The sequence below is a fragment of the Paenibacillus favisporus genome (genome assembly GCF_040545415.1).
GTDB lineage: Bacteria > Bacillota > Bacilli > Paenibacillales > Paenibacillaceae > Paenibacillus_AQ > Paenibacillus_AQ favisporus.
Map to the genome: position 1 here is coordinate 519,043 of NZ_JBEPLV010000005.1, position 57,671 is coordinate 576,713.

Below are 57,671 nucleotides of genomic sequence, written 5' to 3' on the forward strand. Positions count from 1 at the left end.
AAATCCGGTTAATACAGCATATAAATGATTACGTATCGACATTCTGAATAGCCAGTTGATTGGAATTTTATACAATTAAACCCCTTTCCATTCCAATTGACAATGGACAAGTTTGGGTGGTATATTCAGGAATGTGGGCGTAAGTCACACTTTATTTGACGACGAAGGGAATGTTAGTGCATGCAAGGTAAAGTTAAATGGTTCAACGCAGAAAAAGGTTATGGCTTCATCGAGACTGCTGAAGGTGGCGACGTATTCGTACACTTCTCCGCAATCCAATCTGAAGGCTTCAAGACTTTGGAAGAAGGTCAAGACGTTGAATTCGACATCGTCGAAGGCGCTCGTGGACCGCAAGCAGCTAACGTAACGAAATTATAATCATCCGGCAAGGCCGACCTACATATACGGTTCGATGGTTAAGTAATTGAAGAACGGTAGCGATAAGACCCTGGATCTCCAGGGTCTTTCTTTGTGTTCCGGCGGATTTTACCACGATCGAACTTGTTTCATTTCCTCCTGAGCGGTTAAGGAATTTTACCCTGCTTTAGGCGGACAGCGGGGGTGAGTAAAGGGCTTTCATTTGGCGGACAGCCGCCCGAAAACGCCTTTTTACTTAGCGTTAACAATTGTGATATAATGGAACTGCAAAGGAGGAGTGCCCTATGAATTTAGCTATTCGAGGTCAACAAATCGAGGTTACTGACGCTTTGAAGGACTATGTCGACAAGAAGCTCAGCAGGCTTGAGAAGTATTTCGATGCACCCCCCGCCTCAGAAGGAAATGTGACACTTGGAGTTACTCGAGGTTTGCACAGCGTGGAGGTAACGATTCCGCTCCCTGGAGTGATGCTCCGGGCCGAAGACCGCAGCGATGACATGTATGCGTCCATTGATGCCGTCGTGGACAAGCTGGAACGTCAAATCCGCAAGCACAAGACCAAGCTCAACCGCAAGTTCCGCCAGGAAGGAAGCCTGAAGATGCTGTTCACGGAAGAAGCCGCGACCGGTACCGGCCTGCTGCCGACGATGACGGAGGAAGAGCACGACGATCTGGAAGTGGTCCGCACGAAGCGCTTCACCCTGAAGCCGATGGACGTGGAAGAAGCCATTTTGCAGATGAACATGGTCGGACATAATTTCTTTGTTTTTTCGAACATTGATACCCAGGAAGTGAATGTCGTTTACAAACGGAATGATGGTAAATACGGTTTGATCGAGCAAAATGAAGGCAGCGCGTATTAACAAAATGACGGTCCGTTGTAACAATTTTCATGATTATGTAAATATTTATTGAGTTTCGAGTAAAAAAAGAGCCCTTGTCCTGCAACGGATGGGGCTCTTCGTGCGTATATAAATAGAGGCCGTTTGTAAGGGCTGTAAGTTGTTGCGGCATCTCTTACAAACTGTTACAATTTATGCAAACCCGTTTTTATTTTAATTACCGGTTTGAACACGATTGGAATGAACTTCAAGCAGTTGCATTTTGTCTGTATGAAGCCGATTCTGTCCGGATCAATTTCAACAAGCAGCAGATCTTCAATACTCCTGTATGAATCGATTCTTTATGAATCCATCTCATTCAGCCGGTGTCTGTGTGAATTGGTTCATGAAGAATCTATTTCATTTGAACATAACCCTGAAATAACTGAAGTTGATTCTAACAATTGTTTTGCGCGAAAGGGGTTAACCATGCTAGGTATTGTCAAAAAAATCTTCGGTGACGTCAACGATCGTGAGGTTAAGCGTCTGATGAAGACGGTTGATCAGATCAACAAATTAGAGCCGGAATTCGTCAACCTTTCCGATGAGCAGCTGAAAGGGAAGACGGAGGAGTTCCGTGCGCGTTTGGAGAAGGGTGAAACCCTCGATGATCTCCTGCCTGAAGCGTTTGCCACCGTACGCGAAGCATCCAAGCGCGTGCTCGGTAAGCGTCATTACGACGTTCAGCTGGTTGGCGGCATGACGCTGCACGAAGGCAAGATCGCCGAAATGAAGACCGGTGAAGGTAAGACCCTGGTCGGTACCCTTCCGGTGTATTTGAACGCCCTGCTTGGACAGGGTGTACACGTTGTAACCGTCAACGACTATCTCGCACAGCGGGACAGCGCGGAGATGGGTCAAATTTACGAATTCCTGGGCATGACGGTCGGGGTCAACCTGAGCGGCATGGACCATGCGGATAAACAAGTGGCTTATGCCTGTGATATTACGTACGGTACGAACAACGAGTTTGGTTTCGACTACCTGCGTGACAACATGGTGCTGTATAAGGAACAAATGGTGCAGCGCCCGCTGTACTTCTGTACGATTGACGAAGTGGACTCAATTCTGATCGATGAGGCGCGTACGCCGCTGATCATCTCAGGACAAGCCCAAAAGTCGACGGAGCTGTATTACGTAGCGGACCGCTTTGTGAAGCAGCTGCAGAAGGAAGAAGACTATACGGTTGATATTAAGGTCAAATCCGTTGCTCTGACGGAAAAGGGTGTGGCTAAAGCGGAACGCGCTTTTGGCATCGAGAACCTGTATGACCACAGCCATATTACGCTGAACCACCACATCGTGCAGGCGCTGAAGGCGAACGTCATCATGCGCCGCGACGTCGACTACGTCGTAACGGAGGACGAAGTGGTGATCGTCGACGAGTTTACGGGCCGCCTGATGGCCGGACGCCGTTACAGCGACGGTCTGCACCAAGCAATCGAAGCGAAGGAAGGCATCGAGGTGCAGAACGAGAGCATGACGCTCGCGACGATTACCTTCCAGAATTACTTCCGGATGTACCGCAAGCTGGCCGGCATGACCGGTACGGCGAAGACAGAAGAAGAAGAATTCAAGAAAATTTACGGCCTGGAAGTTATCCAGGTACCGACGAACAAACCAAACCAACGGAACGACATGCCGGACATCGTGTACAAGAGCGTGAACGGCAAGTTCAAGGCGGTTGTCGACGAAATCGTGGAACGCCACAAAAAGAACCAGCCGGTGCTGGTTGGTACGGTATCCATCGAGAACTCCGAGCTCATTTCGGAAATGCTGAAGCGTAAGGGCATCAAGCATCAGGTGCTGAACGCCAAGTACCATGCCGAAGAAGCGGACATTATCTCCCGCGCCGGTCAGCCGGGTACGGTAACGATCGCCACCAACATGGCTGGACGGGGTACCGATATTTTGCTGGGTGAAGGTGTGGCTGATATTGGCGGTCTGCATATCATTGGTACGGAGCGCCATGAATCCCGCCGGATCGATAACCAGCTTCGCGGCCGTGCTGGACGCCAGGGCGACCCGGGCTCGACGCAGTTCTACCTGTCGCTGGGCGATGAACTCATGAAGCGGTTCGGCGCCGACAATGTGCTAAACATGATGGAACGCCTCGGTTTCGAGGAAGACCAGCCGATTGAGAGCAAGATGATTACCCGTGCGGTCGAATCCGCGCAAAAACGCGTCGAAGGCAACAACTTCGACCTGCGGAAGGTCGTCCTCCAATACGACGACGTCATGAACCAGCAGCGGGAGATCATCTACAAGCAGCGCCGTGAAATTCTGGAATCCGACAACATCAAGGATATCGTCATGGAGATGATCAAGCCGGTCATTGACCGCGCGGTTGAGGTACACTGCTCCGACGATATTCCGGAAAACTGGGAGCTCCAGGAAGTGGCTGATTACGTGAACAGCAAGCTCCTCGACGAAGGCTCGATTACCCGCGACGATCTGTGGGGCAAAGAGGTTGAGGAGATTGAAGAGTTTATCTTCGATAAGGTGAAGAAGAAGTACGACGAGCGCGAAGAGCGGATCGGTTCCGAGCTGGTGCGTGAGTTCGAGAAAGTTATCGTGCTCCGCTCCGTCGACAGCAAGTGGATGGACCACATCGACGCGATGGATCAGCTCCGTCAAGGTATCCACCTCCGTGCATACGGCGGTACGGATCCGCTTCGTGAATACCAATTCGAGGGTTTCGAGATGTTCAACACGATGACAGCCAGCATCCAGGAGGAAGTGGCTATGTACGTGATGAAGGCCCATATCGAAGCGAACCAGGAGCGCCAGGCAGTTGTGGAAGAGAGCAAGGTATCCACAAATGGCGAACCGACCGAGAAGAAGCCGGTGCAAGTCGGCGAACAGATCGGACGCAACGATTTGTGTCCTTGCGGCAGCGGCAAGAAGTACAAACACTGCCACGGTCAAGAAGCATAAGATAATATAGAAGCAAATGTTAAAGTCATTCATACAACAGCCGTTTCTTAGGCAACCCTAAGAAGCGGAGCCAAAACTCCCTTAAACCGGGAGACCCAATGCAGGCGCTGCTCTGAAAGAGGAGGGCGGCTGCAGGGTCTTTCCGCTTAAGGGAGTTTATGTCGATAAAGAGGTGAAGAGTAAATCATGTTAGATCCAAGCGTAAAGCACGACTTGCGGGAAATCGCAACGAAACTCACCAATCTTAGGGGGTCTCTTTGACTTAGATCTGAAGCAGGAAATGATCTCGAACTTCGAAGAGAAAATGTCAGCTCCCGACTTTTGGGATGACAACGAAAAGGCTCAATCGGTCATCGCGGAAATGAACGCGGTGAAGTCGTCGGTTGACGAGTATGAGAAGCTGCAGCAGGAATACGACGACGCCTCCATGATGGCGGAGCTGGCCGACGAGGAAGGCGACGAATCGCTGGCCGCCGAAATCGCCGAAGCGGTGGAGTCGTTAATGAAGAAACTGGACGATTTCGAACTCAAGCTGCTGCTGAGCCAGCCTTACGATAAAATGAACGCCATTCTCGAGCTTCACCCGGGTGCCGGCGGCACCGAGTCCCAGGATTGGGGACAGATGCTGCTGCGGATGTACACCCGCTGGGCCGAGAAGCATGGCTTTAAAGTGGAAACTCTGGACTATCTGCCGGGGGACGAGGCCGGGATCAAGAGCGTTACGCTGCTGATTAAAGGCTTTAACGCTTACGGCTATCTGAAAGCCGAGAAGGGCGTGCACCGTCTGGTGCGCATCTCGCCGTTCGACTCGTCGGGACGCCGCCATACGTCGTTCGTCTCCTGCGATGTCGTGCCGGAGATTACCGAGGACGTCGACGTGGAGATCCGGACAGAGGATCTTAAGATCGATACGTACCGGGCCAGTGGCGCCGGCGGTCAGCACATTAACACGACAGACTCCGCGGTTCGGATTACGCACATCCCGACGGGCGTGGTCGTAACCTGCCAGAACGAACGCTCGCAGATCAAAAACCGGGAGCGCGCGATGACGATGCTTCGTTCGAAGCTGTACGAGCGCAAACTCGAAGAGCAGCAAAAACAGCTGGATGAAATCCGAGGAGAACAGTCGGATATTGCCTGGGGCAGCCAGATTCGCTCCTACGTGTTTCATCCCTATAGTATGGTAAAGGACCACCGCACCTCAGTGGAAACCGGCAATGTCGGCGCTGTCATGGACGGGGACCTGGACCTGTTCATCGACGGTTATTTGCGCAGCCAAATCAAGGTGGAAACCGAATAAAACCAAGTGAATTCCTACACGCTATTCGTGTAGGAATTTTTTGGTGTAAAGGACTGATTTTAGCATTCCGGAAGGCTTGGCTGTTGGATGGCCGATTTTATATTTTAGGTAAGGAGAGAAAATTGTTCATGTCTCAGAAGTCATCGAACCGCAGAAAGGCATCGCTGCCTATGAGCGGACCCCAGCGCCACGTGGTGGACACGCTGCTTATCATTGTCGGTTCCTTTATTATCGCTTTAGGATTTAATTTGTTTTTCCTGCCGAACGGGATTGCTTCCGGCGGGGTATCCGGGATTTCCGTATTGACCGAAGCCTGGTTTGGCATGGAGCCGGCTTTTACCCAGTGGGCCCTCAACATCCCGCTGTTTATCCTGGGCATCCTGCTGCTCGGAAAAAATTACGGCATCCGCTCGCTGCTGGGCAGCGTGGTGCTGCCTTTGTTCGTCTATCTGACGAAGGACTGGCCGCTGCCGACGAGCAACCCGCTGCTCGCTTCGATTTACGGCGGGATTGCGGTCGGTCTCGGCATCGGGATCGTGTACCGGGGACGGGGCTCCACCGGCGGACTGACGACGCTGGCCCAAATTATCCAGAAGTACAGCGGACTGAGCTTTTCACTGTGCGTTGTGATCCTGGACGGATCGGTCATCCTTTTAGCCGCCTGTACACTGTCGCTGGAGAAGGCGCTGTATGCGCTGGTGGGACTGTATGTCACCGGCAAGGTGATCGATGCCATTGAGCTCGGCTTCAATTACTCGAAGGTGGCTTATATCATCTCGGATCATATCGAACCGATAACGGCGGCGGTGCTGAAGGACCTGGACCGCGGCTGTACCAAGCTGAACGCCACCGGCGGTTATACCGGGACGGACCGGACCGTGCTGATGGTCGTCATCGGCCAGAGCGAAACGACGCGGCTGAAGACGCTGGTGCAGTCGGTGGACCCGGAGGCATTTGTCATCATCAGCAATGCGCATGAGGTGCTGGGCGAGGGCTTTAAGCTGCAGGGCAGCTGAGCATTTTTTTCACCCTCCATCATAGCTTAATAATGAACAGTAAAAAGAGGCGAACAGTTATCCATGCGGGCTGGGCAGCCTCTTTTTCATTATGAAGAGGTCGGGGGGAATGGTTAGATGGCACAGCGGAGACCCGAAATCGCAAATCAGGGGAATTACGGGATTGATGCGCCAACCGTCATTCGGAATTTGGCCTGGATCGGCGTCCTGCCGATCGTTGCCGGTATCAAGAAATAAACGACCATCACACATCACAAGGGCGGTTCGGGATGAACGCATGAATCCTCCATAGGAATGTAATTTGGTCGGACCTTGAACAGGGTCTTTTTTTCTTGGAGATCGAAAGGTGTATAGGCTCGGACCATAGGAGATAGGAGCGGATAAGCCCTTACTGGATAAGGGAAATTCGTTCCAAAGTGTTGTATTTATATAAAAGCGGTCGTATAATAATACATAATTATTCATGATTTATACAGAAGCGGCAGTAGAGAGGGGAACGCGGGGAATGGGAGAACACGGTACTGAGGAGAAGGTTAGGATTGCGATCGTCGGTTCGACCGGCTACGGCGGGGTTGAGCTGATCCGGCTGCTGCAGGGGCATCCCAAAGCAGTCATTACGTCAGTGATTTCATCATCGAGCGCGGGAACGCCGATTTCGGAAGGTTTTCCGCATTTAACGGATATTATCGTGCAAAATTTGGACGGTACCGATCCGAAGGAAATCGCCGCCAAGGCGGATGTCGTCTTTACGGCTACTCCTTCGGGCGTGAGCTCCAAGCTGGTGCCGGGCTTGCTGGAAGAGGGGCTTAAGGTCATTGATTTGTCCGGGGATTTCCGGATCAAGGACAGCGCTACGTACGAAAAATGGTATAAGCACACCGCGCCGGATGCGGCCTATTTGGACCAAGCTGTTTTCGGTTTGTGCGAGCTGTTTGGAGAAGAAGTCGCCGGCAAGGACTTTATTTCCAATCCCGGCTGTTACCCGACGGCTACCCTGCTCGGTCTGGTTCCGGCCATCAGCGCCGGCTGGATCAATCCGAACAGCATCATTATTGATGCCAAGTCCGGCGTATCGGGTTCGGGACGCGGAACGAGCTTGACGACCCATTTTGCGGAAATTAATGAAAATTTCAAAGCTTACAAAGTGAATAAACATCAGCATATCCCGGAAATTGAGCAGGTGCTTAGCCAAGTGGCCGGTGAGCAGGTGACCGTGACGTTTACGACCCAGCTCGTGCCGATGACTCGGGGCATTATGAGCACGATGTATGCGAACTTGAACGGCGTGTATAACGACGAAGATTTTGTAGAGCTGTATCGGCAGTATTACCAAGGACGGCCGTTCGTGCGCGTGCGCGACACGGGCATTTGGCCGGCGACGAAGGAAGTGCTGGGCTCCAATTATTGCGATATCGGTTTTGCGGCGGATCCGCGGACGGGCCGGGTCACCATTATTTCGGTCATTGACAATATCGTCAAAGGTGCGGCAGGCCAGGCGATACAGAACCTGAATCTGATGATGGGATGGGAGGAGAATCTCGGACTCGGCTATACTCCGGTGTATCCGTAAGCGGGATGAACATAGACATGGGACAATTAACGACGTTTACGCAGGTGAAGGACGGATCGATCGTCACGCCGAAAGGCTTTTCGGCGGGAGGCGTGCACTGCGGACTCAAGAAGACGGATCGCCATGACCTTGGCGCGATCCTGTGCGAGGTGCCGGCCGTGGCTGCGGCCGTGTACACCACGAATGTGTTTCAAGCGGCACCGCTGAAGGTGACGCGCGAGAGCCTGCAGAACGGCACGCTGCAGGCTGTGATCGTGAACAGCGGCAACGCCAACGCGTGCACCGGGCAGCAGGGCGAAGCCGATGCCTATGACATGCGGGCGGCCGCAGCCCGCCACCTCGGTGTGGCGGAGCAGGACGTGGCCGTCGCGTCCACGGGCGTGATCGGCGAGCTGCTCAAGATGGACCGCGTGAACGCGGGCATAGAATCGCTGCCGCCGCGGCTCAGCAGCGCCAATTCGGGCGCGGAGGACTTCTCGCAGGCGATCCTCACCACGGACCTGGTGAAAAAAGAAGCCTGCGTATCGGTGTTGGTGAACGGCAAAGAGGTGACGATTGGCGGCGCCGCGAAGGGTTCGGGGATGATTCATCCGAACATGGCGACGATGCTCGCTTTTATGACGACGGACGCGGCCATTGACCAGGAAGCACTGCAGCAGCTGATGCGGCAGGCGACGGACGTGACGTTCAACATGATTACGGTGGACGGCGACACGAGCACGAACGACATGCTGATCGCTATGGCCAGCGGCCTGGCGGGGAACGAAGTGCTGACGCCGGCGCATCCGGACTGGGAGCCGTTTGCCGAAGGGTTTACGTATGTGTGCCGGAGCTTGGCCCAAGCGATTGCGCGAGATGGCGAAGGCGCGACGAAGCTGGTCGAAGTCAGCGTCACCGGCGCAGTCAGCGACCTGTCGGCGCGGGCGATCGCCAAGACGGTTATCGGCTCGAGCCTGGTCAAATCGGCCGTATTTGGCGCCGATGCCAACTGGGGACGGATCATCGCCGCCGTCGGGCGTGCGGGCGAGCCGGTAAATCCGGAGACGGTCGACATCCGGCTCGGCGATATCAGCGTATTGGAACAATCGCGTCCGGTCGCTTTTGATGAAGATAAAGCGTTGGCCTACTTGAAAGGGGACACCGTCCGCATCGTCGTGGATCTGCACGGCGGAGCCGGGCAAGCCACCGCCTGGGGCTGCGATTTGACTTATGACTACGTACGGATCAATGCGGCTTACCGGACATAAGGCGAAGGCAGCTGCAGGGGAGAGTGAATGCATATGAAGACGCTGGAGAATGAGCAGGGCTCCCATATTGGGGCGGATGGCCAGCAGATGTTTGTCATGAAGTGCGGGGGAAGCACGCTGGCGGCACTGCCGGATTCCTTCTTTGAGGATCTGAAGCAGCTGCAGCAGCAGGGCGTGCAGCCGGTCATCGTCCATGGGGGCGGTCCGGCGATTTCGGACAATCTCGCCAAGTTGGGCATTGAAACAGAATTCGTGAACGGCCTGCGCAAGACAACCGAGGACGTCTTGGATGTCGTGGAGATGGTGTTGGCCGGAACGATCAACAAGCAGATCGTGCGGCGGATCCAGAGCACGGGCGGCCGGGCTCTTGGCCTGTCGGGTGTCGACGGGGGACTGATCCAGGCCGAGCCGGTTGCCAACGCAGCCGAGGTTGGCCATGTCGGCGACGTTACCTATGTGGAATCGGCGATCGTTAAAGGCATTACGGCCATGGGCTACATGCCGGTCATCGCACCGGTCGGGGTGGACGCGGCTGGGCAGCGCTACAACATTAACGCCGATACCGCGGCGGGCGCCGTCGCTTCCCATCTGGGAGTCGACCGGATGATCGTGGTCACGGACGTGCCTGGCATCCTGAAAGCCGTGGACGGCGAGAAGCAGGTGCTGCCGTCGGTGACGGTGCAGCAAATCGAAGACATGATCGCCAGCGGCGACATTTACGGCGGCATGATTCCGAAGGTTCGGGCCGCGGTGAGCTGCATTCAGGGAGACGTGCAGGAAGTCGTCATCGTGGACGGCAGTGAGCCCCGGGTACTGAGCCGGGTGCTGCAGGGTGAAGTGTTGGGTACCCGCATCGTGCGGGATTAAGATAAAGGCAGGACCATTTAAACAGGGGCACAGGGAGGGACCTGCGGCTCCGGGAGAAGGAGTGATTAGGGATGAGTGCAAGCGAACAGGCAAGCTCATTGTTTCAGAACTATGCCAGATATCCGATCAGCCTGGTGAAAGGGCAAGGGAGCTGGCTGTGGGACGATAAAGGGAACAAATACCTCGACTTTATGTGCGGTCTGGCGGTGACCAATCTGGGCCATGCGCCGAAGAAAGTGACCGAGAAGCTGAAAGCTCAGCTGGATGAACTGTGGCATGTATCGAACCTGTTCCACATTCCGAACCAGGAAAAAGCAGCTTCTCTGCTGACGGCGAACAGCTGCGCGGATGCGGTGTTCTTCTGCAACAGCGGCGCCGAAGCGAACGAAGCGGCCATCAAGCTGGCCCGCCGCTACCACCAGAAAGTGAAAGGCACCGGACGCTTTGAAATCATCACCTTCCATCAATCCTTCCACGGACGTACGCTGGCTACCCTGACGGCGACCGGCCAGGACAAGGTAAAAGACGGCTTTCTGCCGCTGCCTGCCGGCTTCAAGAGCGTACCGCTGCATGATCTGGCCGCGCTGAAAGCGGCCATCGGCCCGGACACTGCCGCGATCATGATCGAGATGGTACTGGCGGAAGGCGGCGTGCTCGTCGTGCAGCCGGACTTCCTGAAGGCAGTGAAGGCGCTGTGCGAACAGCATGGGCTTTTGCTCATCCTCGACGAGGTGCAGACCGGCATGGGGCGTACAGGCAAGCTGTTTGCGTATGAGCATTACGGCATTGAGCCGGATATTTTCACACTCGCCAAAGGCATTGCCAGCGGGTTCCCGGCAGGAGCGATGCTCGGCAAAGGGTATCTGAAAGACGCGTTTACGCCGGGCAGCCACGGCTCGACCTTCGGCGGCACGCCGATCGCGACGGCAGCGATGATCGCCACGATCGAGACGATTCTCGAAGATCAACTGCCGCAGCGCGCCGCGGACATGGGCGAGTATTTGATCCAGCAGCTGAACGAAAAGGTCGCTGTGCATCCTTTTGTCAATGAAGTGCGCGGCTTGGGGCTGCTCATCGGCATCGAATGCAAGGAGCCGGTGAACGACATCGTGCTGGAAGGGCAGAAACGCGGGCTGCTGTTCGTGACCGCCGGTCCGAACGTGATCCGCCTGCTTCCGAACCTGTATATTACCAAAGAAGAAATCGATCAGGCCGTCGGCATGATTGCCGAGCTGATCCATGATCATACCGCAGTAAATAAGGCGTAGCCGGGCAGCATTTGAGCATGCGCTGATAAAGGAGGACGTAACGATGTTGAGCCAAACCGGGCTGCTGCAGGATATCGACCTGAAGGGAAGAGACCTGCTGGAGCTCGACGATTATACACCGGAAGAAATTCAGTACTTGATCGATCTGGCGATCGAACTCAAGCGCAAGCAGAAGAACGGCGAGGAATACCAGCCGCTGAAGGGCAAAACGATCGGACTTATTTTCGAAAAATCATCCACCCGAACCCGGGTATCGTTCGAAGTGGGGGCGTTCCAGCTCGGAGCCCACGCGCTCTTTTTAAGCAAAAACGACATCCAGCTCGGACGCGGAGAAATTATCAGCGATACGGCGCAGGTGCTGTCGCGTTATCTGGACGGTATCATGATCCGCACCTTCGGGCATCACAATGTGACGGATCTGGCGAAATACGCCTCCGTTCCCGTGATCAACGGCCTGAGCGATCTGGCGCATCCGTGCCAGGTGCTGGCGGACTACCAGACAATCTATGAGCACAAAGGCCAGCTGAAAGGCCTGAAGCTCGCCTACATCGGCGACGGCAACAACATGGCCCATTCCTTGATGATCGGCGGCGCCAAGCTGGGCGTAAACGTATCGATCGCAAGCCCGGAAGGGTACACCCCGGATCCGGCCGTGGTGAAGGCCAGCCAAGAGATTGCCAAGGAAAGCGGCGCGCAGATCGTCGTTACGCACAGTCCGGAAGAAGCGGTGAAGGACGCGGACGTCATTTATACCGACGTATGGGCCAGCATGGGTTTTGAGGAAGAGCAGAAGGTCCGCGAGGCGGCGTTCAAAAACTATCAAGTCGACGAGAAGCTGGCGCAGCTGGCGAAGGCAGACTACCTGTTTATGCACTGCCTGCCGGCACACCGTGGGGAAGAAGTGAGCGAAGGGGTCATCGACGGCAAAAACTCGGTTATTTTCGACCAGGCCGAAAACCGTCTGCACGCACAAAAAGCGCTGATGGCCGCATTGATGGGTTAAGATTAGTCAGGAGAGGGAGTTAAGACATGGCAAAAGAAAAAATCGTACTGGCGTATTCCGGAGGTCTGGATACGTCGGTCATTCTGAAGTGGCTTAAGGAAACGTATGACGCTGAAATCATCGCATTTACGGCCGATATCGGACAGAAGGAAGAGCTGGACGGTTTGGAGGAAAAGGCACTGGCTACCGGCGCCTCGAAAGTATACATTGACGATCTGCGCGACGAGTTCGCACAGGATTTCATCTTCCCGATGTTCCAATCGGGAGCGCTGTATGAGGGGCAGTACCTGCTCGGCACGAGCATTGCGCGCCCGCTGATCGCCAAGCGCATGGTGGACATCGCACGCGCGGAAGGCGCAACTGCAATCGCGCACGGCGCAACGGGCAAAGGGAATGACCAGGTGCGTTTCGAGCTGGCGGCTGCGGCCCTGGCTCCGGACATCAAGGTCATCGCTCCATGGCGTCTTGAGGAATTCCGCAACGAGTTCCCGGGACGCGCGGAAATGATCGCTTTTGCCGAGAAGCACGGCATCCCGGTAACAGCCTCTGCGGCGAAGCCTTATTCGATGGACCGCAACCTGCTGCATATCAGCTATGAGAGCGGCGTACTTGAGGATCCTTGGTTCGATGCCAGTGCTCCGGAAAATAAAGACATGTATCTGCTCAGCGTGTCTCCTGAGGATGCGCCGGATGAGGCGGAATATGTGGAGCTCGATTTTGTGCAGGGCAACTGCGTCGCCATTAACGGCGAGAAGCTGAACCCGCTGGCCGTAATGGAGCGCCTCAACGAGCTTGGCGGCAAGCACGGCATCGGCCGCGTAGACATGGTGGAGAACCGCTTTGTCGGCATGAAGAGCCGCGGCGTGTATGAAACGCCAGGGGGCACGATCCTTTTCACCGCGCACCGCAAAATGGAGTCAATCACGATGGACCGCGAAGTGATGAACCTGCGCGACAGCCTGATCACCCGTTACAGCACGCTCGTGTACAACGGCTTCTGGTTCGCACCGGAACGTTTGGCACTGCAGGCGCTCGTGACCGAAAGCCAGAAGAACGTGACCGGTACAGTGCGCGTGAAGCTGTACAAGGGCAATATCATCGCCGCCGGCGTGAAGAGCCCGGTCAGCCTGTACAACCCGGACATCGCCACGATGGAAGCCGATCCGACCCAAGCGTACGATCAAGGGGATGCTACCGGCTTTATCCATTTGAACGCCCTGCGTCTTAAAGTCGGCACAGGCGTGGCACAGAACAAATAATTTTTCCATGATATAATCAACAGCACAAGCATGTCGTAGGGAGGCCGTTCCTTGTCGGTCACGGGAAGGAGCGGCCCTCTGCTGTCAAGCAAGAGGGGAGAGAACGATAGTGGGCAAACTGTGGGGAGGGCGCTTTACGAAGCAGACCAACCATCTGGTAGACGAATATACGGCTTCGATCGGTTTTGACCAGGCGCTCGCCGAGGAGGATATTCAAGGCAGCCTGGCTCATGTGACGATGCTGGGCAAATGCGGAATCGTTCCGCAGGAAGACGTGGAGACGATCAAGGCGGGGCTGCAAACCGTGCTGGATAAAATCCGCCGCGGCGAAATCGAGTTTTCGGTGGCGGACGAGGACATCCATATGAACGTGGAGAAAAATCTGATCGCCGAGATCGGCCCGGTTGGCGGCAAGCTGCATACGGGACGCAGCCGGAACGATCAGGTGGCGACCGATATGCACCTGTATTTGCGCAAACGGGTCGTCGAGCTGGCCGGCATGCTGCATGAGCTGCAAAAATCGCTGATCGGACAAGCAAGGGACAACCTGGATACGATCATCCCAGGGTATACGCATCTGCAGCGGGCGCAGCCGATTCTGTTCGCCCATCATCTGATGGCGTACGTGTCCATGTTCCAGCGCGATATTGAGCGCCTAATGGACAGCTACAAGCGTATCAACGTCCTGCCGCTTGGCGCAGGAGCCCTGGCCGGGACGACGTTCCCGATCGACCGCCATTTCGTGGCGGAGCAGCTGCAGTTTGACCGGGTCTACGAGAACAGTCTGGATGCGGTCAGCGACCGCGATTTTATCGTGGAGTTCCTGTCCCACGCGTCCATCATCATGATGCATCTCTCCCGCCTGTCCGAAGAGCTGGTGTTGTGGAGCAGCACGGAGTTTAACTTTATCGAGCTGGACGACGCCTTCTGTACCGGCAGCAGCATCATGCCGCAGAAGAAAAACCCGGACGTGCCGGAGCTGGTTCGTGGTAAAACCGGCCGTGTGTACGGCAACCTGATGGGCCTTCTGACGGTGCTCAAGTCGCTGCCTTTGGCGTACAACAAGGATATGCAGGAAGACAAGGAAGGCATGTTCGACACGGTGGCCACGCTGGAGGGAGCCCTGCAGCTGTTTGCGCCGATGATCGCGACAATGAAGGTGAACAAGAGCCGCATGCGCGAAGCGGTCAACCAGGACTTCTCGAATGCGACGGACATCGCCGACTTCCTCGTGGGCAAAGGGCTGCCGTTCCGCCAGGCGCATGAAGTCATCGGTAAAACGGTGCTGTACTGCATCCAGCAGGGCAAGTACCTGCTTGACCTGACGATGGAGGAGTTCCAGCAGTTTTCGCCGCTGTTCGACGACACGATTTATGAGGTGCTGCGGCCGGAAACCGTCGTGAACGCTCGCAATGTGTACGGAGGCACGGCGACGGATCAGGTGGCGGAAGCGATTAAACGCGGTGAGGTGCTGCTCAGCATGACAGAGCAGTGGCTTGCCGAGCACGTATAAACGATAGCCATTACGGTGTGGTTATGTGATTGAGCAGATCAGAAATAGCAGATAGTAAAAGGCGCTTCCCTTGTGGAGGCGTCTTTTTTCGTTGGGTCCCCCCATTTTTTCGTTTGCCGTATTTACAACATAACAATGTTATGTTACATTAATTCTGCGAGGAGGATGTGCAATGAACGAAGAAGAGATTTCCAAAAAGGAACTGCTGGAACTGACCGGGATTTCCTATGGACAGCTGTACCGCTGGAAGCGGAAAAACCTCATTCCCGAGGAATGGTTTATCCGCAAGTCTTCCTTCACGGGACAGGAGACCTTTTTTCCAAAGCAAAAAATACTGCAGCGTATAGACCGCATTCTCAATATGAAGGACGGTTTGTCCCTCGACGAGCTGGCCGATGTGTTTTCACCGAGCTCCGGCGAAGTATCGATCACTCCCGGCGAGCTTTTACAACGTAACATTGTTACAAATATGACGCTGGATCTGTTCGAACAGGAGCTGGGGAAACAGGACGTGCTGACGTTCGCCGACGTTCTCTCGGTCTATGTACTGGAGAAGCTGCTCAAGAGCGGAGAAATAACCCGGGATGAAGGCAAGATGCTGTTATCCCTCATGCGGGATCATTACGCTAAAGTGGCAAGCAGACCGTGCGAGCTGGCGCTCGTCCGCAAAATGGGCGTGCCGCTGCTGCTGCTAATCGAGACTACCGAGCATGTATATGTGGACCGGGATGCCAAGTGGGTGTTCCGCCTGCCTTTAAGGGGCTGTATCGAGGAATTGAAATTAAAAATCAACCAATCGGAGGTTTGAGGCGATGGAGCGGGAACAAAGACATGACATGTCGATGTCGGGCATCGGGACGGTGGCGTCCGGTGTGTATAAAACGGTTAGGATTGACGGGATCAGCAAGGTGAAGGGAGATATCGACTGCATTACGCTGGATTCCAACGGCACCCTGAACATTTCGGGTTCGGTGCTGGGGGAAACGGTCAAGATCAACGGGACGATGTCGATCGGCGGCAATTTATCGGCCGAACGTTTGATTCTGGACGGCATGGGATCGGTCAAAGAGATGACCCGCTGCAGCGAATCTGCTGCGATCAACGGCCAAGTCACCCTGGAAAAGGGGCTCAACAGTGAGAAAGTGGAAGTGTCGGGCAGCCTGAAGTCGAGAGGGGACGTGCAGTGCGAGGTGCTTTCGGTTCACGGCGGCTTTAACGTGGATGGGCTGGTGAATGCTGGCGAGATCGACTTGAAGATGAGCTTGGCCAGCAAAGCCAAGGAAATTGGCGGGGATCATATTACCGTGCGCCGATTGAAGAAAGCGCCTGTTTTGCTGCAGTTGGCCCCTGTCTTCAACAACCGCCTGAAGGCCGATCTCATTGAAGGGGACTTCGTGGACCTGGAATATACCGAAGCGGATGTCGTCCGCGGCAGCGAAGTACGGATCGGCCCCGGCTGCAAAATCGGCAGAGTCGAATACAAGGTCGATTTCAAGCGGGACGGAGACGCTCAGGTCGGATCGGCGAAGCAGATCTGAATCTGCGCTGAAACCAGCTGCTAGGCAGCAATAGAGCAACGTTCGAACACGGGTGCATGAGACAACATTCAGGGAATGCCCGGACGACCGGGTATTCATAAGGGAGGAAAAGGTCATGACGGCAAATGGAAACCGCCAAGGGCTTGGCGATATCAAAATCACGGGCAGCGGGAGCTCGGGAGGCGGAACCTTTAACCAGGTCAAAATTATGGGTGACGCGGAAATCAGCAGTACGGCGGACTGCGGGCTGTTTAAATGCCTGGGCACGGCTCAGGTGAACGGCTCCCTGATCGCGGAAACCGCATCCGTCAACGGAACGCTGAACGTCCGGGAGAACCTTCGGGGCGGACTGCTGAAGTCTCAGGGCGGGGTAAGCGTGTCCGGGGATCTGCAGTTGAAAAGCATCAGCATTAACGGCGAGCTGGCCGTCGGCGGCAATGTGTCTTCGGATTTCGTCAAGATCAACGGCGGCCTCCGGGCGGCGTCCGGCCAGACGGAGGAGCTGCTCGTGCGGGGCGTAGTGGAAGTCCCGGGCATGCTGAACGGCGAGCTCGTCGAGATTAAAATGTATGGACCGAGCCGGATTGGAGAGCTCGTAGGTGCCAAGATCACCGTCAAGAAAGGGCTGGAGATTCCGTTGTTCGGGAAGATGACTTCCCATTACGACGGCGGGGAGCTCAGCGCGGAGAGCATTGAAGGCGACGTCGTTTATCTGGAGAACACCAAGGCTGCCGTCGTCCGGGGCAGAAGGGTAAACATCGGTAGCGGATGCGAGATCGGATTGGTGGAGTATACGGACGAATTCAAGCAGGACACGGCGGCAAGTGTAGGCCGGTTTGTCCGGCTGGGATAAGATATTTTACAAACTTATAAAGGGGTAGTGCGTAACATGGCAGTGAAAAAGAACAGGCTGGGTCTGATCGTCGCCGGTCTGCTGCTCGGCGTGCTGATCGCCGCGATGGATAACACAATCGTCTCCACCGCAATGGGGACGATTGTCGGCGAGCTTGGCGGTCTGGACCAATTCGTCTGGGTCACCTCCGCGTATATGGTGGCAGAGATGGCCGGCATGCCGATCTTCGGCAAATTGTCCGATATGTATGGAAGGAAAAGATTTTTCGTATTCGGGATCATCATGTTCCTGCTGGGTTCGGCCTTGTGCGGGACGGCGCACAGCATTACCGAGCTGAGCATTTACCGCGCGATTCAGGGAATCGGCGGCGGGGCGCTGGTGCCGATTGCATTTACGATCGTGTTTGATATTTTCCCGGTGGAGTCCAGAGGCAAGATGGCGGGCATGTTTGGCGCCGTATTCGGGGTGTCGAGCTTGTTCGGGCCGCTTCTCGGAGCGTATATCACCGATTATCTGGAGTGGCGCTGGATTTTCTATATTAACCTGCCTTTAGGCATTGCAGCCTTTCTGCTGGTGGTGCTGTTCTATCATGAGTCTCATGAGCATTCCAAGCAAAAGATCGACATTTGGGGAGCCGCTACGCTGGTGGGCTCCGTGGTCAGCCTGATGTTCGCGCTGGAGCTGGGCGGCAGCAAATACGCCTGGGATTCACCGGTCATTATCGGATTGTTCGCCGCGTTTGCCGTGCTGATGATCGTCTTCCTGGCCGTGGAGGCCAAGGTGGCCGAACCGATCGTGTCCTACGACATGTTCCGCAAAAGACTTTTCGCCTTCAGCAGCGCAGCGGCTTTGTTCTATGGGGCGGCTTTCATTACTGCAGCCGTGTACATTCCAATTTTCGTGCAAGGGGTAATGGGCGGAAATGCAACTAACTCCGGGTTGATACTACTTCCGATGACACTGAGTTCCGTAGTTGCCTCGCAAGTAGGGGGTATGCTGTCCACCAAAATGTCGTTCCGCAGCGTCATGATCCTGTCGGCAGTCATTTTCGGCGGCGGCATGCTGCTGCTCGGCACGATTACGCCGGAGACGACGCGGATGATGCTGTCCATCTATATGCTGGTCGCCGGCTTCGGGATGGGATTTTCGTTCTCCGTGCTCGGGATGTCGGCCATCCAGGGTGTGGACGCCAGACAGCGGGGCTCGGCCAACTCGACGATTTCCTTCCTGCGCTCGCTGGGAATGACGGTGGGGATTACGATCTTCGGCATCATCCAGCGAAATGACTTCCATGACCGGCTTAGCAGCACCTTGGGCGGAGCTTCCGGCCAGAATATGCCGGCCACGATGGATCCGCAGCAGATGCTTTCGCCGGAGCGTAGAGCGCTCATCCCGGCACCGGTCATGGAGAAGATCAGCAGCGCGCTATCCGTCTCCGTGGACCATGCGTTCCTGTGGGCCGTGATACCGGCGGCACTAGCGCTAGTATCGGTTTCGCTGATGGGCGGATCACGGCTGCAAATGTCCCAGATGGGACCGGGAGCGCGTAAAGATGGGGCGCATCATTAATGAAAACGTGATTTGGAGTCTTTCTTTCTTGGAAGTGAAGAAGCTGTGGCGAGCCTTGGCTTCTTCTTTATTTTGGCAAGTGTGTGCAATTCACGGTGCTTGTATCTATGTATTTCTAGTCCTTAACGGAGTGATCAGATAAACCAGGGACTCATTTGTAGAAGCAGTAGTAACGATCAAGGGTTTTAAAGGACTTGCATATTGAATGCTGATCCATTCGCTGTCAATTACACGTATGATGTCCTGCATATACTTCCCGTTGAAAGCAATACGAAATGGCTCCCCTCGGAAGTCCTGCACAGGAGTAGTCTCATGAACATCGCCAACTTCCGGCGTATTGGAGCTTAATTCCAAAGAATGGGGTGTTCCATTCAGCAGAACCGTTTGCCCGCCCGCAACCAAATTAACCCGCTCAATCGCGCTGAGAAAGGCTGCTGAGGAAACCCGAACTTCCGTTACATATGTGGCGTTGGTCATCGTTTCCATTGGCGGGAAGGATCCGGTTATTAGAGGAATGTAAGCCGCGAGATCTTGATTCTGTATAACCATCCGGTGATTGCTGAAGGAGATCCGCAGCTTCTCTCCGGACAGCAGCTTGGAGACATGCTTTAAATATGCGGAAGGTATGATGGCCTCAACTTCATTGCTCAGATTGCGGTTAAGAAGGATAGTGCATGAAGCCAGGCGCACACAGTCTGTAGCCATCAGCTTCATTGAGCCATTTGCAATGTGAAACAGGGTGCCGGTTAATACTGGCCTGGGTTCATTGGATCTGGCGGATGCAAAAACGACCTGCTGAACCATTTTTTTAAATTGAGAGCTCGATAGCTCCACATCCAACAGGTGGTTTCCGAGGTCTGGAACGGAACAGCTATCCTCTGGATCCATTCCGTAGAGGCGGAATACAGTACTGCCCGAGCTAATCTTTAATAGGAAAGGCGGCTGTGTTTCCAGGGTCACGACTCCGGCAGGCAGCTTGCGAATCATGTCCGCAAATAGACGCGAGGGTACGGCGATGGACCCCGTTTGATAGTGTCCCTCATCGAGTGGAAGCTTTGCTTGAATGACCATTCCCGAGCTTGTTCCTGATGCAAGAGTCAGTCCATTCAGACTCGTATGTAAATGAATCATAGAGTTCTGCGGTTGTGCCGAGGATACCGACGCTGCGACGGCAACCTGTTGAACGGTTTGAGCCAGAAGATCACCTGGGATACGGACGAGCACGGGCGTCACCTTTTTCTTTTAATTTTGGTCGGAAAAATAATGTTCGATCATTCCACGCAGAACTTCAGACCGAGTAAACTGATGGTCGTCGCAGTAGGCATCCAGACGGTCCCATGTTGTCTCGGATAAAGTTAACGATACTTTGCGGGTCGTCCCGATCCCTTTTCTGCCTGCTCCTCGGCGCGCTCCGCCACGGGTAAACATGAAGCTCAACTGCCCTTCCTTATCGGGGATGCCGATTTTTACTTTGTTTTGCCGCTCCATGATTATGCCTCCTGTTTGAATAAGGTAACTTATTTCAAATGTTTTCTAATATTAATCTATCACAGTTCGAAAGTGTTGGGCAAGAAGTACTCCTTTTAGCGCCAAGCGAATCAACCCACCCAAAACGGGGTATAAAAGGGTAAAAGAATCGAAAAGGAGTGAGCGTCATGAAAATCATTATTACGCAGGCGGAAGCGGTAGAGAAAGGCATCTGGGGCGAAGTCATGAAGATGTTTGGCGTCGAGGCCGAAGAGGAAGTGTGGCCGAGCGAGGAGTACATTTTGACGGAGGAACAGGCGCGCCGGATCGGGATTATTCAGTAGAGCTCACATATAATTATAAAAAGGGTGTCTCCAGCGGTTTCGTTAAACCGGCGGAGGCACCCTTTTGCTTCGTTTGGAATTATAGCTGACAATCCATTGCTGCCCTTCATCTGCCCTCAGAAGTTCGGCCCGCTTACGCCGTCCTCCACGATTTGCTCTTCCGAGCCCGGAGCAGGGCTCCCCTCTCCCGAATCTTCTGTATGGACCGCGATCAGCCGGTTTTGCGGACGGTACGTATCACGGGAAATACGTTTGCGCGATACCTCCTTGCCGTCCACTTTCTTGATTTGATAAGTCTCGACGACGTAGCCGGGTTTGCCGCTCTGCAGGACCTCCTGGCCGCCGACCGGAAGGGTCGGATTCTGCACGAACTTCTCGGTGACCGGGAGAGTTTCGACCGTGCGGGACATGAGGTCATAGGTGACATTTTTCGGGAAGGTGCCAAAAAATTTGACGATCAGATTCCGATCCTTGACTTCGGCCTGAATCAGCAGCGACTTGCCGGTATTGTTCCGGAAGCGGAAGTTGATCGAGCCTTCGGCAAACGTGGCGTCCTGTCCTTTCGGCAAGTAGCTGACCGGCAGGGAATGGTTGCGCCGCTCGACGATTTCAAGCCCGGTCCGGACGGCCGCGTTGTACACCGTGCTGGACACCTGGCAGATGCCTCCGCCTACTCCGGGCACCAGCTTCCCGTTCAGGATGACCGGCGCCTCCTGGAACCCGTATTTTTCCTCTGCCTTGGCAATGACCTTGCTGTAGTCAAATACGTCACCCGGCTTCAGCACCATGCCATTCACCGCTTTGGCGGCGGAATCGACATTGTATACCCTTCCCGGCCCGCTCGAACCGAGCCCGGTGGAGAACTCGATGATCTTTCGCTCGATTCCTTCTTCCTTGAGGCTGCCGATCGTGACATTCGGCACCATCCGGTACAGGGGAAGGTCCAGGCTGAGCTTGGGCTTTTCACCGCCGGCAATCAGGGCGAAGTCCTTCGGAATCAGCGCCGTCATCTGCTCCTTGAGCGTGTTCCAGTCAATCCGTGAGACCGAAACCTCCGGCGTGTACACGACCTCGTCTTTCCCTGAGATCCGCCGCGTGGCTTCCACCGGAAGGCCGAAATGCTCCTGCTCCCACTCCGGCGTAAATTTCTCCTTCAGCGCGGAAATGTCCCAGTGGGGCACGATGTTCCAGTCCGTCTGAAAATGCCAGCGGTATTTCAGCTGGTCCAGCCAGCTCCCTTCATGCAGCTTCGCAACCGCCTCTTTAAAGGCGTGCGCTTCAAACGAAACGCCGGCTTCCTTCAGCGTCAGCTGGGCATCGGGAATGCCTTTGGCGGCCACGGACAGCGTCAAGGGAATGCTCTCCATCTGTCTGAGACGGGCGTCCAGCAGCTTAAGCGCCTCATCTGAATTTTTTCCTCCGAGCGGGTAGCCGGCAACCTGGATCTTATCCGGAAGGGTGTTTTGTCCGATATAAAGATGTACCCACCCGGCGGTGACGGAACCGATCAGCAGGATGCTGGCGATAATGATCAGGCTCAAATGAATTTTTTTCATAGGGTTCCCACCTCTTTCGCTTCCTCTTCATCGTGATTGATGCTGTCTTTCCATATATATGTAGGCAAAGTGGAAAAATTTCGGGTACTCAAAAGGTAACAATTTTGTTACAATGAAACACATCGTGATGATTCCTACGCTTTTTTAAAGGAATTAGCTGGAATGTGTCGAATTTATAATGGCTGATTATGTAATTAGGAAGTGATGAACGAAGTGATTGAAATGCAGGACGTATGGAAGACCTACCAGAATGGAACCCATGCATTGCAAGGCGTATCGGTCAAGATCGACCGCAACGAATTCGTATACGTCGTCGGACCGTCCGGCGCAGGCAAATCGACATTCATGAAGCTTATTTATAGAGAAGAAGTGCCGACCAAAGGGCAAATCTCTGTGAACGGTTTTAATATCGGCAAGCTGAAGCAGCGGAAAATTCCGTATGTGCGCCGGAATATCGGCGTCATTTTTCAGGATTTCCGCCTTCTTCCGACGCTGTCGGCATATGAAAACGTGGCTTTTGCCATGGAAGTCATCGAAGCGCCGAAGCGGCAGATGAAAAAGCGCGTGATGGAGGTGCTGGATCTGGTTGGACTGAAGTCCAAAGCCACCCGCCTTCCGGCGCAGCTGTCCGGGGGGGAGCAGCAGCGGATCGCGATCGCGAGAGCCATTGTGAACAACCCGGCGGTCATTATCGCGGACGAGCCTACCGGCAACCTGGACCCCGAAACTTCATGGGGCATCATGCAGCTGCTTGATGAGATCAATTTCCGCGGAACGACCATCGTCATGGCCACCCACAACAAGGAGATCGTGAACACGATGCGCAAGCGCGTCATCGCGATCGAGCACGGCAACATTGTACGCGACCAGCAGAGAGGGGAGTACGGGTATGACTTTTAACACCTTTCTGCGGCATTTGCGGGTCGGGTTTAACAGCATCTTCCGCAACGGGTGGATGACCGTAGCCTCCGTTACCTCCATCGTGGTATCCCTGTTCGTGCTCGGGGTATTTATCATCCTGGTGCTCAATGTCAACGCTTTGGCCGACAAGGCCGATAAACAAGTGCAGATCCGCGCTTATCTCAACCTGAACGTCGACCAGAAGCTGCGCGAGAAGGTGCAGAACGAAATCTCCGCGATGCCGGAGGTCAGCAAAGTGCAGTTTATTTCCAAAGAGCAGGGCCTCACCGATTTCCGCAAAAGTATGGGAGACGAGGGGAAGGAGCTGCTGGAAGGCTTCAGCAAGGATAACAACCCGCTGCCGGACACGATTATGGTCGAGGTGATCGAGCCGACGACGGTTCCGTTCGTCGCCCAGAAGATCGAGGCGCTGAACACGAGCCATACGGAGCAGCCGATCATGAAAGTGAAGTACGGCAAAGGCACAATCGAAATGCTGTTTAAAGTGACGCGCCTGGTGCGCAACATCGGGTTTATTTTCGTGGCCGGCCTCGCCGTCATGTCGATGTTCCTGATCTCCAACACCATTCGCGTTACGATTCTTGCCCGCCGCCGGGAAATCAGCATCATGAAGCTGGTCGGGGCGACGAATTATTTTATCCGCTGGCCGTTCTTCGTGGAGGGCACCCTGATCGGCCTGATCGGGTCCGTCATCACGGTGGCGCTGCTGTTCGTCGGTTATGACCGGTTGGCCGCCTCCATCGGCTCGGATTTTACGCTCCAGATGTCCCTTCTCCCGCTGAGCCAGCTGTGGCAGTGGGGAGGATTACTGATTGTCCTCGGCGTGCTGATCGGCATGTGGGGAACGACCCTATCTATTCGCAAATTTTTGAAGGTATAAGAACAAGAACGATAAGCAGCTGACGGAGAGTCTTGGTTATACAGGAGAAACTTTTGGAAAAGGACGGGGAACGCAAGTTGAAAAAGATCGCCACATGTTTGGCCGTAGTTATGATCGCAGCGGCTGTATTTCAGCCTTCGGAAGGTCTGGCAAAGAAAAAAACGGTCGATGAGATCGACCATGAACTGAGAGTGCTGCAGCAGCAGGCGAAGACCGCCAAGCAGCAGAAGAGCAAGGCGGAAGCCCAGAAGCAGGAAGCGCAGCATTACAAAAATAAAACGACTCAAAACCTTCAATACGTCATGAACCAGATTAATACGGTGAGCAACACGATGACCAAATTGACGGTTCAAATTGACGATACGCAGGACAAGCTTCATCAGACCGCGGCCGAGCTGGATGCTGCCGAAGAGCGGATCCAGTCGCGGGAGAAAATGCTGGAATCGCGGGTACGGCTTATGTATACCGACGGCAACGTATCCTACTTGGAAGTGCTGCTCTCATCGACCAGCTTCTCCGATTTCCTGGAACGGGCCGATGCGCTGAAGGAATTCGTAGACCAGGATAAAGATTTGCTGGAACAGCACAAGAAGGACAAGGCATTGGTGCTGGCTAAGAAAAAGGAACTGGAGTCGGATTACGCCAAAGCCAAGGATTTGTATGCCCAGATGGAAGACCAGAAGGCCATTCTGGCTGAAAACGAGCGGCAGAAGCAGATTCTGATCGCACAGTACGACCAGAAGATTGAAGAGTCCGACGATACCAGTGAAGAGCAGGATCAGCTGCTCGTCACGCTCGTCAGCAAGCGTGCTTCCCTGGAGCAGGAGAAGAACAAGCTGAAGGCCGAAGAAGCGGCGAGAAAGGCGGCGGCAGCCAAAGCGGCTGCTGCAAAGAGAGCGGCTGCAGCAGCGGCAGCGGCCAAGAAGAGGAGCGCCACAACGACGGTTGAAAGCTCGGGCGGCTTCTCGGGCAGCGGCGGACCGCTGTATATGCCGGTTAGCGGAGCCCGCATTTCTTCGCCTTTCGGCCGAAGAGTCCATCCGGTTACGGGGGAAGTCGGCAAGATGCATAAAGGGGTGGACCTTGCGGTTCCGCAGGGAACGCCGATCCACGCCGCTGAAACGGGAACCGTCACGCTGGCCGAATGGTGGAGCGGTTACGGGTACTGTGTCATCATCGATCATGGGGACGGAATGTGGACCCTCTATGGACATATACGTGAAGGCGGTATTAAAGTAAAGGTAGGCGAGCATGTCAGCCGCGGTCAGGTGATTGCAGAATCCGGCGCAACGGGACAAGTCACGGGGCCTCACCTTCATTTTGAAGTCCGTCAGAATGGAACGCCTGTGGACCCGATGCCGTATCTGTAGACCGTATAAATATTCCGTACAAGCCGAACATATACTAGGATGGTTAAGTCTGGTCATAAGAGGTTCGGCCGGAAAATAAAAGGCGGTGAAACTTACTTTGAAGAAACGTACGGTCGCATTGTTGGTCGTCGTAGGTATGCTGTTGGGAAGCGTACTGACCCTCGTGTTAACAAGCGCAAGCTTTGCGAATCAGGCCTCGACGGGCCAGGGCGTGCTAGCGAGCGTGGTCAGCGGCGGCTTGAAGCAGGATGAAGCGAAGAAAATCGGTACGGCTCTGGATCTCATCCAAGGCAATTATTACGAGGATGTGGACCGGAGCAAGCTGGTGGACGGTGCCATCAACGGCATGATGGAATCGCTGGAAGATCCGTACTCGACTTATATGGGTAAGCAAACGGCACAGGAATTTGAGGAGAGCATCGAGGGCTCGTTCAGCGGCATCGGTGCCGAAGTGTCCTCGGAAGACGGCAATGTCGTCATCGTGTCTCCGATCAAGGGATCGCCTGCGGAAAAGGCAGGACTCCGCGCCAAGGATATCATCCTGACGGTGAACGGAGAATCGCTGAGCGGGCTTGAGCTGAACGATGCGGTATCGAAAATCCGCGGTCCGAAAGGCAGCGAGGCGAAGCTGACGGTCCGCCGCAGCGGCGTATCGACGCCGCTTCAGTACACTATCGTGCGCGACGATGTCGATCTGGAGACCGTCAATGCCCACATGGAACCGGGTAAGGTAGGCGTGATTGAAATTACCCAGTTCTCTCTGAACACGGGCGATCGCTTCAAGGAAGAGTTGGCGAAGCTCGAGAGCGAAGGCATGAAGGGCCTCGTCATCGATGTCCGGAACAATCCCGGCGGCGTGCTGTCCGTCGTGATCGATATCGCCGAGCAATTCGTGCCGAAAGGCAAGCTGATCGTTCAGGTTGAAGACAAGAACAAGAAGCGCGAGAAGAGCGAGTCCAAGGGAACGGGCAAAGACTATCCGGTCGCCCTCCTGATGAACAAGGGAAGCGCCAGCGCATCCGAAATTCTGGCAGGTGCCTTGCAGCAATCGGCCGGAGCGAAGCTGATCGGTGAAAACTCCTTTGGTAAAGGAACCGTACAGACGAGCTTCGACAAGCAAATGGGCGACGGCAGCCTGCTCAAGATTACGATCGCGAAATGGCTGACGCCAAACGGCAGCTGGATCCACAAGAAGGGGATCAAGCCTGACATTGCGGTGGATCAGCCGGATTACTTCTCGGTGGCTCCGATCAACAAGGACAAATCGCTGGAATACAACATGAATAACACTGACGTGAAGAGTGCGCAGATCATGCTGGACGGACTTGGCTTCAAGCCTGGACGCAAAGACGGATTCTTCGATGAGAAAACCGTGGCGGCCGTCAAGTCGTTCCAAAGCAGCGCGAAGCTGAGCGCGAACGGTGTCATTGACGCGAAGACGGCGGAAGCACTCGAGAACGCGCTGATCGAGCACATCCGGGATCCGAAATACGATAATCAATTGAACCGCGGGATCGACGAGGTGCGGAAGGAAATTGCCGCTGCCGCGTCGAATCGTTAAGAAGGCTGATCTTTAGCCTTCTTTTTTTCTTGCGTCTGATGTCTGTCCTGGATATGCGTAAATGTCATGGTAAAGGAGCGTGGTGACGGATTGGATGTCGCATTGGAACTGCTGTGGAAGTTGGGGGATGCTTTGTTACAGCTGCTGACGCAGCCGTTTTATTATATTTCGATCATTTTGATGGCGCTGGTATACCGCAGGCAGGTGCTGCTGGAGAGAAAGCTGTTCTCCGTCCGGCTGCACAGCTGGGGGCTGCAGACATGGCGGACCTTTTGGGGCGGACTGCTGGCCGGGATCGGCGTCTCGGTGGCCGCAGCGTTTTTGGGAATTTCGCTGACCACGGAAGCGGTCATTTGCATTTGGGTGGTAGCCATCGTGCTGCTGCTGTTCCGGGTAAGGTATTTATGCTTTGCTTACGCCATTGGGATCTTGGGCGTGATTCAGTTTGTGATGGGGCTGTTTTCCTGGAGTCCGGACGGGTTCCTGAAAACGGTGAAGGATACGGTAGCGGGTCTGGATATTCCTGCCCTGCTTGCCTTGGTAGCCGTGCTGCACTTGGCTGAGGCGCTGCTTATCCGCCTGCAGGGAGCGTCGTTTGCTAATCCGCTCTTTATTGAAGGGAAGCGAGGCAAGCTCGTTGGAGGCTATCAGATGCAGGTGTTCTGGCCGATTCCTCTGTTTCTGCTGATTCCAGGAGCCTCGGATACCGTTCTACCTTGGACGCCTTTATTTGGCGGAGACGGATGGAGCGGCGGCTTCAGCATGATGGCGCTGCCGGTGGTGATCGGCTTCAGCGAAATGACGCAGAGCCTGCTTCCGCAGGTGAAGGCCGATCGGACGTTCAAACGCCTCCTTATCTATGGTGTCGTACTGCTGGCTTTCAGCATCCTGTCGGCTTGGTGGAGCCCGCTGGCGCTTGTGGCGGCCTTGATCGCCTTTGTGCTTCATGAAGGGCTGGCCTGGTACAGCCGGTATGAGGAGCAGCACCGGAGTCCGGTGTTTGTCCATCCTGCGCAGGGGCTGAAGGTGCTGGCCGTCATTCCCAGGAGCCCTGCCGAAGAGCTGGGCATTGCGGCCGGCGAATCGATTATGAAGGTGAACGGCATAGCGATCCGGTCCAAAGAGCAGCTGCATCTGGCGATCCGTAAAAACCCGGCCTTCTGCAAGCTGGAAGTGCAAAACCTGCAGGGTGAAGTCAAGTTCCTGCAGCGGGCGATCTACGACGGGGATCATCACCAACTTGGCGTTATCCTGGCTCCGGACCCGGATGCCGGTGTGGCACTGGTGCTGAAGCCGGTCAATCTGTTTCAGCTGATCGGTATGAAAATTCATGCCCGCAGCAAGTCGTCCACCCCTGCATCGCATGATGCGCGGGAAGCCGACATGTAAGGTAAGAACGCAAAAAGCGTGGGAGCTTCAGAGCTTCCACGCTTTTTTTGTCTTATGAAAGGGCCAATCGGTGTTTTACCGGCGAAGCAGGAGGTTACGAATTATTCCTGAAGCTGGCGGAGGACGATGATCTCCACCCGGCGGTTTTTCTGCCTTCCGGCTTCGGTGCCATTATCCCCGACAGGACGCGTATCTCCGTATCCGGCGTACTGGAATTCGTCCGGGTTCAGATGCTTTTGGTCAAGGAAAAACCGCAGGACCGACAGCGCCCGTGCTCCGGAGAGCTCCCAATTGTCTTTGTAATTCGAAGCGTGTACGATCGGCAGATTGTCGGTGTGACCCTCGATGCTGATCACCGTGCTCAGGTTTTTGAACAGGCTGGCGAGCTTGTCCAGCACCGGTGCCGAGCCGGGCTTTAGGTCCGCTTTGCCGACATCGAACATAAATTGGTCGCTCAGCGTAATGGAGATGCCTTGAGGCTCGTCCGCTACAAATATCTGGTCCTCCAGCCGGTTATCCTTCACATACTGCGAAATGACCTGCATCAGGTTCTGGAGCTCCTGCTCCTGCTTGCGGAAGGCAAGCTCCCGTTCGGTCAGTTCCTGAGAGCCGCTGTTCTGCGGTTTTTTGGCCGTGTCGGGATTTCGATGCGTATTTTTGTCCGCCTGGCCGGTGATGCCGGATCCCTTCTCGAGGATCGAATCTCCGCTTTTGAACGTATGCTGCAGGGATTGTGTAATCGCTTCGTACTTCTCAACGTCCAGCCGGCTCATCGCGAACATCATCACGAAAAAGATCAGGAGCAGCGTGATCAGGTCCGCATAAGTGATCAGCCACCGGTCCCGGCCGCCGTCTCCTTCGCTTTTCCTCCGGCCTTGGCGTCTATTCCGCTGTCTCATCGATGAATTCCTCCTTCACGGCAGGGGCATGATAGCTGTCCACCGGTGTGAAGGAAACGAGCTTTTTACGCACCATGTTGGGGTGCTCGCCGTTCTGAATCGCCAGAATGCCCTGCATCAAAAGTTCCAATTGCTGAATTTCATCGGCGCTGCGGGACTTAATTTTCGACGCAATGGGTAAAAAGATAATATTGGCGCTTGCCACGCCGTATAACGTAGCGGTAAAAGCAACCGCGATCGACGGCCCGAGATCGGTTGGCTCGGACAAGCTGCCGAGGACATGGATCAGCCCCATAACGGTGCCGATGATACCCATGGTCGGGGCGTAGCCGCCTGCGGACTCGAATATTTTGGCGTAGTTTTCATGCTTTTGCTCTACAGCGTCCATTTCGAGCTCCATAATCTGTTTGATCTGGGATTCTTCCGTTCCGTCGACGACCAGCTGAATGCCTTCGCGAAGGAACGAGTTGTGATGGTCCATAGCCATTCTTTCAAGGGAGAGCACTCCGTTGCGTCGGGCCGCCGTGGCCATGCCAACCAAGTCTTCGATCAGCTGGTTCGTATCCTCGGCCGGTTTGCTGAAGGCAAAGCGCAGCGCTTTGGGAATCGTCTTGAGCCGGTGAAGCGGGTAACTGACAACGACAGCGGCAATAGTTCCCCCGAATACGATCAGGGCGGCCGCTGCCTGCATTAATCCATTAATCTGACCTCCTTCCCATAAAAAGCCACCTACCAGCGCGGCAAGTCCCGCCAGGATGCCCAGTATTGTTGTGATTTCCATGTTGTGCTATCACTCCTGTTCATGAGTTAGGGTTTGCATACGGCACTTGATCAGAGTATAATAGACGGGAACAAATATTCTTATTTCAACAATGATTTCCTATAGCTTATATCGGGAAATCTCGACATATAGTTTAGAATATCTATTTTAGATGATAAGGGTGATGTTGGGCAATGAGCGATATTGTCGTCAGTACCAAGACGTTTGAGCTTGAGTCGGAATACACACCGCAGGGCGACCAGCCGAAGGCCATTACCGAGCTGGTGGAAGGCCTGAAGCAGGGGAAGAAGCATCAGACGCTGCTCGGTGCGACCGGTACCGGCAAGACCTTTACCATTGCGCAGACCATCGCCAAGGTGCAGCGGCCGACGCTGGTCATCGCGCATAACAAGACGCTTGCCGCCCAGCTGGCGAGCGAATTCAAGGAGTTTTTTCCGAACAACTCCGTCGATTACTTTGTGAGTTACTATGATTACTATCAGCCGGAAGCGTACATCCCTTCTTCGGATACGTATATTGAGAAAGATTCGAGCATCAACGAGGAGATCGATAAGCTGCGCCACTCCGCGACCAGCTCGCTGTTCGAGCGGCGGGACGTTATTATCGTGGCGAGCGTCTCGTGTATTTACGGCTTGGGTTCGCCGATGGAATACTCCAGCATGCTGCTGTCGCTGCGCGTAGGTATGGAGAAGCCGCGCAATCAGATTTTGTCGCGCCTGGTGGACATCCAATACCAGCGCAACGACATCAACTTCGTGCGTGGGACGTTCCGTGTTCGCGGCGACGTCATTGAGATTTTCCCGGCTTCCAAGGGGGAACAGGCGATCCGCGTGGAGCTGTTCGGGGACGAGATCGAACGGATTACGGAGATCGACGTCCTGACCGGTGAGCTGATCGGTGAACGCGATCATATCGCGATTTTCCCGGCGTCTCACTTCGTAACGAAGGAAGAGACGATGCGTGTGGCGCTGGTTAATATTGAGCGGGAGCTGGAAGAGCGGCTCGAGGAGCTTCGCTCCCAAGGCAAGCTGCTCGAGGCTCAGCGCCTGGAGCAGCGCACGCGCTACGACATCGAGATGATGAAGGAAGTCGGCTTCTGCTCGGGGATTGAGAACTATTCCGGACCGTTAACGTTTCGGGAACGGGGAGCAACCCCATATACGCTGCTGGACTATTTTCCGGATGATATGCTGATCGTCGTCGACGAGTCCCATGTGACGCTGCCGCAGATCCGCGCGATGTACAACGGCGACCGGGCGCGCAAGACGGTGCTGGTGGAACACGGATTCCGTCTGCCGTCGGCGCTGGACAACCGCCCGTTGACGTTCGAAGAGTTCGAAAGTAAAGTGAATCAAATTATCTACGTGTCAGCGACGCCGGGACCGTACGAGATCGAACACTGCGATACGATGGTCGAGCAGATCATTCGTCCGACGGGACTGCTGGATCCGGTGATCGAAGTCCGGCCGACCGAAGGGCAGATTGACGATTTGATCGGAGAGATCCGGGAGCGGATCGACCGCGACGAGCGGGTGCTCGTGACGACGCTGACCAAGAAGATGGCCGAGGATTTGACCGACTATCTGAAGGAGATCGGAATCAAGGTCAGGTACCTGCATTCCGATATCAAGACGCTGGAGCGGATGGCGATTTTACGTGACCTGCGTCTGGGTACGTTCCATGTGCTGATCGGGATCAACCTGCTGAGAGAGGGACTTGACCTGCCTGAGGTATCTTTGGTTGCGATCCTGGATGCCGACAAGGAAGGCTTCCTCCGCTCGGAGCGGTCGCTCATTCAGACGATCGGCCGCGCGGCCCGGAACTCTGAGGGCTTTGTTCTGATGTATGGCGACAAAATTACGGAGTCGATGGACAAAGCGATCAAAGAAACCCAGCGCCGCCGCACCATGCAGATTGCCTATAACGAGCAGCACGGGATCACGCCGCAGACGATCCGCAAGAAGGTGCGGGACGTCATCGAGGCGACGAAGGTGGCCGAGTCGAAGGCAGAGTATTTGACCGGCACCGGAGGCAAGATGTCGAAGAAGGAGCGCCAGTCGGTGATTCAGCGTCTGGAAGCGGAAATGAAGGATGCCGCGAAGAACCTGCAGTTCGAGCGCGCCGCCGAGCTGCGTGACGCCCTGCTGGAACTGAAGGCGGAATAAACAAGAACATGGATAAGATAAGGGAACGGCCGCTTGTACTGGTCGTTCTCTTTGTGGATAAATCCCATAAATAGATCCTTTCAAAGGAGATGAGCGACCATTGGCCAGCGAGAATATCGTCATTAAGGGTGCAAGGGCCCACAATTTGAAAAATATAGATATCACGATTCCCCGTGATAAATTTGTTGTTTTAACCGGACTGAGCGGTTCGGGCAAATCTTCCCTGGCGTTTGACACGATTTATGCGGAAGGGCAGCGCCGTTATGTGGAGTCACTGTCCGCGTACGCGCGGCAGTTTTTGGGGCAGATGGAGAAGCCGGACGTCGACTCGATCGACGGGCTGTCTCCGGCCATATCGATTGACCAGAAGACGACCAGCCGCAACCCGCGCTCTACCGTCGGAACGGTAACCGAGATTTACGATTACCTGCGGCTTCTGTTTGCCCGTGTGGGCCATCCCCACTGTCCGGAGCACGGCATTGAAATCACGTCCCAGACCGTGGAACAGATGGTCGACCGGATTATGCAGTATCCGGAGAAGACGCGTCTGCAGCTGCTGGCACCGATGATTTCCGGCCGGAAGGGCGAGCACAAGTCTTTGTTTACCGACGTGGCCAAGCAGGGTTTCGTGCGCGTCCGGGTAGACGGCGAGCTTCGCGATCTTTCCGAAAATATCGAACTGGAGAAAAACAAGAAGCACTCGATCGAGGTCGTTGTCGACCGGATCGTCGTTAAGGAAGGTGTGGAGGCGCGCCTGGCGGACTCCATCGAGACGGCGCTGAAGCTGTCCGGCGGCCAGCTGCTGGTCGATATTATGGGCCAGGAAGAGCTGCGCTTCAGCTCCAATTTCGCCTGCCCGATCTGCGGATTCAGCATTGAGGAGCTGTCCCCGCGGATGTTCTCGTTTAACAGTCCGTTCGGGGCCTGTCCGGAATGCGATGGACTTGGCGTGAAGATGATCGTCGACCCTGAGCTGCTGATTCCGGACCGGGAGAAATCGATCGATGACGGCGCTTTTCTGGCGTGGACAGGCAGTACGTCCAACTATTATCCGCAATTTTTGAAATCGGTATGTGAGCATTACAACATTCCTCAGAATGTTCCGGTCAGCCAGCTGAAGGAAGAAGACATGAACAAGCTGCTGTATGGAACGGGGAACCAGAAGGTCCGCTTCCGTTACGAAAATGACTTCGGACAGCGGAAAGAAGCGTTTGTGGTGTTTGAGGGCGTCATTCCCAACCTGGAGCGCCGCTACCGTGAAACGGCTTCCGAGGGCATCCGTGAGTTTATCGAAAACTTCATGAGTGCGAAGCCGTGCGAAGTCTGCAAGGGTCACCGTTTGAAGAAAGAAGTGCTTGCCGTAACCGTTAACGACTACAACATGGCGCATGTGACGAGCCTGTCCATCGGCGAAGCGATGAAGCTGTTTGATCATCTCGAGCTGTCCGAGAAGGAACGCTCGATTGCGAACTTGATCTTGAAGGAAATTAACGCGCGCCTCGGATTCCTCGTGAATGTCGGGCTCGATTACCTGACGCTGAGCCGGGCCGCGGGCACACTCTCCGGGGGAGAGGCCCAGCGGATCCGCCTGGCTACGCAGATTGGCTCCAGCCTGATGGGCGTGCTCTACATTCTCGATGAGCCGAGCATCGGTCTGCACCAGCGGGACAACGATCGATTGATTTCAACGCTGGAGCATATGCGGGACATCGGCAATACGCTCATCGTCGTAGAGCATGACGAGGACACCATGATGGCCGCCGACTATATCATCGATATCGGTCCGGGTGCGGGTATTCACGGCGGCCGTGTCATCGCTCAAGGCACACCGGAGGAAATCATGAAGGATCCGAATTCCTTGACCGGCCAATACCTGAGCGGACGCAAGTTCATCCCGGTCAATACGGAACGTCGTAAGCCAGATAACCGCTGGCTGGAGATCCGCGGAGCGAAAGAGAACAACCTGAAGAACATCAATGCCAAAATTCCTGTGGGTGTCTTCACAGCAGTAACAGGGGTTTCCGGTTCAGGCAAATCGACGCTCGTGAATGAGATCCTGTACAAAACGCTTGCCAGGGAGCTCAACAAGGCGGTCAAGGTCAGACCCGGCCAGCACAAGGAAATCCGCGGGCTCGAGCATCTGGAGAAGGTCATCGACATCGACCAGTCGCCGATCGGCCGCACGCCGCGTTCCAATCCGGCAACCTACACCGGCGTGTTCGATGATATCCGTGACATTTACGCACAGACGAACGAGGCCAAAATCCGCGGTTATAAAAAGGGACGCTTCAGCTTTAACGTGAAGGGCGGACGATGCGAAGCCTGCCGCGGGGACGGCATCATCAAGATCGAGATGCACTTCCTGCCGGACGTCTACGTGCCGTGCGAAGTCTGCAAAGGCAAACGCTATAACCGGGAAACGCTGGAGGTTAAGTATAAGGAAAAGAGCATTGCCGACGTGCTTGAAATGACGGTAGAGGACGCTACGGAGTTTTTCAAAAACATTCCGAAGATCCACCGCAAGCTGCAGACGCTGCTCGACGTGGGCCTAGGCTATGTCACCTTGGGACAACCAGCCACGACGCTGTCAGGCGGTGAGGCGCAGCGTGTGAAGCTGGCCTCCGAGCTGTACCGGCGCAGCACTGGCAAGACACTCTACATTCTGGATGAGCCGACGACCGGTCTGCATGTCGACGATATCGACCGTCTGCTGAACGTGCTTCACCGTCTGGTCGATTCCGGGGAATCCGTGCTCGTCATTGAGCACAACCTGGACGTCATCAAAACGGCCGATCACATTATCGACCTGGGGCCTGAAGGCGGCAGCGGCGGCGGAACGATTATTGCCTCCGGTACACCGGAGCAAATCGTGAAGGTCGAGCAGTCGTACACAGGCAAGTACTTGAAGCCGGTCCTGGAGCGCGACACGGCGCGCAGCGAAGCTTTGAAGGTAACGAGCTAAGTTAATCCCGGTGACGAAATTAGCGTAGGTTCTGGTCTGGAATAGAACCATAACGCGAAATCAGCATATGAGGAATATAGGTTCAGATCATGTCTCCATTCCGCCATGAGGCGGGGAGGCATGATCTTTTTGTAATGAAGAAGGTATATGTTCTGGAGATTCTGTGTAAGTTGAACCAAAGAATACGATGTAAGCAAGGGAGTAAAATATTCCGAAGAAGCGAAGCGGTCGCATTTGGCTTTCGGATTTCTACCTTCTGTGGGTTCAATACAATCAAGAAATCCGAAAACAAGAGGGATCGCAGGGACATTTTACGTAGTTGCCCATCATCCATTTCAATTTATACCGTAAGAAATTTTCGCCTTCCCGATATCCATAGTCACAGAGTTGGATGAAGGGCAGTTCCGGAAATAAGCGCCATTTTTCATAAATTGAAGTCAACCGGGGTAATAATATTAAGGATTAGGTTTCTACACATGCGCATGGTAATTGATCGGAGGCAACGAGCCTCGATTACCAGAAAAAGGCGATTTTATGACAATTTCAATTTTTTACATCCGAAGTCTTGCATCTCATCGCCCAGAACGATAACATGTAGAGAGATATGTAAATTGAGCGAAGCCACAAGAGGAGGTCCAACCATGTTGCTTGCAGAAGCTGCTGCATCGGCTGCATCCAAATTCAATACGTTTGACGTATTCATGATCCTGTTTACGATTTTGATCCTGATCGGGATTATCCGTCTGGTGAAGCAACCGGTTAAGAACAAATTTGCAATCGGATTCAGCGTGATTTGCTTGCTGGTCTTTTTAGCGTCCGACTTTGCTATGATCCAGAACTGGATGAGCTAATCGGATACAACTCCAACGAAATTGCGACGAATGAAGACACCTTTCGCTAACCGGCGGACAAGGGGTCTTTTTTTGTTTAAGCCATTGGGATTCTGGCTGTGGAAATTTCCTATTAAATATAGGGCTTCCAGCAATTGTACACACCCGGTTTGTGTGATACATTGAGGCTATGATTCAGGGGAAAGGATAGACTCCGGAGATCTGCAGATCAAGATAAAGATAAGGTCAGGTGAGGGAATGAAACCGACGGGGAAAAAGTGGGTCATTACGCTGCTCAGCACGATCGTGCTCGTCAGCGGAAGTGCGGCGGCCGAGGCACAGAGCACAGGCAAAACGGCCACAGCGGCATCCAAGGCGGGACAAGCTGCGCAGAAGGCAAAAACAGCAGCATCAAGCGCATCTACAGCAAAAAAGGCCAACGCCCAGGTGGCAGCGGATCCGGTCCCGCAAATCGTCAAAGACATATCGCCTTCGGTTGTAGGGATTATCGGCCGCTCGACAGATACGACGCTGACGGGAGGCGCGACCAACCGCTACAATTTGGCGCACGGTACAGGAGTCATCGTGAAGTCCAACGGTTGGATTGTTACCAACGCGCATGTGGTGAACGGACTGGAAGGTACGCTGGTCGTCACATCCGACGGCAAATCGTATAACATTGTGGATTCATACATAGACGAAACAAGTGATATTGCCTTAATTAAAATCAATGCCAAATCTTTAGTGCCAGCGGTCTTCGCCAAGTCCGCACAAACTGCGCAGGTAGGGGAGAAGGTCATTGCGATCGGTACGCCGATCTCTTTTTCCCTGCGCAATTCAGCGACGGTGGGCGTTGTCAGCGGTCTGAACCGGGGCGTGAATGCTTTTTACCGGCTGATCCAAAGCGATACGGCAATTAACCCGGGCAACAGCGGGGGGCCGCTCGTTAATATGCGGGGCGAAATTATCGGGATCAACAGCCTGAAGTTCGCAGCCGTCGGCGTGGAAAATATGGGCTTTTCCATCCCTTCGGATACGGTGCAGTACGTGATGGGACAACTGTTCAAGTATGGGGAAGTGAAGCGCCCAAGCCTCGGATTCAACATGGAAGAGAGCTGGTCTGCCATTGTCGGACTGCCGACGGACGATCCGTTAACCGTAACGAAGGTCTTTTCGGATCAGGCCAAAAAAGCCGGCATTCAGGAAGACGATGTGCTCTACAGCATTAACGGCAAGCGGGTGACCTCGGTCGTGGACATCAACGAAATGTTCAAATCCTTTTTACCGGGGCAAACGGTTAAGCTGCTTATGCAGAGCGGCGGGGATATCGTGGAGCGGAAGCTGGTTCTGTCGCAGGCGGGCGCCGATGGCGATGCCTACAATGACGAGAGCGAACCGGGAGAGGAATTTTAATGGGGAAGAAGGGACAGTCACGGATGAAGGGAAGCGCATTGCGTAACATCGGATCGGCGGCACTGGCCGGCATCATCATGCTGGCAGCCGCATTGCCCGCGTGGGCGGACAGCAGCTCGGACAAGCTGACATTGCAGCTCAAGACGGGAAGCACCGCGGCGGTGATTAACGGGCAGACCGTACAAATTTTGAAGCCGTTCAAGAAAAATGGAACCGTGATGGTTCCGCTGGGCGTGTTCAGCAAAGCGTTCGGCAGCGAAGTGAAACTGGAAAAAAACAATGTGGTCAAAATCGGATACGGCCCTCATCAGATCAGCTTAACGATCGACAGCCATCTGGCCTGGGTGGACGGACGTAAAGTGAAGCTGGAGGCTGCCCCGTCCATGATGAACGGCACCCTGATGGTTCCGCTTCGTGTGGTGGCGCAAGGCATCGGAGCGCAAATGAATACAGGGTCGGCGGGGGAATGGGTGATTAGCCTGAAACCTTCGGAGGATGAGGCCAGTCCGCAGGAGCCGGGGATCGATTCGGATGTAGGCAAGACGAAGATCGGCAACAGCTACTACGGCTGGACGATAAATTATCCGAGCGGCCTGATCGTCGGCAGCGGCGATGAGACCGAGAGTATTGCGTCTTTTAACGATGCAGAGGAAAAGTACTACATTGAAGTCCACGCTTCCGATGAGGATGCGGATCTAAGCACCGATGATTTGCTGGATCGGCTGGTGGAGGACGCCAAAAAAGGCGGCGAGATGGTAGTGGACCGGGAGACCTTCCCGAAAGCCAAGGTGCCGTATGCCCGTATTGTGACCAAGGACGGGGACGGAACCTTCTGGGAGTGCCGGATGTATTCGAGCCATAATCGTCTGTACGAGCTGTATTTTGCTGATCTGCAGGCGTCCAACTACAAGGACCTGAATAAATATGCCGGGCTGCTGAACTCTTTTGATACGAGCTTTAATCCGGCGGACAAAACCGTGAAGGATCTGTCGACTGTCAAAAACGGCATGCGCGGCGTGTATAACGAGGATTACGGCATTGCTTTAGACATCCCGGCCGACTGGAGCATGGACAATGCGGACATGTATTATGAAAGCAAGGACGGCAGCTACTTGAAGCTGAACGTGTCCACTGGACCCAAAGGCGACTCGCTCGTCCAGTGGGGCGGACAGATGAAGAAATGGCTGGAAGAGTCCTTCGTCAAAACTTCGTATGAGGTCGTCAACACTTATCCGCTGGAGGTATCCGGGGAACAGGCGCTGGTGAACGAAGCCAGATATAACTACGGTGACGGCTGGATCCGTGAATATGAAGTGATGATTTTGAAGGACGGCTACCGCTATTATGTGGAATATGCAGCTCCGGAAGACCAGCCGGCGGATGTGGCTAAGTTCAAGGATTTAATGAACGGGATCAACATTGATTTTACCGTCGTACCGGAATCCTTCGGGAGTATGGAAGAGAACACGTTCCTGATCGATAAATCCAAGAGAACGACCAAAACGTCCAAAACCTATCAGTACCAAATTCGTATTCCGCAGTACTGGAGCGCGAATCGCGACCAGTTTGAGCTGTCGCCGGTGGAGTATCAGTTCGTGGGCGGACGCATGATGATCACGGCCGAGAAGGATAGCTCCTTTGAAGAGGCTGTAAGCCAACTGAAGGCGTTCTACAATGAAGCCGTGAAGTACCAGAAAGATCTGAAGCTGGAAAAGGTAGAGAACACGACCTTTGCTGGCGAGCCGGCTGTCGTCTTTTCCATCCATCAGGTGAAGGACGGCATTCCGTACAGCGCGCGCCAAATCGTCGTTCAGCATAACGGCACGGTGTACACGCTGTCCGCGTCCCTGAATGACGCCAACGCCACGGATATTCAGAAGAAGACGCTGGATGAGACACTGAATTCTTTTACGTTTACGAAAAAAGATGAAGTCAAAACTACCGCGGCAGCCGGACAGAGCTGACCGGCGGACGTTAGATAGCTGCTGCCAAATAAGAGCAGTAGATAATATGTTGATCAGGAACCGGGATAGCCGAAGGCTGTTCCGGTTTTTGGTGTGGCTGGTGGGATCTGAGATGCAATAGAGGGTGATGGCTTTAGTTGTGAGGGCGGTCTGGGTCGTCATAGATGATCTGATGGCTTAAAGCTGTGCCGGGCGTCTGCGGTAACGTCTTAGAGGTGCTTTGGTTTTGCTGCATATGGAGTTTTTCACATCATTTAAGGCACGCTGGTCCATTCACCTGGTTTGCACCCTACCAAACGCGGATAACCTGATAGTATGTAATGCGAAAATTCTGCCTTCCTATGGGAATCGAGATAATTCGTGGGGATAGTAGAAGGATCGGAAGATGTCTGGTACACTAGATAAGTTAAAGCAGAAGTTGTGCTGGTGATTCTTTTCGTTAGTCAGCAATGAGTACGAGAATTCTAGAATTTGAACCGGCAGGACCGGTTTGGGAGGATATAGATGAACAAACAGGCATTAAGAAGGGAAGACGTGGAGCTTCTTGCGCCGGCTGGCGACTGGGACTGCATGCGTGCGGCGGTAGCCAACGGAGCGGATGCGATCTTTTTCGGCGTGGAAAAGTTTAACGCCCGTGCCCGGGCGAACAACTTCCGGATGGCGGAGCTGCCGGAGATCATGTCGTTTCTTCACAGCTATGGCGTGAAGGGCTTTTTGACGTTTAACATTTTGGTGTTTGAAAACGAGCTGGAGGATGCCAAAGAACTGATCGACGCCTGCATCGATGCGGGCGTGGATGCTGTGATTGTGCAGGATTTGGGGCTGGTGAAGCTGATCCGGGAAATTTCCCCGGACTTCCCGATTCACGGCTCGACCCAGATGACGATCACTTCACCGGAAGCGGTGGAATTCACCAAGCCGTGGGGTATGGAGCGTGTCGTGCTGGGGCGCGAAAACAACCTGAAGCAGATTCAAAAAATCGGGGAACAGGCGAAGCTTCCGATGGAAGTGTTCGTTCATGGCGCTCTGTGCGTCTCTTATTCCGGTCAGTGCCTGACGTCGGAAATGTGGGGCGGCCGCTCGGCCAACCGCGGCGAATGCGCGCAAGCCTGCCGCCTGCCGTATGACCTGATCGTGGACGGCGAGCAGAAGCCGATGGGCGACGTAGCCTATCTGCTGTCGCCAAAAGACTTGGCGGCCATCGATTTGATGCCGGAGCTGATCGAGGCGGGCGTCACTTCCTTTAAAATCGAAGGGCGCCTGAAGAGCCCCGAGTACGTGGCCAATGTGGTTAGCAAGTACCGCAAGGCGATCGACCGTTACTTTGACGGCGACAATACGCCGCCGAGCGAAGAGGAAATGCGCGAGCTGCAGCAGAGCTTTTCGCGCGGCTTTACGCACGGATTCCTCGAAGGCACGAACAACAAACAGCTGGTCGACGGCACGTTCCCGAAAAGCCGCGGCGTGTATGTCGGCAGGGTCGAAAAGATCCTGCGCGACGGCGTCGTCTGCAAGATCGAAGCGCCGCTGAAGCGCGGGGACGGCATCGTGTTCGACGCCGGCGACCCGACGAAGCAGGAAGAGGGCGGACGGATTTACGACCTGCGCCGCAAAGGCGTCAAGATTGACGGGGAAGCCGGCGAAGGCTGGATCGTGGACATCGTTCCGGGCCGGAGCGACGTAGACCTTCGGAAGCTGCATGTCGGTGACCGTATCTGGAAAACGAACGATCCGGCGCTCGACAAGCGCCTGCGCCAAACGTTCGAGACGGAGAAGCCGTACCGGGTGTTCCCGGTGCATGTGAAAGCCGTGGGCCATGCCGGCGGTCTCCTGACAACCGTCTGGACCGACGTGCAGAAGGGCACGACGGTGCAGGTCGACTCGGAGATGGAGCTGGAAATCGCCAAGAAGCGGCCGATGGATTACGCTCTGCTTGAGGAGCAGTTCGGCCGCCTGGGCGGCACCGTCTACCAGCTCGAGAAGCTGGACGTCGACCTGCAGGGCGACGTCATCGTGCCGATGCGCGAGCTGAACAATATCCGCCGCCGTGCGGTGGAACTGCTCGCAGGCGAGCGCCCGAAGCCGCCCGTGTACGTGAAACGGGCGGCGACCGTGTACGGCGATGCCGCGCACAGCGCATCGCCGGTGGCCCGCGGTGAGGCGAAGCTCACCGCGCTGTGCCGCAGCCTCCCGCAGGTGGAGGCTGCGCTCGAAGCCGGCGTAGAGATGATATACGCCGACTTCGAGTTCATCAAGCAGTTCCCGGCAGCGGTGGAAGCCGTTCATGCCGCCGGCAAGCGGATCGCGCTGGCGACGCCGCGCATCCATATGCCGAACGAGAACGGCTACCACAAAAACATTCTGCGCCTCAAGCCGGACGCCGTGCTTGTGCGCAACACCGGGGCGCTGTACTTCTACCTGCGCCACCGGATGGAAAACCCGGATGCCGATCATCCGCAGCTGATTGGCGATTTCTCGCTGAACATCGCCAACCACAAAGCGGTGGATCTGTTCCTCGAAGCCGGCTGTGACCTGGTCACGCCGTCTTACGACCTGAACATCCAGCAGATGGTCGATCTGCTGGAGCGCTCCAAGACGTCGCAGATGGAGATCGTCATCCACCAGCATCTGCCGATGTTCCATACGGAGCACTGCGTGTACTGTACCTTCCTGAGCGAAGGCACCGACTTCACGAACTGCGGCCGTCCGTGCGAATCGCACCGGGCGTCCCTGCAGGACCGCATCGGCATGTCCCATCCGGTCCGCGTGGACGAGGGCTGCCGCAACACGGTCTACAACGTCATCGAGCAGTCCGGTGCCGAGTACCTGACGAACTTCATGGATCTCGGCGTCTCGAGCTACCGCGTCGAGTTCCTGGAGGAAACGCCTGAACAGGTGCACGAGGTCATTGACCTGTACAACCGCGCCCTGCGCGGTGAAATCAGCGGCACGCAGGTGTGGAAGACACTGAAGGCGACCAACCAGCTTGGCGTAACTCGTGGACAGCTGGTGAAATAAGAAGCTATCTGATGGCTTATCCTCATCACAAAGTTTAGAGAGACAGGATACCTATATTATCCTGTCTTTCTTTTACCACAAAATAAATTAACATTTGACCGAGCATGTCCAGCGACAATATTTTCCGTTATAATGAATATTAATCACATTAAAAGAACGGAGTTAGGATATAGTAATGAAAATTCGCAAAGCCATTATTCCAGCTGCTGGACTAGGGACAAGGTTTCTTCCGGCAACCAAAGCTATGCCTAAAGAGATGCTGCCCATCGTTGACAAGCCGACGATTCAATACATTATCGAGGAGGCCGTTGCCTCGGGAATTGAGGATATTATCATTGTAACTGGCAAAGGAAAACGTGCGATTGAAGACCACTTTGATTACTCTTTTGAACTGGAACATAACCTTAAAGAAAAGAAGAAATGGGAACTTCTAAACGAAGTTCGTAAATCTTCGGAAATGGCGGACATCCATTACATAAGGCAAAAGGAACCAAAAGGCCTGGGACACGCGATATGGTGTGCTCGTAAGTTTATTGGTGATGAGCCGTTTGCGGTGCTTCTAGGTGATGACATCGTTGAGGCAGACGTTCCTTGCCTGAAACAGATGATCGATATTTATGAGCACTATGAAACTTCTATCGTTGGGGTACAACCTGTTGAGTGGGATGAAGTATCTAGATACGGAATTGTGGCTGCTGCGAAGATGACTGATAGGGTTTATCGGGCTAATGCTCTCATTGAAAAGCCTAAGCCTGCTGATTCGCCTTCTAATTTAGCAATCATGGGAAGGTACATATTAACTCCGGGTATCTTCCAACTGCTTGAAGAGCAGACTGAAGGGATTAATGGGGAGATTCAATTAACGGATGCACTTGCCCAATTAGGCAAAAATGAACAAATTCTTGCATATCATTTTGATGGCCTTCGCCATGATGTTGGCGAGAAATTGGGTTTTATCCGGACTACGATTCATTATGCGCTCCAAAATGAAGAACTGAGGAATGAGTTATTGGAATACATGTATGAAGTTATGGAGTTCGAAAGTAAACACTCAATATAATTAAAATATTTATATAAAAAAGGAGCTCACACTTCATGAGCTCCTTCTTCATGTTCACTTAAAAATTTAACTTCAACAAATTCTCAATCTGTTCCTTGGCAGTAGGGTCTACTTTGATCAGCTGATCCAAAACGGCCTGGTCATTGGAGCCCTGTTTCTGCATAGCAGCTACGTACCAATGGGCGATTTCTCTATTTGTGGAATCGCTAAGGTCCTTTTTTAGCCCCTTCTTGAGAGTATCCGCCGCTTTATCCAGTTGGTTTGTCATAAAGTACATTTTTCCAGCATCCAGTATCATCATCGGCGAGTTAGAGAACGGTCGACCAGTCAGCTGTTCTTTCGGTATGGTCGCTAGATGCTTAAGGCCGGCTTGTACCCTTTCAAATGCAGCGATTCCTTCTTTGAAGTACTTATCTTTTGATCCAGTATCCCCTTGACCCAATGCAGCATAACCTAACTCAAAGCCCTGAGTAATTAATCTTTCATACCACTCAATATCCCAGTTGAATTTAGGCGCATTGGCAACTAAGGTGTCGTACGCTTTGTCCTGCTCATTTTTTAACTGGTAGTTGGTAATGAGAGCATTGATTATATCTTTGTTGTAAGACTCCTTTTTTAAAGCACTGGTTAGTAGAACATAATCAGCATTATAAAAGGATTCATTTTGAGTTTGTTTGAATACTGATTGATAAAGGGAAGACATCAATAGGACAGAGTCGGGATGACTGCTTCGGATACCCAAATCTTTATCCAACGGAGCCTTAATCTCCTCAAAAGACGTACTTGTTTGTACGATCTTTTTGGCCTCCAACCCGGCGTCAGCCGCTTGTACAAACCGGATCGATGTGATAAGGACTACAATACTGCCAATCCCCACCACAAGGCTGTAGATCCATCCTGCACCTTCCGTTTTCCAGGAGAACTTGCGCAATGGTTGGCTGTCCATTCCAGCGGCCATTCCACCGAGTCCCACGAACACCAGGATACCAATAAAAACATAACTCATATTAAAGTCCAAAATACTGTGAAGTAGAATGGATAGGGCTAGGATGAGATAAAGGAAATAAGATTCCTTACCTTCTTCGTCTGCTTTGATATAACCACGGATGTATTTATAAAAAATAAAGATGACGAAAGCCATAAAGATCACAAACCCGACAATCCCGACTTCCAATAGATACTGCACAAAGAAGTTATGCGCCTGTCGGCTGGTATAAGGGTTGTTCTGGTACTTCTCATACAGAGCAGCCCAGGCACCGCCCCCTGCTCCCAGAACGGGATAGTCCTTAACGACCTTCATGCCGTCTTCATAGAAGGTGATCCGCTCGAGCACACTGTGCTGCTTAAAGTTAATGTTCTCTAACCGTGTGCTGACGTTTTGCGGGAGAATATCACGTACACTGGTTCCAATCAGCAGGAAAGCCACAACACCTGCAACAACGATTGCTCCCACCGGGATCCACAGGTTGGCGAGCTTTTTAGCGAAAGTTTTGGCAAGTCCTTGTTCCATTTTGGGAGCGATGAACTTTTGAATAACCCAGCCAAGTGCCGCAACGATTAAAGAAGCAATCAGTAGGAAAGCCCAAGCCTTAGCTGCTGCACCCGCCTCAAACTTTTGATTTAATTGCAGTCCAAGATCGGTGACTTCTTTGGAGATCCCTAGTGAGACCACGCCCGCAATCGCGCAGTAGATCACCCACAGAATTTGCTTGGCTGGCTTCAGGAAGAGAAGCAGTAGAACAAATACTACTGGGAGCATGACCAACCCCCCGCGCGACAGGGTGAGCAGGATGGATACGATAATAGGAACGAGCATTAAGGCATGGATCGCCTGGCCGTACCATTTTTTAGAACGGATCAAGCAAAACACGGCTGCAAATAAAAAAGCCATTAGAAACGCTGCGTAGGTGTTGGCATACTGGAACACAGAGGTTAGGCGCAAACCGTTCGAGTCTGTCATGACCGCATCGGTGTATTTACCGTTCATTACGCCAAACGAGAACCATGCAACCAGCGCCCCGGCAAATTTCCCCTGACCAAACCAGTTGAGGAAACCAAATCCGACGATGATGTAAGCCACTGTCATAATGGCGGTCTGAATAATCTGGTTAGTCCGTTGATCTTGGAGCAGGTAGAGACTGACGATAAAGATGATGGCATACAAGCATTCCACAAGAACCATGTTCATCGCCAAATAATGCGATGCAGCTCCAAAATACGACAATAGATATGTAATAGGTAACAATAGCACTGCTAATGGCAGCCAGTCTCGCTGATCGGCCAATTGGAAGCTCTTGTAATAGTTAACAATCCATAAGAGCAGCAGTATGCTTGATAGAGCTACGCCCCAAAACAAAGGCTTTTCAAACTCTAGCATCTGACCATTGAATAACGCGACTTGGAACGGAGTCCAAACTAAAAACGCGATAAAGGCAACAATTAACAACCAAAACTGGACAGGCTTTTTCTCGACACTGCTCGACCTTTTAGCCTGCTTACCGTATACTGGATTAGACAAAGTTTCCATTCTCCTTTTTGTGAGTTCGACAATATTTTAGCACATTGTAACTATGATGGACTAGAATGAGATGCTCGTAATTGGCTAACTAGGATGTAATAATGGATTAATAAGGAGATTGTAAGAAGAAAATATGAGAAACCATGTTCTGAATTTTATAAAGTATAAGGATTTATTTATCGAGCTTGTTAAAAAGGATATAAAACTAAAATATAAAAACTCTTATTTAGGAATTTTATGGAGCTTGATAAACCCGCTGATGATGATGGTGGTACTTACCATTGTCTTCTCGGCAATATTTAGAAATCATATCGAGAATTTTCCTGTGTATGTCTTAACAGGACGCTTGATTTATTCCTTTTTTTCTGAAGCAACAAATTTCTCGATGGATTCCATTAATGCCAATAGCCAGTTGATTAAAAAGGTATATGTACCTAAATATTTCTTTCCGCTTTCTAGGGTATGCTCCTCCTTTATAACAACTCTAATTGCGATGTTGCCTATTTTTGTGATCATGCTTGTTACAAATATGAAATTCCATGCAACTATATTATTAATATGGGTTCCTTTGTTAATATTATTGTTTTTATCTATGGGTGCGGGACTAATATTAGCGACTATAACCGTATTTTTTAAAGACATGAAGCATCTATATTCAATTGTCCTTACTGTCGTTATGTATATGACGCCAATTTTCTATCCCGCAAATATTATCCCGGAGAAATATCACTTTTTGATCAGGCTGAATCCCTTGTACTCTGTATTAAATATGTTCCGGGATAATTTAATGTATGGTAAGTTGCCGACGTTAACGGACTTGTTATTGTCTATCATATACGCAGTCCTATTTATATTTATCGGATTCTACATGTTCTATAAAAAACAAGACAAATTTATTTTCCACTTGTAGTGTGTGAAGTCCAAACGTTGTCTTCTGTGAAATGAGGGATTAGATGCTAGCCATCGATGTACAAAATGTCACCATGAAATACAAATTAGCCAGTGAGAAAGTTGACTCATTGAAATATTACTTTATAAAACGCTTGAAAAAACAACTGACATATAAGGACTTCTATGCTTTGCAGAATGTTGGGTTCGAGGTTGAAAGAGGAGAAGTCTTTGGAGTTATCGGTTTAAATGGTGCAGGTAAAAGTACGCTATTGAAAGTGATATCGGGAATTTTGAAACCGACCGAAGGTAAAGTTGTCAAGAATGGCTCAGTTGCACCGTTGATTGAGCTTGGGGCCGGTTTTAATGGGGATTTAACTGGTATGGAGAACATATATCTTAATGGGCTTATTTTAGGATATTCCAAAAAAATGATTGAAAGTAAATTAGATGAGATTATAGAGTTTTCTGAACTCAGGGATTTTATGCACACCCCATTAAAAAATTACTCGTCGGGGATGAAATCAAGGCTCGGTTTTTCTATCGCAACAGCTGTTAAACCGGATATTCTGATAGTTGACGAAGTGTTGTCTGTCGGAGATATCCGTTTTAAGGACAAATCAGAGAAGAAAATAAAAAACATGATTGAAGCAGGAACGACAGTACTTTTCGTTTCGCATTCCTTAGGTCAAGTTGAGAATTTATGCAGCAAGGTATTGTGGCTTGAACATGGAAAAGTTCGCGATATAGGGAATGCAAAGGAAATTTGCAAGAAATTTAAAGAACAACAGTAAATAAGGGTGAAAGTGAGAATTGGAGTATAAAATATCTGTTATCGTACCTGTCTATAATGTGGAGAGTTATATTTCTGATTGTTTGGATTCAATAATAAATCAGACATTAGGGATAGATCAAATTGAAGTTATAATTGTTGATGATGGTTCTACAGATCGGAGTATCGAGATAGCTGAAAGTTATACTGAGAAGCATCACTCCGTTCGGATTATCCATTCAAATGAGAATGGCGGTCCTGGCAGGGCAAGAAACATAGGACTACAGTATGTAACGTCAAATTACTTTGCTTTTTTGGATGCGGATGATTTTATTTCTCCCAATACGTTCGAACATACACTGAGGTTATTCTCAAAGTTTGATTGTGACCTCGTTATTTATGAGTACGAGTATTATAGCAAAAAGGGTGTCACATATGAGAGAAACCCGTCAGGTAAACTTTTTGAAAAAAATCAATTAGTAACCAACATTACTGAAGTGCCAGAGATTATTTTCGCCATGTCTATGTGCAATAAGATACTTTCAAGCAAATTCAAGAGGTTGATTCATTTTCCAAGCAGCAGATTTGAGGATATTGTTGTTTCGGCAAAGACGACATTTAATGCAGAACGGATCTATATAACGAACGAATGTAAGTATTACTATAGAAAACGAGAAAGCCAGGATGATAAATCTAGAACGGACGCTTATCTGGAACAAAAAGCAAATTACTTCGATCACTTTGAAGTAAATCAATCCATGAGCAAACTGTCAATAGACTATCCGGAATTTAAAGAGTTATTAGATTGGTTTAATGCAAGGTCAATGGTGCCGTTTATTTATAATATGTTCAAAAAGCGGTTTTTTAGTAAGCAGGAGAAAAAGCGTCTCTTTAGCCTCGCCCATCAGATCCTTAAGGGAGTTTCCCCAGAAGCAATAAATAGGATTGATAATGTGATATCGAGATCTGTCTTAAGAAAAACTCAAGCTGGAAAAATGAATTGGTTTTTATTTAAAATTCAATTCGATAAATTGGTCTATCAGCAAAAAAGTCTTTATAAAAAAATCAGGAAAATTCACAAGGTAATTTCGTTTATTCCAGCTATATTTCTTTCGTTTATTTTTAAAATTCACCCGAAGTATCGGGATGTATGGTTAATTTGCGAAAGAGGTTGTGACGCAAAGGATAATGGATTTATTTTTTTTGAATATTTGCGGATAAATCATCCTGAAATTAATGCTTTTTATTTAGTAGATAAATATTCCAAAAGTTTTGACAAGGTTAAACCACTTGGGAATGTCGTTCAATATTTGAGCTTGAAACATAAATTGCTTTTTGTATCTTCTACAAAACTAATATCTGCACATAAAGGAACTATTGAACCGTGGAACTACAAAATTTTTAGACAATACTTTGGTTTTTTATCGCCTAAGCAAAAATATATATTTTTGCAACACGGCATTACAAAAGATGATGTATCATATGCATTAGGTCGAAAAAATACATTCTTTGATTTATTTATAACTGGAGCAAAACCTGAATTCGAGTACATCAAGGAGAAGTTTGGTTACAAACCAAGTGAAGTGATTTATACCGGTTTTGCTAGATTCGATAAACTCCTTCCAAAGGACGGAAAAAAACAGATATTATTTATGCCAACATGGCGTAACGGTATCATGAATACTTCATGGAGTAACTCAGAAACTATAGATGATCTGATATTTTTAGAGTCGATTTATTACAAAAGGCTGCAATCACTTCTTCTAAATCGCTCCCTCATCGATTTACTGGAGGATAATGATTATGATCTGATTTTTTATCCTCATGATGAAACGCAACCGTATTTAAAGTATTTTTCAACCGTTAGCAATAGAGTGAAGATTGCCGATAAAGAAAGTAATGATGTTCAAACAATCTTGAGGGAATCCAAGCTCTTAATTACGGACTATTCAAGCGTTTTTTTTGATTTTGGTTTTATGGATAAGCCAACTATTTATTATCAGTTTGATAAAGATTTCTATCTGAAGAACCATTATAAGCAGGGTTATTTTAATTATGAACATGATGGATTTGGGCCGATTGTAAATGATGAACGAGATGTCATTACTTTCATTGATTATTATTTTAAGACCGGCTTTTTAGTTGAAGAAGAGTACTTGCTAAGAATAAATAGATTTTTTGAAATCAGAGATAACAAGAACTGCATAAGAATATTTGAAGCAATAAGGAAGTTGGATTTAGATGGCGGCTAATGAAAATGTCAAAGTTTTTGTTTCTATTATTATTAGGACAATAAATAGACCATCAATGCTTCACCAAGCACTTGTTAGTCTTAACAGTCAAAGTTTTAAGTTGTTTGAAGTCATTATTATTGAGGATGGCCCACCTCAAACTTATAATATGGATGATTTTTCAGATTTGCTTATCCGCTATTATGCTACTGGGAAGAAGGTCGGCAGAACTAAAGCTGGGAATATTGGCTTGCAGCAGGCAAGAGGTAAATATGTAAACTTTCTCGACGATGACGATACTTTTTTGCCCTCTCACATCGAGGTGCTTTTCCGTTTTTTGGAGAATAACTCCAATGCTGATGCAGTACATGCTCCTGCGATTGAAAGAAAGATTCAGTATTTTTCAGAAGATATTTCTCGATATGCTGTTATAGAAGAAAATATTGTTTATGATGAGCCTTTTGATCATGAAATCATTTTTTATAGAAATATGTTTCCTATACAAGCTGTAATGTTCAAGAGAGAACTGTTCGAGAAATATGGGGGAATGGATGAATCGCTTGACCTGTTGGAAGATTGGGATTTGTGGATTCAATATGGGAAAAAGGCTAATTTTGAATATATTCATCAAGTGACCTCCATTTATCATATTCCTGGCGTCTTGAAGAAGAAAAGAACAAGAAGGACAAAACTCAAGAAATACGAGAAAATTATATTAAACAAACATGAATCTTATATGAAAGAACATAACTTTAAACGACCTAGTTTTATAATAAGATGTTTACAATTTTGCAGAAAATATGGTATGAATCAAACAATTAAAAGAATTTTAAATCAAATAAAAAAGAGTTGATAATAATGCTCCAAGAGAGAGATGCAGTATATGATTACTTATTTTCAATTATAATGCCAATTTATAATGTTGAGAAATACTTAGAAGAAGCTATTGAAAGTGTTATATATCAAAGTATTGGTTTTGAAGATCACGTACAGTTGATTCTTATAAATGATGGAAGTACAGATTCTTCTGAGGAGATTTGTTTACGATACAAAAATAAATATCTCAATAATATAGTTTATATATATAAAGAAAATGAAGGAGTCAGCAGTACAAGGAATGAAGGCCTAAAGGAAGTTAGAGGTAAATATGTGGGCTTTCTGGATGCTGACGACATGTTTTCTACCGATGCTTTATTATGTGTTGTTGATTTTTTTGAAGAAAACTTTAAATATATTGATCTTGTATCAATTCCTCTGTATTTTTTTGATGCAATAAATAAACCCCATCATTTGAATTATAAGTATAAAAATACAAGAATTGTTAACATCTTGAAAGAATATAAATCTATTCAAATGCATATAGGAGGCTCTTTCATTAAGAACCGTATTTTGAAAAATCACCGCTTCAACCCCGAAATGAAACTAACGGAAGATGCGGAACTTATTAACAAAATTATACTAGAAAAATGTTCTTATGGTGTAGTTAAAGAAGCGCAATATCTATATAGGAAGAGACAGAATAACTCTTCAGCAATACGAGATGGTTTTAATAAAAAAGAATGGTACACAAAGTATCTAAATACTTTCTCTAGATCTACTATTAAATATGCAAATGACAAAATGGGTTTTCTTCCTAAATATATCCAGTACATGGTTATGTATGATTTGCAGTGGCGATTTAATCTAGAAAAAATACCTGAAAACTTATTAACATACGAAGAAGAAAATGAATTCTTTCAAGAATTAATAAATGTGCTTCAATATATTGACGATTCCATAATAATGGAACAGACACATTTAAATTACCAAAGAAAATTATTTGTTTTACGACTTAAATATTCTGCTAATTTAAAATTATTAGAAAGAAAAATTTCTACTAAAGGTAATTTATTTCTTCATATTGGAAATGTCCTTCTTAATGAAATAAACAGGCAAAACGTTACTATAGAATTGTTTAATATAAAAAATGATACATTAATAATTGAAGGCTTTTTTGGATCAGGATTTAATAATAGTGAAATTCAAATAATTTGCCAGTTAGATGAAGACATAATAGTTGGAGAAAAAGTAGACCGTACAGTGGACAATATATACTCGCTAGGTAGGGTTATTAAAGAATACTATGGATTTAAATTTTCGATAAATCTAAATGATAATTATGGAAAAAGTATTTGTTTTTTTGCCTTAGGTGGAGAAGAAAAATATCCTTTAAGTATAAAGTTTAGAAAATATTCCAGATTGACAACAGAGAATTATTTGTCTGAATCAGGATATATTTTTCGTGCAAATAAAGATAAAATTTCAATTAAGAAAGCTTCTTTAAGAGAGAAGGTTGCAAATGAATTTAATTATTTAAAATATTTAATTAAATCAAAAGAGTTAGGATCTCGAAAAGCTGTAATTGTAAGAGTTAGTTACTATTTATTTAAATTATTATATAAGGGAAAGAAAATTTGGCTATTTATGGATAGACAAGATAAAGCAGACGATAATGCAGAACATCTATTTTTATATTCAAATAATCAAAATGATAATATAAAAAAATATTTTGTTATTAAAAAAGATTCAAAAGACTATTCAAGATTAAAGAAAATAGCAGCTATCATAGATTTTGGATCTTATAGACACAAATTTCTACATTTGGTTGCTGACAAAATAATTTCTTCTCATGCAGATGAGTGGGTCACAAATCCATTTTTTTCACTAGATAAGTATTATAAAGACTTAATTGGTGGTGAATTTATATTCCTTCAGCATGGGATTATTAAAGATGATTTATCCAGTTGGTTAAATAAATATAGAAAAAATATTAGTTTATTTATTACTTCAACTAATGCTGAATACAACTCTATAATTAACGGAACATACAATTATTCTGAGGAAAATGTAAAACTTACGGGATTGCCTAGATACGACAACTTGGAGAATAAGAATAGAAAACAAATATTAATAATCCCTACTTGGAGAAAATCAATAGTAAAACCTAAAAATCAGCAATTAGGAGAAAGACCGTACAATGAAAGTTTTAAGCAGAGTGAGTATTTTAAAAATTACAATAGGTTAATTAATGATTCTAATTTAATTGAAAAAGCAAAATCTAAAAATTACGAAATTATTTTCTTTCCGCACCCCGATATATACCAACAACTTGTAGATTTCGATCGGAATGATTATGTAAAATTTGTAGATTACAATATAAGCTATCAACAACTTTTCAATGAATCAAGCTTATTGATTACTGACTATTCTTCGGTTGCGTTTGATTTTGCCTACTTATCGAAACCAGTATTATATTTTCAGTTTGATCGTAACCACTATAATGACGGTTATTTTGATTATGAATCTATGGGTTTTGGAGAAGTTTGTAATGAATATGATGAGTTGTTGCTGTATATTAACTTTTATATTGATAATGATTGTATCATGAAACCAATGTATGCTGAACGAGTCAAGGATTTCTATGCTTTTACTGATCGAAATAATTGTCTACGAGTTTATGAAGAGATCATTAAGCTAAAATAACAAGCTTTCTATTAACTAGCCAAGCTGGCAACAACTAGCCGATGCATGTCTAGTCTAGATGATAGCAAAGTGGCCTAGCTGACGGGCAACCGGTGGAGGAACTCATAGTTTGAACCCCGAGGCATATTTGAGAATCTGAGCAACTGTATTTCCTAAGGTTGCACACGGAGCTGGCAATATCGGATGAGTGCCTAAATAAATGTGTACTGACATGTAATAACATCAAAGAAACGGTGGCTAAATTCATGGCGGTTATAAAAACTCGCGACTCTAACTTTGAATTATTAAGAATTATATCGATGTTTATGATAGTGGTTCTTCATATGGGTACATTTGGATTTCAAAAGGCTATAGATCTTAATACAGGTCTTTCAGAGTATAATCAATTTATTTACCATTTTCTACGATCGCTCTCAATTATTTCTGTTAATATTTACGTTTTGATAAGTGCATACTTCCTGTCTAAGTCAAAAGTAAAAGGCAATAAGGTTATAAGACTTTTTCTAGAAACGAGTTTTTTTTGTACTACAATGTTCATACTAAATGTACTCTTTAACAAAACAGTTTTTAATGCTCATACTTTAAAGGAAAGTCTACTTGCAGTAATTTTTAGAGAATATTGGTTTGTCACTGTTTTTCTTGTTCTTATAGTTTTATCTCCTTATATAAATAAATTAATTGATGTCTTAAGCAGAAAAGAGTACACAACATTGTTATGCATTTTTTTTGTTTTGACATCGATTTGGGGTTTCTATGAGAGTATTACAGAATTAGGTGTTAATAGAGGCTATAGTCTGATATTTTTCATTTTTTTGTATCTATTAGGAGGGTATATTAGGAGATATGATTTTATTTTCAAATCAATCCACAAAAACTTGTACTTTGTTCTGTATTTATTTATAGCCTCACTAAATAGTTTTATTGTTACGGGCACAGCGCATAATGATTCCATCGGAAGATGGTATTGGTATAATTCCCCATTAGTAGTAATCATGAGTTATATGTTGTTCCAGTATTTCAAGAGTATTAATCTTCAATCCGTAAAGATTAATTTTATTTCAAAATATGTTTTTGGTATATATCTGGTGCATGAACAGCCCATGATTAGGGATATTATTTGGAAAAAAAGTGGGATAGTTAAAGGCGTCTTGGATATTAATCAAAAACTAATAATGCCAACCATGTTATTGGTATGCGCAGCGCTCTTCGTTTTACTTTGGATTGTTTCATTTGCACTTGGAATACTTTTCAATTTTGTTTATAACAAAATTGAAAAGTGGCTGTTTGAGCCTGCTGACTTTTCAGCGGATAGCACTACGAATCAGCTAAGATAACTTTTGATACTTTAGTTAATACAAAATTGGAGCAGTCTAATATGAAAGCCATAATCCTAGCAGGCGGAACAGGTTCTCGCCTCTATCCATTAACCAAGGTAACCAACAAACACCTCCTTCCTGTAGGGAAATACCCGATGATTTTTCATGCGGCTCATAAATTATCACTTGCAGGCCTTAAAGATATTCTCGTTGTCACTGGCAAAGAGCACATGGGAGATGTGGTAAACCTTCTGGGCAGCGGCCGAGAAATGGGCCTTTCCTTTACATATAAGGTTCAGGAAGAGGCAGGGGGGATTGCTCAAGCCCTCTCTTTGGCTGAACAATTTGTTGGGAATGACCGAATGGTTGTTATTTTGGGAGATAACGTTTTTAAAGATGATATCACTCCATTCGTGAATAACTTCCGAAACCAGACCCGTGGAGCTAAGATCCTTATACAAGAGGTAGCTGATCCGCGGCGTTTTGGAGTCCCCGAACTTGAAGGAAATCGCATTATTTCTATAGAAGAGAAGCCAGAAATTCCAAAGAGTCAGTATGCGGTAACCGGTATCTACATGTATGATCATCAAGTATTCGATATCATTCGGACTTTAAAGCCCTCGGCTCGGGGCGAATTGGAGATCACTGACGTAAATAACGCATATATTAAGCGTAATGAGCTCACCTTTGACATTCTCAAAGGCTGGTGGACTGACGCAGGCACGCATTCTTCCTTGGCACGGGCTAATGAGTTGGCAAGGGAGATGAATTTTGGCGATGAATTTGGAAAGTTGAAACTTTAATACAAAAAGGAGGAATCCCTAACATGAAAGTCACTCCTTTAAACCTACAAGGCGCTGCCTTACTTGAACCGGTTGTCCATGGAGATAACCGGGGTTTTTTTATGGAGAGTTACAATGAAGACGTCTTGGAAAAACAAGGCGTCAAATTCAGCTTCATTCAAGACAACCAATCTCTTTCGGCTGAACCGGGTGTAATCCGTGGTCTTCACTACCAGTTGAACCCTAAAGCTCAAACCAAGCTGATCCGCGTCCTCACCGGCGCCATCTACGATGTCATTGTTGACGTCCGCAAAAGCTCGCCTACCTTCGGTAAATGGGTAGGGGTTATTCTGAGTGAGCATAATCACCGTCAGCTGTTAGTGCCTAAAGGCTTCGCGCATGGATTTTGTACGCTTGCGCCGAACACCCAAGTCTTGTACAAGGTGGACGAATATTATTCCCCTGAGAATGACCGCGGCATATTATGGAATGACCCGGCATTAGGAATCGATTGGCCGACATCCAAGCCGATTCTATCGGACAAAGACCAGCACCATCCGCTGCTAAAGGATGCGGAATTGAATTTTGACTAGGAGGCCGCTTTTTACATGAAACTTCTCGTTTCCGGCGGAGCCGGATTTATTGGCAGTAATTTCGTTTTATATATGCTTCAGCAGCACCCGGAGTATAAGATCATTAATGTGGACTCGCTAACGTATGCGGGCAATTTGGAAAATCTGAAGTCGATCGAAAATCACCCGAACTATACCTTCTCTAAAACTGATATCACCGATGCCAAAGCCATTGACGACTTGTTCCAGCAAGGTATTGACGTGGTAGTCAACTTTGCTGCCGAATCGCATGTGGACCGCAGCATTTTGGATCCGGAAGTCTTCGTAAAAACAAATGTTTTGGGGACGCAGATACTTTTAGACGCAGCCAAAAAATACGGTGTGACGAAGTACGTTCAAGTATCTACGGACGAGGTGTACGGTACATTAGGGGAAACTGGCCTATTTACGGAGGAAACGCCCCTGACCCCGAACAGTCCTTATTCTGCGAGCAAAGCAGGCGGAGATCTTCTAGTGCGTGCCTACCACGAGACTTTTGGTCTACCGGTAAACATCACCCGCTGCTCTAATAACTACGGACCGTATCAATTTCCGGAAAAGCTGATTCCGCTGATGGTATCCCGCGCTTTGAACGACCAGGCGCTTCCGATTTACGGAGACGGGCTTAACATTCGAGATTGGCTGTATGTAGAAGATCATTGCAGCGCCATTGACCTGGTTATTCATAAGGGCCGTATCGGCGGGGTATACAACATTGGAGGCAACAACGAGCGGACGAACATCCACATCGTAAAAACCATTTTGGCGGAGCTGAATAAACCGGAATCGCTGATTACCTATGTACAGGATCGTCCTGGGCATGACCGCCGTTACGGCATTGACCCGACCAAGATTAAGCAGGAGCTTGGTTGGAAACCAAAGCATAATTTCGAAACAGGTATTAAAGAGACGATTCAGTGGTATCTGAATAACAAGGAATGGTGGACTCGCATTCAATCTGGTGAGTACCAAGACTATTACGCTAAGCAATACGGCGAACGGTTAGGCGATTCCGTATGAGAGTCTTAGTGACCGGAGCCTCAGGACAGCTAGGGAAGGATGTAGTCGCTCTTTTTCAACAAAAAGGGCATGAAGTCATGGGGTGCAGCCGCTCCGAGTTGGACATTACGAATTTGGAGCAATGCCAACAAATTATTAACGAATTCCAGCCGGATTCAATCATCCATTGTGCAGCTTATACTGCGGTGGATGCCGCCGAGACGGATGTTGACGGAGCCTACAGGGTAAACGC

General features: G+C 50.2%; 45 protein-coding genes (1 of these 45 running past the window's edge). 39 read left to right on the top strand and 6 right to left on the bottom strand.

Features of this window, described 5'->3' with window-relative positions:
• Positions 1-180 precede the first annotated feature (180 nt).
• The 16 genes from ABID47_RS23650 to ABID47_RS23725 all read left to right on the top strand — a co-directional run bounded on the left by ABID47_RS23650 (position 181) and on the right by ABID47_RS23725 (position 19,199).
• Positions 181-378: a cold shock domain-containing protein gene (locus ABID47_RS23650; RefSeq protein WP_116233506.1), complete on the top strand. Its 198-nt coding sequence runs from the start codon at positions 181-183 to the stop codon at positions 376-378.
• Positions 379-662: 284 nt separating this feature from the next.
• On the top strand, positions 663-1,241 hold the full coding sequence (hpf, locus tag ABID47_RS23655; RefSeq protein WP_116233507.1) for a ribosome hibernation-promoting factor, HPF/YfiA family: 579 nt from the start codon (positions 663-665) through the stop codon (positions 1,239-1,241).
• Positions 1,242-1,688: 447 nt separating this feature from the next.
• The gene (secA, locus tag ABID47_RS23660) at positions 1,689-4,196 is read left to right on the top strand and encodes a preprotein translocase subunit SecA (protein WP_354500338.1); all 2,508 of its coding nucleotides are present in this window, start codon (positions 1,689-1,691) and stop codon (positions 4,194-4,196) included.
• A gap of 186 nt (positions 4,197-4,382) precedes the next feature.
• Positions 4,383-5,496, top strand: a protein-coding gene (gene prfB, locus ABID47_RS23665) for a peptide chain release factor 2 (protein ID WP_354500340.1) whose coding sequence is annotated in 2 segments (ribosomal slippage) — positions 4,383-4,454 and positions 4,456-5,496 — 1,113 coding nt in all. Because the reading frame shifts where the segments join, the coding sequence is not laid out codon by codon here.
• Positions 5,497-5,624: 128 nt separating this feature from the next.
• A complete protein-coding gene (locus ABID47_RS23670; RefSeq protein WP_200634755.1) occupies positions 5,625-6,512 on the top strand; it encodes a YitT family protein in 888 nt (295 codons plus the stop codon).
• Positions 6,513-7,017: 505 nt separating this feature from the next.
• Entirely contained in the window at positions 7,018-8,082 is a 1,065-nt protein-coding gene (argC, locus tag ABID47_RS23675) for an N-acetyl-gamma-glutamyl-phosphate reductase (protein ID WP_354500342.1), read from the top strand.
• 17 nt (positions 8,083-8,099) lie between these two features.
• The gene (argJ, locus tag ABID47_RS23680; protein ID WP_116233510.1) at positions 8,100-9,329 is read left to right on the top strand and encodes a bifunctional glutamate N-acetyltransferase/amino-acid acetyltransferase ArgJ; all 1,230 of its coding nucleotides are present in this window, start codon (positions 8,100-8,102) and stop codon (positions 9,327-9,329) included.
• A gap of 33 nt (positions 9,330-9,362) precedes the next feature.
• Positions 9,363-10,196 (top strand): acetylglutamate kinase, encoded by an 834-nt coding sequence (gene argB / locus ABID47_RS23685; protein ID WP_354500344.1) that lies wholly within the window; start codon positions 9,363-9,365, stop codon positions 10,194-10,196.
• Between the two features lie 71 nt (positions 10,197-10,267).
• Positions 10,268-11,464 carry an acetylornithine transaminase gene (locus ABID47_RS23690; protein WP_354500346.1) on the top strand — a complete coding sequence of 399 codons (1,197 nt, stop codon included), beginning with the start codon at positions 10,268-10,270 and terminating at the stop codon, positions 11,462-11,464.
• A 46-nt stretch (positions 11,465-11,510) separates the two neighbouring features.
• Entirely contained in the window at positions 11,511-12,467 is a 957-nt protein-coding gene (gene argF / locus ABID47_RS23695; protein WP_089550484.1) for an ornithine carbamoyltransferase, read from the top strand.
• A gap of 26 nt (positions 12,468-12,493) precedes the next feature.
• Positions 12,494-13,726, top strand: a complete 1,233-nt coding sequence (locus ABID47_RS23700; RefSeq protein ID WP_076174549.1) for an argininosuccinate synthase — start codon at positions 12,494-12,496, stop codon at positions 13,724-13,726.
• 109 nt (positions 13,727-13,835) lie between these two features.
• Positions 13,836-15,239, top strand: coding sequence for an argininosuccinate lyase (argH, locus tag ABID47_RS23705; protein WP_089549762.1), 1,404 nt, complete (start codon positions 13,836-13,838; stop codon positions 15,237-15,239).
• 172 nt (positions 15,240-15,411) lie between these two features.
• The gene (locus ABID47_RS23710) at positions 15,412-16,047 is read left to right on the top strand and encodes a YhbD family protein (RefSeq protein WP_354500349.1); all 636 of its coding nucleotides are present in this window, start codon (positions 15,412-15,414) and stop codon (positions 16,045-16,047) included.
• 4 nt (positions 16,048-16,051) lie between these two features.
• Positions 16,052-16,777 (top strand): bactofilin family protein, encoded by a 726-nt coding sequence (locus ABID47_RS23715; protein WP_354500351.1) that lies wholly within the window; start codon positions 16,052-16,054, stop codon positions 16,775-16,777.
• Between the two features lie 115 nt (positions 16,778-16,892).
• A complete protein-coding gene (locus ABID47_RS23720) occupies positions 16,893-17,630 on the top strand; it encodes a cytoplasmic protein (protein WP_354500353.1) in 738 nt (245 codons plus the stop codon).
• Between the two features lie 36 nt (positions 17,631-17,666).
• Complete coding sequence (locus ABID47_RS23725; protein WP_354500355.1) at positions 17,667-19,199, top strand: MDR family MFS transporter; 1,533 nt, start codon at positions 17,667-17,669, stop codon at positions 19,197-19,199.
• 105 nt (positions 19,200-19,304) lie between these two features.
• Here ABID47_RS23725 and dnaN read toward each other — a convergent pair whose 3' ends face one another.
• Positions 19,305-20,432: a DNA polymerase III subunit beta gene (gene dnaN, locus ABID47_RS23730; protein WP_354500357.1), complete on the bottom strand. Its 1,128-nt coding sequence runs from the start codon at positions 20,430-20,432 to the stop codon at positions 19,305-19,307.
• Between the two features lie 9 nt (positions 20,433-20,441).
• Positions 20,442-20,687, bottom strand: coding sequence for a ribbon-helix-helix domain-containing protein (locus ABID47_RS23735; protein ID WP_251678242.1), 246 nt, complete (start codon positions 20,685-20,687; stop codon positions 20,442-20,444).
• 167 nt (positions 20,688-20,854) lie between these two features.
• On the opposite strand from ABID47_RS23735, the gene ABID47_RS23740 reads away from it, so the two are divergent.
• On the top strand, positions 20,855-21,010 hold the full coding sequence (locus ABID47_RS23740) for a hypothetical protein (RefSeq protein WP_163882621.1): 156 nt from the start codon (positions 20,855-20,857) through the stop codon (positions 21,008-21,010).
• A 116-nt stretch (positions 21,011-21,126) separates the two neighbouring features.
• On the opposite strand, the gene ABID47_RS23745 is transcribed toward ABID47_RS23740, so the two are convergent.
• Positions 21,127-22,566 (bottom strand): VanW family protein, encoded by a 1,440-nt coding sequence (locus tag ABID47_RS23745; protein ID WP_354500359.1) that lies wholly within the window; start codon positions 22,564-22,566, stop codon positions 21,127-21,129.
• Positions 22,567-22,779: 213 nt separating this feature from the next.
• Here ABID47_RS23745 and ftsE point away from each other — a divergent pair, with 213 nt between their 5' ends.
• From ftsE to ABID47_RS23770, 5 genes are all read left to right on the top strand, one after another.
• The gene (ftsE, locus tag ABID47_RS23750) at positions 22,780-23,466 is read left to right on the top strand and encodes a cell division ATP-binding protein FtsE (RefSeq protein WP_089550485.1); all 687 of its coding nucleotides are present in this window, start codon (positions 22,780-22,782) and stop codon (positions 23,464-23,466) included.
• Positions 23,456-24,367, top strand: a complete 912-nt coding sequence (ftsX, locus tag ABID47_RS23755; RefSeq protein ID WP_354500361.1) for a permease-like cell division protein FtsX — start codon at positions 23,456-23,458, stop codon at positions 24,365-24,367. Before ftsE ends, ftsX begins: the two co-directional genes overlap by 11 nt.
• A 77-nt stretch (positions 24,368-24,444) precedes the next feature.
• Complete coding sequence (locus tag ABID47_RS23760) at positions 24,445-25,737, top strand: murein hydrolase activator EnvC family protein (RefSeq protein WP_354500458.1); 1,293 nt, start codon at positions 24,445-24,447, stop codon at positions 25,735-25,737.
• A 136-nt stretch (positions 25,738-25,873) separates the two neighbouring features.
• The gene (locus ABID47_RS23765) at positions 25,874-27,298 is read left to right on the top strand and encodes a S41 family peptidase (protein ID WP_076174778.1); all 1,425 of its coding nucleotides are present in this window, start codon (positions 25,874-25,876) and stop codon (positions 27,296-27,298) included.
• 66 nt (positions 27,299-27,364) lie between these two features.
• Complete coding sequence (locus ABID47_RS23770; RefSeq protein ID WP_435530660.1) at positions 27,365-28,687, top strand: PDZ domain-containing protein; 1,323 nt, start codon at positions 27,365-27,367, stop codon at positions 28,685-28,687.
• Positions 28,688-28,788: 101 nt separating this feature from the next.
• Here the strand turns inward: ABID47_RS23770 and ABID47_RS23775 are convergent, their stop codons facing one another.
• Positions 28,789-29,586 (bottom strand): OmpA/MotB family protein, encoded by a 798-nt coding sequence (locus ABID47_RS23775; protein ID WP_116233521.1) that lies wholly within the window; start codon positions 29,584-29,586, stop codon positions 28,789-28,791.
• Entirely contained in the window at positions 29,570-30,367 is a 798-nt protein-coding gene (locus tag ABID47_RS23780; RefSeq protein WP_076174523.1) for a flagellar motor protein, read from the bottom strand. The genes ABID47_RS23775 and ABID47_RS23780 overlap by 17 nt, the downstream gene beginning before the upstream one ends.
• A gap of 173 nt (positions 30,368-30,540) precedes the next feature.
• Between ABID47_RS23780 and uvrB the strand changes: the two genes are divergently transcribed.
• The 7 genes from uvrB (at position 30,541) to galU (ending at position 43,779) form a co-directional block, all read left to right on the top strand.
• Positions 30,541-32,532: an excinuclease ABC subunit UvrB gene (gene uvrB / locus ABID47_RS23785; protein WP_116233523.1), complete on the top strand. Its 1,992-nt coding sequence runs from the start codon at positions 30,541-30,543 to the stop codon at positions 32,530-32,532.
• A gap of 100 nt (positions 32,533-32,632) precedes the next feature.
• Complete coding sequence (gene uvrA, locus ABID47_RS23790) at positions 32,633-35,494, top strand: excinuclease ABC subunit UvrA (RefSeq protein WP_354500367.1); 2,862 nt, start codon at positions 32,633-32,635, stop codon at positions 35,492-35,494.
• A 641-nt stretch (positions 35,495-36,135) separates the two neighbouring features.
• A complete protein-coding gene (locus ABID47_RS23795) occupies positions 36,136-36,345 on the top strand; it encodes a hypothetical protein (RefSeq protein ID WP_076174517.1) in 210 nt (69 codons plus the stop codon).
• A gap of 237 nt (positions 36,346-36,582) precedes the next feature.
• Positions 36,583-37,737 (top strand): S1C family serine protease, encoded by a 1,155-nt coding sequence (locus ABID47_RS23800; RefSeq protein ID WP_354500369.1) that lies wholly within the window; start codon positions 36,583-36,585, stop codon positions 37,735-37,737.
• Entirely contained in the window at positions 37,737-39,701 is a 1,965-nt protein-coding gene (locus ABID47_RS23805) for a copper amine oxidase N-terminal domain-containing protein (RefSeq protein ID WP_354500371.1), read from the top strand. Before ABID47_RS23800 ends, ABID47_RS23805 begins: the two co-directional genes overlap by 1 nt.
• A 504-nt stretch (positions 39,702-40,205) precedes the next feature.
• Positions 40,206-42,719: a U32 family peptidase gene (locus ABID47_RS23810; RefSeq protein ID WP_354500373.1), complete on the top strand. Its 2,514-nt coding sequence runs from the start codon at positions 40,206-40,208 to the stop codon at positions 42,717-42,719.
• A 175-nt stretch (positions 42,720-42,894) separates the two neighbouring features.
• On the top strand, positions 42,895-43,779 hold the full coding sequence (gene galU / locus ABID47_RS23815; protein WP_354500375.1) for a UTP--glucose-1-phosphate uridylyltransferase GalU: 885 nt from the start codon (positions 42,895-42,897) through the stop codon (positions 43,777-43,779).
• A gap of 58 nt (positions 43,780-43,837) precedes the next feature.
• Here galU and ABID47_RS23820 read toward each other — a convergent pair whose 3' ends face one another.
• Entirely contained in the window at positions 43,838-46,297 is a 2,460-nt protein-coding gene (locus tag ABID47_RS23820; RefSeq protein WP_354500377.1) for an O-antigen ligase family protein, read from the bottom strand.
• A gap of 133 nt (positions 46,298-46,430) precedes the next feature.
• Between ABID47_RS23820 and ABID47_RS23825 the strand changes: the two genes are divergently transcribed.
• The 10 genes from ABID47_RS23825 to rfbD all read left to right on the top strand — a co-directional run.
• Complete coding sequence (locus tag ABID47_RS23825; RefSeq protein ID WP_354500379.1) at positions 46,431-47,207, top strand: ABC transporter permease; 777 nt, start codon at positions 46,431-46,433, stop codon at positions 47,205-47,207.
• Positions 47,208-47,250: 43 nt separating this feature from the next.
• Positions 47,251-47,979 (top strand): ABC transporter ATP-binding protein, encoded by a 729-nt coding sequence (locus tag ABID47_RS23830; protein ID WP_354500381.1) that lies wholly within the window; start codon positions 47,251-47,253, stop codon positions 47,977-47,979.
• A gap of 19 nt (positions 47,980-47,998) precedes the next feature.
• The gene (locus ABID47_RS23835) at positions 47,999-50,209 is read left to right on the top strand and encodes a bifunctional glycosyltransferase/CDP-glycerol:glycerophosphate glycerophosphotransferase (protein ID WP_354500383.1); all 2,211 of its coding nucleotides are present in this window, start codon (positions 47,999-48,001) and stop codon (positions 50,207-50,209) included.
• Positions 50,199-51,041 carry a glycosyltransferase gene (locus ABID47_RS23840; RefSeq protein WP_354500385.1) on the top strand — a complete coding sequence of 281 codons (843 nt, stop codon included), beginning with the start codon at positions 50,199-50,201 and terminating at the stop codon, positions 51,039-51,041. Before ABID47_RS23835 ends, ABID47_RS23840 begins: the two co-directional genes overlap by 11 nt.
• Before the next feature lie 5 nt (positions 51,042-51,046).
• Complete coding sequence (locus ABID47_RS23845; protein WP_354500387.1) at positions 51,047-53,710, top strand: bifunctional glycosyltransferase/CDP-glycerol:glycerophosphate glycerophosphotransferase; 2,664 nt, start codon at positions 51,047-51,049, stop codon at positions 53,708-53,710.
• A 245-nt stretch (positions 53,711-53,955) separates the two neighbouring features.
• On the top strand, positions 53,956-55,044 hold the full coding sequence (locus ABID47_RS23850) for an acyltransferase (protein ID WP_354500389.1): 1,089 nt from the start codon (positions 53,956-53,958) through the stop codon (positions 55,042-55,044).
• 41 nt (positions 55,045-55,085) lie between these two features.
• Complete coding sequence (locus ABID47_RS23855) at positions 55,086-55,829, top strand: sugar phosphate nucleotidyltransferase (protein WP_354500391.1); 744 nt, start codon at positions 55,086-55,088, stop codon at positions 55,827-55,829.
• Positions 55,830-55,852: 23 nt separating this feature from the next.
• Entirely contained in the window at positions 55,853-56,401 is a 549-nt protein-coding gene (rfbC, locus tag ABID47_RS23860) for a dTDP-4-dehydrorhamnose 3,5-epimerase (protein ID WP_354500393.1), read from the top strand.
• Positions 56,402-56,416: 15 nt separating this feature from the next.
• Positions 56,417-57,439, top strand: a complete 1,023-nt coding sequence (gene rfbB / locus ABID47_RS23865; RefSeq protein WP_354500395.1) for a dTDP-glucose 4,6-dehydratase — start codon at positions 56,417-56,419, stop codon at positions 57,437-57,439.
• Positions 57,436-57,671, top strand: the 5' portion of a protein-coding gene (rfbD, locus tag ABID47_RS23870; RefSeq protein ID WP_354500397.1) for a dTDP-4-dehydrorhamnose reductase. The gene runs 625 nt beyond the window's last position; 236 of the gene's 861 nt are visible here — the first part of the coding sequence; it begins with the start codon at positions 57,436-57,438; its stop codon lies off the right edge, out of view. The genes rfbB and rfbD overlap by 4 nt, the downstream gene beginning before the upstream one ends.

Coding starts and splice junctions, on each gene's coding strand:
- ABID47_RS23715 (WP_354500351.1), top strand. CDS start 16,052: ATGGAGCGGGAACAAAGACATGACATGTCGATGTCGGGCATCGGGACG.
- ABID47_RS23805 (WP_354500371.1), top strand. CDS start 37,737: ATGGGGAAGAAGGGACAGTCACGGATGAAGGGAAGCGCATTGCGTAAC.
- ABID47_RS23770 (WP_435530660.1), top strand. CDS start 27,365: ATGGTAAAGGAGCGTGGTGACGGATTGGATGTCGCATTGGAACTGCTG.
- argJ (WP_116233510.1), top strand. CDS start 8,100: ATGGGACAATTAACGACGTTTACGCAGGTGAAGGACGGATCGATCGTC.
- ABID47_RS23735 (WP_251678242.1), bottom strand. CDS start 20,687: ATGGAGCGGCAAAACAAAGTAAAAATCGGCATCCCCGATAAGGAAGGG.
- ABID47_RS23765 (WP_076174778.1), top strand. CDS start 25,874: ATGCTGTTGGGAAGCGTACTGACCCTCGTGTTAACAAGCGCAAGCTTT.
- rfbB (WP_354500395.1), top strand. CDS start 56,417: ATGAAACTTCTCGTTTCCGGCGGAGCCGGATTTATTGGCAGTAATTTC.
- hpf (WP_116233507.1), top strand. CDS start 663: ATGAATTTAGCTATTCGAGGTCAACAAATCGAGGTTACTGACGCTTTG.
- ABID47_RS23855 (WP_354500391.1), top strand. CDS start 55,086: ATGAAAGCCATAATCCTAGCAGGCGGAACAGGTTCTCGCCTCTATCCA.
- ABID47_RS23725 (WP_354500355.1), top strand. CDS start 17,667: ATGGCAGTGAAAAAGAACAGGCTGGGTCTGATCGTCGCCGGTCTGCTG.
- ABID47_RS23830 (WP_354500381.1), top strand. CDS start 47,251: ATGCTAGCCATCGATGTACAAAATGTCACCATGAAATACAAATTAGCC.
- ABID47_RS23690 (WP_354500346.1), top strand. CDS start 10,268: ATGAGTGCAAGCGAACAGGCAAGCTCATTGTTTCAGAACTATGCCAGA.
- argC (WP_354500342.1), top strand. CDS start 7,018: ATGGGAGAACACGGTACTGAGGAGAAGGTTAGGATTGCGATCGTCGGT.
- ABID47_RS23795 (WP_076174517.1), top strand. CDS start 36,136: ATGTTGCTTGCAGAAGCTGCTGCATCGGCTGCATCCAAATTCAATACG.
- uvrB (WP_116233523.1), top strand. CDS start 30,541: ATGAGCGATATTGTCGTCAGTACCAAGACGTTTGAGCTTGAGTCGGAA.
- ABID47_RS23780 (WP_076174523.1), bottom strand. CDS start 30,367: ATGGAAATCACAACAATACTGGGCATCCTGGCGGGACTTGCCGCGCTG.
- ABID47_RS23825 (WP_354500379.1), top strand. CDS start 46,431: ATGAGAAACCATGTTCTGAATTTTATAAAGTATAAGGATTTATTTATC.
- ftsX (WP_354500361.1), top strand. CDS start 23,456: ATGACTTTTAACACCTTTCTGCGGCATTTGCGGGTCGGGTTTAACAGC.
- ABID47_RS23800 (WP_354500369.1), top strand. CDS start 36,583: ATGAAACCGACGGGGAAAAAGTGGGTCATTACGCTGCTCAGCACGATC.
- rfbC (WP_354500393.1), top strand. CDS start 55,853: ATGAAAGTCACTCCTTTAAACCTACAAGGCGCTGCCTTACTTGAACCG.
- secA (WP_354500338.1), top strand. CDS start 1,689: ATGCTAGGTATTGTCAAAAAAATCTTCGGTGACGTCAACGATCGTGAG.
- ABID47_RS23745 (WP_354500359.1), bottom strand. CDS start 22,566: ATGAAAAAAATTCATTTGAGCCTGATCATTATCGCCAGCATCCTGCTG.
- galU (WP_354500375.1), top strand. CDS start 42,895: ATGAAAATTCGCAAAGCCATTATTCCAGCTGCTGGACTAGGGACAAGG.
- ABID47_RS23810 (WP_354500373.1), top strand. CDS start 40,206: ATGAACAAACAGGCATTAAGAAGGGAAGACGTGGAGCTTCTTGCGCCG.
- ABID47_RS23850 (WP_354500389.1), top strand. CDS start 53,956: ATGGCGGTTATAAAAACTCGCGACTCTAACTTTGAATTATTAAGAATT.
- ABID47_RS23710 (WP_354500349.1), top strand. CDS start 15,412: ATGAACGAAGAAGAGATTTCCAAAAAGGAACTGCTGGAACTGACCGGG.
- ABID47_RS23845 (WP_354500387.1), top strand. CDS start 51,047: ATGCTCCAAGAGAGAGATGCAGTATATGATTACTTATTTTCAATTATA.
- ABID47_RS23775 (WP_116233521.1), bottom strand. CDS start 29,586: ATGAGACAGCGGAATAGACGCCAAGGCCGGAGGAAAAGCGAAGGAGAC.
- ABID47_RS23840 (WP_354500385.1), top strand. CDS start 50,199: ATGGCGGCTAATGAAAATGTCAAAGTTTTTGTTTCTATTATTATTAGG.
- ABID47_RS23740 (WP_163882621.1), top strand. CDS start 20,855: ATGAAAATCATTATTACGCAGGCGGAAGCGGTAGAGAAAGGCATCTGG.
- ABID47_RS23700 (WP_076174549.1), top strand. CDS start 12,494: ATGGCAAAAGAAAAAATCGTACTGGCGTATTCCGGAGGTCTGGATACG.
- argB (WP_354500344.1), top strand. CDS start 9,363: ATGAAGACGCTGGAGAATGAGCAGGGCTCCCATATTGGGGCGGATGGC.
- ABID47_RS23670 (WP_200634755.1), top strand. CDS start 5,625: ATGTCTCAGAAGTCATCGAACCGCAGAAAGGCATCGCTGCCTATGAGC.
- ABID47_RS23650 (WP_116233506.1), top strand. CDS start 181: ATGCAAGGTAAAGTTAAATGGTTCAACGCAGAAAAAGGTTATGGCTTC.
- ABID47_RS23720 (WP_354500353.1), top strand. CDS start 16,893: ATGACGGCAAATGGAAACCGCCAAGGGCTTGGCGATATCAAAATCACG.